A 57,671-nucleotide genomic window follows, 5' to 3' on the forward strand; every position below is an offset into this window, starting at 1 on the left:
AATAACTCCTAATACAGGCATTCCTATAATATCTTCAATGTAGCGTTGATCTTTAACGGTTTTATCTAATAATTCCAATAAGAAGGCTAAACCTGCCCCAAGCATTAAGCCTAATACACTACCGATTAATAAATTCAATTTTGTATTTGGTGAGACTGGATTAGTATTCAATGGGGCTTGCGACATGATGCTAACTTTGTCAATTGACAATAGATCAACCGACTTTTCTTGGAAAACTTCCGAAACTGTATTAGCTGTTAACTGCGCTAATTTAGGATCTTCAGTCGTAGCTTTAATCGTAAACATTTGCGAATTAGTGTTTTGCTCAACAGACAACATACCACGAATTTGGCTGATGTCACCTGTATAGTTAATTTCATCTTCCAGGACAGTCTGCACATCTTCTAAGACCACATTTGAATTAATAAAATCTTTATACGTATTAATCATTTGTAAGTTAAAGTTCACATCATTGATATTACTATTTTGCCCTTCATTGGTAGGCAATTTAGCAATCAATTGAACTGATGAACTGTATTGTTTATCCATGACAAAGAACGTCACGAAACTTGTAATACCTACCATTACAAAGAAGATGGTTAGAATCATGCCTAATCTTTTCTTTAAAATAGTAAATATTTCTTGTAAACTAATTGTTTCTTCCATTTCAATCCTCCAAGTATATTCCATTTTATTTATCGACTTTATACACGTGTATAAATTAACAACATATACGTTTCTATGATACTAGATAAACCTATAAATTACCAGTTCGCTTTAGTTCGTATAAAAAACAAAATTTATTCACACTTTTTTCATATTTATTTTTTTATTCTCCCTTTTCAACGTTTCTCAAGGATTTTAATGGGCATTTTTGGGCATAATGATTAATATATTAATAAACAGGCACTTTAAATGATAATATTTATCAAAATAACGAAATTTACTACTCAAAACCTCATCGTTTTATTACCATTTTTTTAGAAACAATCATGTCTGCGACTGAGTCTTATCTTAATGGTTCCTGATCAGTTGAAACTGATTTTTGAGTGGTGATTAATTTTTGCGCATTAAAATCACTCGGAAATTGCTCGACTGCCCCTAGATTTGGGAAACCTATTACATCTAATGAAGCTTTCCTACTTAACTGTTTTGTCCAACAGTTTTAATATGAAGCTAATACCAAGGCCAAGCATTAAACCTAGGATTGTACCTATTAATAAGTTTAATTTGGTATTTGGTGAGACAGGTTGTCGATTAAGTGTTGCTTCTGACAAAATGCTAACTTTATCAATATTCAGCACTTATGATGCGGTCTCTTTGAAAACTATCGCTTGCACGTCAGCGATAGTTTGAGATTTAACAGGATAATCAGACGTTACTTTTAAGGTAAACATTTGAGAATTCGAATTTTGTTCAACTTGCATCATCCTTTTTAATACTGATCTTTCAACATCAAGCTGATAATTTTCAGCTAAATCCCCTTGCACTTGATCAGTGATTACATCCTATCCCATCATGTCTTTATACGTATTAATCATTTGTAGGTTGAAATTCACATCATTAAGATTGCTATTCATTTGTTCATTATTAGCTGATGGTAACTTGGCAATCATCTGCACTTCAGAGGTATATTGTTTTTCCATCACAAAATAACTTATAACAGCTGCGGTTCCTAACCCCAATAAACTTGCACTCACAATGCCAAGTGCCCGTTTCTTTACTACCTTAAGAATATCCTCTAACTTTATTACTTCTTCCATATCCACCCTCACAATTCAATAATCCATTTGTGAAATATTAACTATTTAATAAATATTAATATATAAACAATTAAAAAAACACTTGTTTTGTTTGTTTATTATAACTTAAAACTATATATTTTTCTATAAATCACACGATTTTTATTGAAATTTCTTCTATTAGTAAACGTTTTATTAAGGGTAAATCGTTTTACTTATATCATTAAATAACATGATTTATGACTGTATATTCATAAGTATTTAACAAAAAAGGAGTTTAAATATATTATATTGGCAATATTTTCTTTATCGACGGTTATTAGTTATAATGATAGTGAGGACAAAAGAGAACTTTAGACAGAAAAGAGGAACAATTGTGGCAGATAAGCAGTTAGTCAATATTTATTTAATGCGTCATGGGATGACCATGTTAAACACGTCAAACAGTGTACAAGGATGGGCGGATTCACCGCTTACGCCAGATGGTGAACGTGCTAGTGAATATGCTGGCTTTGGTTTGAAAGATGTATCATTTGACGCTATCTACAGTAGCGATAGTGGACGTGCGATGCAGACGGCTCAACACGTCATGAGCGAAAACACCGCTACCGTCAACTGGTCATTAACAACTGAAAAAGGCCTGCGCGAGCTATGCTTCGGTTCATTTGAAGGTCGTTCGAACGATGACTTATGGGAAGTGTTACTGGCTGAGGCAGCCGAGGAAGAAATCAATGAAATGGACATGCCAACCTTTGTCGATGCGATGGCGCACCACGAAGCACAACTACGTCCACCTCACGCTAACACATGGCCATCAGAAAATTACTCAATGTTTACTAAGCGTTTGAGTCAGAGTTTCTACAAAATTGGGGCTAAAGCTCTGGACAATGATCATCATAATATCTTAGTTGTATCACACGGCTTAAGTATTCAAGCAACACTTGAAGCCCTAACCGATACACCAGCCGACTTTAACAATATGGCAGTCAACAACTCTGTCACCCATCTACAATTCGATGGCGAGCAATTCCATTTAGCGCGTTATAACGATACCAGTTATTTAGAAACTGGCCGTCAAACCTTTGAAGAGAGTTAAATTAATCATGAATAGGTTTAATCACCTATTATCTATATAATTAATGGAAATTTCACCATTTTATTAAAGGGATATATACTGGGAAACTTTTGGTTTCTCAGTTTTTTTATGTAATTTTATGAGGTGTTTTTGTTATTATAGAAGTGACTAAGTGTTTTAGACATCAAAAGTTGATAAGGAGTTTGTTATGAAAAAAATTGTTTTAGGGATAATATTAGGGAGTTTCTTTGTGAATAGCGGTCTTGCCATTGCTACTGAGCAAACTAGCGATTCATCTTCAGATATAGAAATCGACACGAGCGCTATAAGCTCGACACTTGAAACGATTTCAGCGACTATTAATTCGGAAGTTGAGACTTCTTCTACAGTCGAAGAATCGATGACGAGTGAAACAAGCGTGGAAGCAACTAGTGACAGTTCGGCTGTTAATTCTAGTGATAGCATGAGGACAACAGCGACCAATACGGCTACGGTTAATAGCGAGGACACGATGTCAACTGAGACCAATGCTAACGTGAGTGCTGATGATGCGTTATATCAACAGTATTTAAACGATAATCGACGTGATGTGATGTCATACGATGAGTATCAAGCCTTCACTATGGCTATGAGTCCAAAAGCCAACCTACGAACCATGTCAGCAACCAACACGCAAGAAATTATCAATCGTGCAACTGGTGAGCGTAAACAAATTGTCGCTAAAGCTCTAAATTATTTAGGTTCAGGTTATACACAAGTCTACCCTGATCGTTTAGGGATTAAAGCTTTTGATTGCTCTGGTTTGACTTATCGTGTTTATAAAGAAGTATTAAACCGTGATATCGGTTCGTATACACTCCCGCAAGAGTCTTCTGGTACACAAATTGCGGTAAAAGATGCAAAACCTGGTGATTTACTATTTTGGGGAAATCGTGGTGCTACTTATCATGTAGCCATATATCTAGGAAATAGTCAGTACATCCATGCGCCAAATTATGGCCAAACGGTCAATGTTTCACCTATTTATTGGAATGAGTTTCCACCAAGCTTTGCCCTACGTATGAATTTGAAAGAAAGCAACACGATCAACTTAAACGATTATTGGACAACCTCTCCAGGTAAAGTCGTGAATTTAAAAGCGATTGATTATTATCGTTCACCAGAGTTTTCTTCATCTACGAGAGTTGGCACTTACGCACTAGCAACACGCCTAGATGTCTCCGGTGTTGTCAAAAATAAAACAGGAGTTCCTGTCTTAAAATTAAAAAATGGTTATTATGTGATGGCCGAACGCTATTGGATGCAAAAATTTACGTATGCATCGATGAAGACGACAAAGTATAGTATTTCAACAGATAAAACGACACTTTATAAGAATATTACGTTGATGACCGCAAAATCTAATAGCTCACGTGGAAAAGTCTTTAATGTCAAAGGAAAATATGTGTTAGAAAACGGTGCTGTAATCTACTCACTTTACAACAAAAACAATACATGGGCCGGTTATATTTTAAATAAGGATATGATACCCGTTAAATACACGAGTTGGAACAAAAAAGTTGTAATCACAAAGAAAAACTATTCATCGTATAAAGATTTATTCTTTAGTGGTAAGAAAATTTCTAATACAAGTAGCCATCTCAACAAACAATACACTGCCAAAGGCTACTACGTACTTGGTAACGGACGTAAGTATCTATCGCTATATGACAAAAATAATAAGTGGTATGGCTATTTGAATGCTAATGCTACAAAGACTGTTAAATAGTTAATAGCACAAAACAAGCGTAGACCTTGGTGAGTCTACGCTTGTTTTGTGTTACTAATATATATTGTCTAGTGCATATTGCGCTTACTTATCTGTAAAACCCTCATAAATCAACTGATCATAAAGCTCTTGGTCTGAGAAATCAAAAATTTCCAGATACATCCAAGCGGTCATCAAAGCTTGGTCATTCCAATTAACTTTAACATGGTCTACCGCATACTGAGCCTGGGCAGCTGTGTATTCTTCATAAATTAATTGGTCGTACAAGCCAGCTTTTGAGAATGGAATAAAATCTAAGTATTCATAAGCTTTATCTAGGGCCGTACGGTAAGCTCTTGGTACTTCTTTAGACGTTGCATTGGAGTTGACGTAACCTAACCATTTACCATTTGGGTAGTATAGTGAATAGTACGTAGCACCATTAAAATGAACGTAACGTCCTTTGGCAATAAACATTTGATTCAGGTAGCTATTGCTAGAAGCTTTTTTCTTCCAGCTAAAGTTTGACCAAATATCGTAGTTTTTCTTACTAATTGTCACGTAGCTACCATCTGAAATATACGTTCCTTGCTTGCCGTCAGCTACTTTAGCTCCCTTAGCATTAATATAACCTAGCCATTTACCGTTGTTATCATATAGTGAATAATAAGTTGAGCCGTTGGCATGTGTATACTTACCTTTAGCTAGATACGTTTTGTTGGCTACTTTACTGTTAGCATGTTTTTGCTTCCATGAGAAGTTTTGCCATGTGTTATAGCCACTTTTTGACACTGTTACGTACTTACCAAACTTAATGTAGTCACCTTGTGGCTTTTCGTTTTCAGCAACTTTAGTCGTCGAGTTTTTGTTGATATAGCCATAGAATGTTGGGCCATCAAATAATGCATAGTAAATATTTGTGTTGTAATGGTTATAGTACTCTTTCACTTCGAATTTCTTGTTAGCTAATTGTGCAGGTTCAAAATACTTAGTCCAAGCAAAATCTTTGTAAGATGGATACGATTTACTCGTCACCTTCACATAGATAGGTTTGTCTAACTCAAGCATTTCACCTTCTGCTCCTCGTTGGGTCAAACTTTCTGCTTGTGCATAGCCGATAGTATCATTATTCTGATCTGCTATTAAGTATACTTCTTCCCCAGCTTGGTTAGTGATAAGTTGCGTTAAGCGTAACGTTTGAAGGTAATACTCCGTTGTGGTTAGCCCACCTTGATTAGCAAAAGCTTGCGTTAAATCATCAAAAATAGTTAATTTTGTTGAAAGAATCGTCACATACGTTCCCGCAAGGTTTTCAATTTGGTAACTTATAACTTCTTCTGTTTCACTACTTGACTCGGTATCTTCAGTGGTTGCTTCAGTCGATGTTTCTTCACCAAGAGTGTTGGTGGATTCTTCCGTTGACGTTTCTGGTTCATTGGTAGTTGTCCCAGCCTCTTCTGTTTGCGAAGAGGCTTCCTCAAGTGATGTCTCTGGCATTTCGGACTCAGATGGTTCATTCGATTCATCAGGTACGAGCGATTCACTTTCTTCAGGTTGTTCAATTGGCGGTTGACTAACGTTACTAATCGTATTTAACCCTGACGTGGCCGCTTCAGTTGTAAGCGTTTGTAAAGGAGCGGATAACAGTAACAGCGCTGATAAAGAAATACCCGTAATTCTTTTCATACATTAATTCCTCCCTTATCCAAACAACTAAATCGTGCCAAAAACGAACAAAAGTTGCAAGTTTCTCTATTTGCTGTATGACAAAAAAGCAATAGTGGTCATCTCTTAAAGATAAGATAGCCACTATTGCTGATTTATTTATTATTTAGTTCCTTTGGCGTTGATGTAACCCATCCATGTCCCTTTGACGTCATATAATGAATAGTAGGTTGAACCATTCGCGTGTTTGTATAAGCCTTTGGCCGTGTAGGTTTTATTGGCTAACTTACTGTTGTCGTATTTTTTCTTCCATGAGAAGTTTTGCCATGTGTTGTAACCTTTGTCGTTTTTAACGGTTACTTTTTTGCCGTAAGCTTGGTAGACACCTTGTGCGCCATCCGCTAACTTAGTGCCTTTAGCGTTGATGTAACCCATCCAGGTTCCTTTTGAATCATATAATGAGTAATAGGTTGAGCCGTTCGCGTGTTTGTATTGACCTTTAGCTAAATAAGTTTGGTTGGCTACTTTTGAGTTGGCATGTTTTTGCTTCCATGCGAAGTTTTGCCATGTGTTATAACCAGCATTGTTGTTGACTGTCACATATTTTCCGAATGATTGATACACACCTTGTGCTCCGTCAGCTAACTTAGTACCTTTTACGTTGATGTAGCCCATCCACGTACCTTTTGAATCATACAATGAATAGTAAGTCGAGCCATTCGCGTGTTTGTATTGACCTTTAGCTAAATAAGTTTGATTAGCTACTTTGCTGTTCGCATGTTTTTGTTTCCATGCGAAGTTTTGCCATGTATTGTAACCTGCGTTGTTGTTGACGGTCACGTATTTGCCAAATGATTGGTACACGCCTTGTGCGCCGTCAGCTACTTTAGTTCCTTTAGCATTGATGTAACCCATCCACGTACCTTTTGAATCATACAATGAGTAATAAGTTGAGCCGTTTTGGTGTTTGTACATGCCTTTGGCTAAATATGTTTGATTAGCTACTTTTGAGTTCTCATATTTTTGTTTCCATGAGAAATTTTGCCATGTATTGTAACCTTTGTCATTGTTGACTGTGACGTATTTACCGAAACTGATATAGTCACCTTGAGGTTTATTTTCAGGTTTTGGTTCATCGACTTTGGTCCACTTAGCGTAAAGGGTTAAATCACTAGTAACTGGCGTATTGAAATCATATTTAGTCGTTAATTTCTCATCGCTGTACCAACCTTCAAATTTGTAGCCTTCACGGGTTGGAGCTGTTGGTTCCGCTACTTTTTCACCGTCTTTAACTATTACTGAATCGATATATGAGCCTGAATTTGTTTCGAAATAAACATAATACTCCGCAACCACTTCACCTTCAGTACGGATGTACGTATCAGCTGACAAGCCTGTTTGACCATAGGCTACGAATTCTTCTGTTGTATTGAATTTTTTACCAGTGTTTTGGCCATACCAAGCGTAAGGAATCCCTTCATCATCCCACAACGGTAGAAACTCTTCAGTATATTCCGTTACAAACTTCATGTTATCCCCTACTATTAACTCTTCAACATTAGAGTACAACATAAAATAATTCATAGTTTCCGCAACCAAGGTATTGAAGCTTGATAAATCTATTTTTTTCAATGCCATCGTACTTTCGAACATTGCACTAAAATCCGTTACTTGTGTGGTGTCAAAACTTGTAATATTAAGTTCCTCAAGTCTATTCATACCACCAAACATACTTGACATATTCGTTACGTTTGATGTATTGAAGTTGGATAAATCCAATGATTTTAAGCTTGCAACATTTTCAAACATCCCAAACATATTTTGAACTGAACTTGTGTCGAACGATGAAATATTTAATTTTTCCAGATTCATTGACCCTTGGAACATTCCTGTCATATCAGTAACCTTAGTGGTATTAAAGTTGGATAGATCCAGCTCCTTCAATTCATCCATATCACTAAATAAATACATCATATTTTCTGTTTTTTCAGTATTAAAATTAGACAAATCTAAGCTTGTAATAGTCTTCATATAGCCAAACATACCCATCATATCTGTCACATTTGACGTATCAAAGTTTGTAATATCTAATGTTGGTATCGTCAAACTTGAAAACATCCAAGACATATTTTCTACCTTAGATGTATCAAAATTGCTAACATCCAACGATTTAAGTTTTGTCGAAGAACTAAACATACTTGACATATTCGTTACATTAGAAGTGTCAAAGTTAGATAAATCTAATGATTCTATATTTCTTAAATCTGAAAACATTTGCGACATATCAACTGAATTTGAAGTATCAAAGTTAGATAAATCCAATGACTTTAAATTAGTCATCCCTTGGAACATTCCTGACATTTGATCAGTCTTACTAGTATCAAAATTTGAAATATCTAATACTTCCAAACCTGATAAATCTTTAAACATTTCATTCATAGCCGTTACATTTGAGGTATTAAAGCTGGAAACATTTAACGATTTGACACCTGCTAAGCCTTCAAACATCGCCCCCATATGATTAACATGCTGCGTATCAAAATTAGAGATATCCAATGATTCTAAACTAGACATAAAGCTAAACATCCCAAACATATCGGTTACATTTGAGGTATTAAATTTACTAACATCTAATTTTTTTACCTTTTCTAATGATTGAAACATTTGCGACATGTCGGTAACATTAGTTGTATCAAAGTTGGAAACATCGAGTGATTCAAGGCCTGTTAAACCACTAAACATGTCAGACATATCCGTTACATTTGAGGTATTAAAATTAGAAACATCGAGTGATTTCATGTTTTCTGAGCATTCGCTAAACATCACTGTCATATTCATAACATTTGACGTATCAAAGCTAGAAACATTAATTGATTCTAAGCCCGACAAAAAAAACATTCCTGACATATCGATAACCTGAGAAGTATTAAAGTTAGATAAATCCAACGTTTTTAAATTATTTAACCCTGAAAACATCCAAGCCATATTCGTCACTTTTGACGTATCAAAGTTTGAAACTTTCAATTCTGTAATCTGTTCTAAGTTTGAAAACATCGAATTCATACTTAGAACATTCGACGTATCAAAGTTAGTCACATCTAAGGAAGTCAAGCTCTTCATCAAAGAAAACATGTCGTGCATTGTTGTGACTTTTGATGTATCAAAATTTGCGATACTTAATTCTTTAATAGTTGATACATCATAGAACATCCCTGACATATCTGTAACATTCGAGGTATTAAATTTAGTAATGTTTAATGATTCTAAACTTGCCATCCCAGAAAACATATACATCATGTTAGTAACATTCGAAGTATCGAAATGCTGTAAATCTAAAGTAGTCAATTTAGAAACTTGTGAGAACATGTTTCCCATACTCGTCACATTCGACGTATCAAAACTAGAAATATCCAAATCAACTAAATTTACCATCCCAGAGAACATTACTGACATATTTGTAACTTTTGAAGTGTCAAAACTTGATAAATCTAGCTCTCTTATGTTTGATAATTCAGAGAAAGCCCATGACATATCTGTAACATTCGAAGTATTAAAGTTATTCAAATTCAGGTTCGTTAAATTAGTAAGTTCGTTAAATGTTGTAGATAAGCAAGTCAATTTTTCATTTGTCCAACCGCTTAAATCTAAACTAGTCAAACTTTTTAGATCCTGGAACATGTAGCTAGTAGACTCTAATTTATTCATCTTTAAATTACTTAAATTTAATTCTGTCAATTTAGGCAAGTTGTTAAACATTCCTGAAACATTTTCAACTAGTTGACCATCTAAATTTTCTAACCCTTTAAAGATTGCTAATTCTGGAAAATCAGCAAATAAAGATTCACACGATACAGGAAGTAACAATTTACCAGTAAATTCAATCGAAGTAATTATATCTTTATAGTTATCCCAACCTCTTGTTTCATACGATACAAGTTCCCCAGCTTCCATCACAAAACGACCATCTTTATACATAGTCCATGGGGCAGTTCCATCAACACCGGTATCGATGATGTCATCAGAAATTTCCGCTTTTGTTACTTTATCCTCTGAAGTAGTAGTTACTTCTTTCATTGCTTCTGACGTTTGATTTGTTACTTCTTCAGTTTCTGAAGTTTCTGCTTCGGAAACTTCTGCAGTTGTTGATTGTTCTGTTGCTTCCTCTTGCTTAGTTGTTTGAATATCATCATCCACAACAGTTGGCAACAAATCAGTGCTTAATTCCCCTTGCGATTCACTGGTGGTACTTTCTTTTGTCATTTCTTCTGCTGCTAAAGCTGTCACGCCCGCCACGTTATTTGATATTAAACTACCGATTATTGTAACGTAAGCCGCATTTCTCAATACTTTCTTTTTCATAGTTCCCCCTAATTTATTTAGTTACACGCCTAAAGTATACGCTTATACTAAAGATGATATTTCATCTCACAGCGAATTCTTTCCAAACTTTAACCTTAACCGCACCTGACTTTCATCAAAGAATTATTTGTTTTATTTATCAAAATCCTAACACTTTTATTTACATTTCTGTTATTTGTGCACGCCAAAGAATTAGAACCCTCTAATCAAACACAAAAAAGACCAGTGCAATATAAAAAATTCACTGGCCTATTTTACTATTTAATTAGTTATGGTAACCCCAAACGTAAATCTCTTTAGATTCACCATATTCTCCTACTTCTTTACCTGGAGACGTTGGTTTTTTTAAGTGTGGTGCTAATAGTTTTTGTAATTGCTCGTTTGATATTTCCTCTTCACCAAACCAATTACCGGCAAAATCTACAATCCACTCTTTACCATCCCAGTAATAAGCAGACTTAAGGTATGACCATGGCCATACTGATTTTTCCGCAAATACTTTATCCGTTGTTACTTGTAAATAATCAGGTCTAGGTGTTGCAATCAAAGGTGTGGCCTTACTATTAATATAACCCACTGTTACAATTCCCTCTTCTACACCTGAGAATTGTCCAATTTGATAATAAATAGAACCATTTGCGTGATGATAAACTGATGTTACACAAAAATCAGCATCTCTCCACCCTGTCACCTTCTCTTTAAAGCTTAAATCGGTCCAAATAGGATAAGAATTGTTGAATTCTTTAAAACTCTTCAAACCATCTTGAAAAATAATTGGCAAGCCTTCTACTCCAGGTGCTACTTTAGCAGCATTAGCATTGATATAACCGTACCAAGTACCGTTTGTATCATATAGTGAATAGTAAGTTGAACCGTTCGCATGGTTATATAAACCTTTCGCTAAGAAAGTACGGTCAAAAACAGCACTGTTAGCTTGTTTTTCTTTCCATGAGAAGTTTTGCCATGTGTTATAGCCATCATTTTTTGAAATAGTGACATATTTACCAAAATTTTGGTAAACACCTTGTTTGTTGTTACCCGCTTCTTGTGTTCCTTTGGCATTGATGTAACCCATCCACGTACCTTTAGCATCATATAATGAATAGTAAGTTGAGCCATTTGAATGTTTGTACATTCCTTTAGCTAAATATGTTTTATTCGCTACTTTTGAATTCGCATGTTTTTCTTTCCATGAGAAATTTTGCCATGTGTTATAACCAGCGTTGTTGTTGACTGTGACATATTTGCCATAGTTAATATAATCACCTTGTTGGTTCGCACTAGCCTTCGCAATTTTGGCATTGATGTAGCCCATCCAAGTATCTTTTGAATCGTATAGTGAATAATAGGTTGAGCCATTCGCATGGTTATATAAACCTTTCGCTAAGTAGGTTTTATTCGCTACTTTTGAGTTTGCATGTTTTTCTTTCCATGCGAAGTTTTGCCATGTGTTATAGCCGGCATTTTTACCAATTGTCACATATTTACCAAATGATTGGTAAACACCTTGCGCACCATCGGCTAACTTAGTGCCTTTAGCGTTGATGTAACCCATCCAGGTTCCTTTTGAATCATATAATGAGTAATAAGTTGAGCCGTTCGCATGTTTGTATTGACCTTTAGCTAAGTATGTGTTGTTAGCTACTTTACTGTTCTCGTGTTTTTGCTTCCATGAGAAGTTTTGCCATGTATTGTAACCTTTGTCGTTATTGACTGTCACGTATTTACCAAAGCTGATGTAGTCGCCCTCTGGTTTTGTTTCAGGCTTAGCTTCAGTTGTTCGAATATAGGTATCAGCGGCTAAACCACCTTTCCCATATTCAACGAATTCCGCTGTTGTGTTGAATTTTTTTCCAGTGTTTTTTCCGTACCAACTGAAAGGTTTCCCTGCGTTGTCTTTTTCAGGAAGAATATCATGATCTGAAACAAATTTCATATTATTGCCTACAGTTAGCTCTTCAAATCCAGAGCTATACAGAGCACCTTCCATTTCTTTAACATTTCTGGTATCAAAACTTGAAAGATTTAATTTCTTCAAACTAGGTGTTATGCTAAACATACCTGACATATCTTCTACGCTTGAAGTATCAAAATTTGAAACATCTAAGTCCGTTAATTTCTCCATATTTCCAAACATATAACGCATACTAGTTACTTTTGAGGTATCAAAATGTGAAAGTTCTAAACTTGACAACTCATTAGTATAATAGAACATCTCGTCCATATTTGTGACATTTGAAGTATCAAAACTTGAAAGATTTAAATCTTTTAAATTATACATATGACTAAACATTTGAGACATATCAGTAACATTTGAGGTGTCGAAACTTGAAAGATCCAAACTAGTTAAGTTTCTTAAATCATTGAACATACGATCCATACTCGTCAAATTAGAGGTATCAAAATTGGAGACATTCAGAGATTTTAAACTATTCAATAGAGTAAACATTTCATTCATGCTAGTCACTTTGGAAGTATCAAAACTTGATAAGTCCAATGTTTCAAGACTAGGTAAATCCCAAAATACTGTTGTCATATCGGTTACATTAGAAGTATTAAAATCAGTAAAATTTATCTCTTTTAAATTATCCATAAACCTAAATGCATCATACATAGATTCCAAGCTTTCATTTTTCCAACCACTTAAATTTAAACTCGTTAAACTATCTAAATTCCTAAACATATTACTCATTGTTTTTAATTTACTTGCGTTAAAGTTGGATAAATCTAATTCGAATAATTTAGGCAACTCATAAAACATACCATATACATCTGTAACATTTTCAGCGTTCAGGTAGTGTAATCCCTTCATTTCCGTAAGTTCAGAAAAATCTTTAAACAAACTTGAACAGTTCTCAGGTAATAGCAATTCACCTGTAAACTCTATTGAGGTTACAATATTTGAGTAATTATAATGACGCCACTCTTTCGTATAATTCCCCTCAACGTTTTCCATTTCACCTGGCCCCATTACTAATCGGCCATCTTTATAAATAGTCCAAGGAACTGTCCCATCAATCCCAGATGCAACAATTTCTTCCGAAGTTGCTAGTACATTACTAGTAGTTTGTTTGTTTAACTGTGACGGTGCAACTGAATCCTCGTCAAATTCATCATTTTCAACTTTTGGAAGATTACTTTGTTCTATAGAATTTGTATCAGTTTCATTTTCTATAGATTCGCTAAGTGTTACATCTGGCAACACCTCACTCTTAATCGTTTCCGTAGCTTCTGTTGTTGTATCTTCTGTACTCGTTTCTTCTGCTGCGATAGCTGTTATTCCTGATAAATCACTTGCAATAAAGCTCCCAATCACTGAAAAGTAAACAGCATTTCTCAATACCTTCTTTTTCATATTACATCCCTTTCTGAACCCCCAAATAGTTTATCACTTTTTTATTTTTCTATTGTTCATATAGTTAAATATGAAAATAAAAATTTTTTATACTTTCTCTGCCTTCTATCTTACCAAAAACTGTCGATTTGTTCAATAACGCACATTAATTAATTAATTAATTTATTAATAAATACAAAAAACAGACCGGCAAAAATTTTCACGCTTTGCCAATCTGTTAGTTAAATTTATTTATTTTTTGAAATCTGGATAATCGTAATAATTAATACCTTTTAGATTAAAGATGTCTGGGCCATAACTTAAACCAACTGCTCGAGTCCCCGTGTCGCCAATCCCGCTATAAAACACATAGTATTGATTATTTTCTCTAATTAAACAACTGCGATACAACCCTTTGCCGTCCCATTTACCATGGGCTTGTGATGGATAGATTATCGGTTGAAGATTCGACCACGCACCGCCTTCATCACTAGCATAATAGACATTCATTTGATGACGGTCACTCCAGCTAACTTTTTCACCAGCTGCTTTTTCAAAGCCAACTACAAGCATTTCAAAGTGGTCATCGATTTCTTTAACATCCAAATGCCAACTATGCATGTTGTCCTTGTTATAAGCAATCTGTACTGTATCAGGTTTTGACCACGTTTTGCCATCAGTACTAATACGGTGATGAATCAAAAAGTCGTACCCCACATACCAGACTTGGTAGCCGTCTTTATCTTTGGTAAAAGCAGGTGATAGCCAATCCTCACCTTTGCCACGATTACATGTATAAACTAATTCTTTGTCCGACCAACTACGACCATCTTGACTATGGATTTGATAAATATAGACGAGTTTCTCGACATCATCAACATAACGCCAGAACATCTCTAAGCGATTTTTTTCTTCGTTAAACAATAGATGCGTGTCCGAATTGTACTGCAAAGGACTCTCTTGCTCATTGAGTGGAGAATTGGTGATCTCATCTAACGGATTACACTTTTTCTCACCAAAAGGGATATCCCAAGCAATCATATCGTGACTGGCGAAAATATGCGGATTTTCTTTCCCCGCATCGCCTTCTGGATAGGGGGTAACTGCCATCCAATATTTATAACCTGACCAGTCTTTCGGAAAGTTTACAACCGATGGATGCGTCACTTCAATTGTGTCATACGCCGTTGGTAAAATTAGTGGTTGCTTAGCGTTCGCTGACGTCTTGATTTTTTTGTTATCAATTACAACCGTTGCCACAGTATCCTCTACGTGACTATTTATATATTTGAGATTCACATATGCTTTCGTTGGAAAGTAGCAAATTGCCATCCCCATTATCAGCATGACTAGCCAAAATTTGCGAATAAACTTGTTTTCCTTATCTTTCCGAAAATTAATTAAGTAAATAATGCTAGCCGTAACGATCATAATCCCGATTACTAACATCAACATAAAACGTAACCTTAACATCCCTCACACTCCTTTTTAACATTTAACATTTAACCTTTGTTAAATGTTAACGTATTATCAAGAGTTATACAATAGATGGTAATAGTCTTTTTTCATTTATCAACGAGTTTTTCGCTGATAATAAACAAGATATCCGCTTAAAACAAGTGTTCCTATACTAATTGCCAATCCAACTTTTTGAATGAAAGTGCCTTGATAACTAACCTCAACTTTACCTGTTCCTTGTAGACCTTGCAGCATTAGTTCGTAATGCGCACCTATTTTTAGTGACAATTTACGACCGGTAGCGACTTCTAGTGCTTGATAGCCTGGATAATTAAGTAGCGGTAGAGCGACCTCGGCGTTTTTTGCGTCACGATAATCAAAACGAATCGTCGTATGATTAATTTTTGAATTGGTTATTCTAATATCAGCTTGGTTATAGCGAATCTTACCTGCTTGTTCTTTTAGCCAATCACGATTAGTCGCAACAGGCAAATATTCTTGTCCTGTCCCGATTTGATAAGGTTGATAAGCCGTTTCGTTAACAACTTTCTCCCCTTCAGCTAGGCGCACCGCTTGGTTATAAGACATGGTCGATAATAAAATACCCAACACCATAAATACCCGGACAACTTGTGCATTTGCAAATAGACGTGACCATTCGTAAAAATAAATGCCACCACTTATCGCCAACATCATCGTCGTAATAATTAACCATCTAAAAGGAAATTGAATGACGGATAAAAAACTAAGATTGAATAATAATTCCCATGGCAACAAACTAGTAGCACTCAATAACGTGATGATGCCAATAACTAGCGTATAGTCCGCTAGCTTTAGTCGCGCCATATTTTGCTCATCTCTCTTCACAAAAAATCGTAAAACAATAGGAATTAATAATAAAATACCAATATTAGCAGAATATAACGCAACGTTATCTAACGATTGTTCTAATAACTTGCCAAAGTCCGTTAAGAACATACTTCGTTGGAGAATCGGATCAGTATTAATTCGCATGGGAACTAATTTCAACTGTTCAAGCATAGGTAAGGTGAAAAAAGCCGATAAGCCCACCGTTAATAATGTCGCTTTTACTAATGCGCTAAAGGCATCCCATTTTCTGATGAAGGCTTTATTATCAACGATCACCATAATAGCAAGTGCAATCGTGACCAAAATTGTCGTTAATAAATGCGTCACTAACAAGCCAGTCATCCCTAGCGCTAAGTAGTACCACCGCGGTGCTTTTTCGGTTTTTATTGACCACATGCCTAAAACGACTAACGGAATAAATAAAAAAGCTGTCGCTTCACCTAGCGCGTTCCGCACAAATAAATCATACATTCTGAACGTAGCTAAGGCGTATAGTAGCGCAATGAAATAGGCAATGGTTTTATTTTTTACAACGGGTCTTGAACAATAATAAGGGATTAACAAGCACAAGAATGTCAGCGTCATTAAATAGAGCTTATAACTCGTTAAGGCTGTAAAGCCGAGCTTGTAAAAAACAAAACCGATTACAAGTAAATAGTCACCGTAAAACATCGGCGAGCCATAGCCCCAGCCTTCTAAGAAAAGGGTGTTAATCCGTGATAACCCCTGACCTGCCGCTAAAGATTCTATCACCCCTAAAAAACGATTAAAATGGAAATAAAAATCTGGACTCTTGATAACTGTGTAACCACCGCTAAATAAGTGTTGTGAAGATAAAACCGTGACAACTATAAATGAGATTATCACGAAACACTCTTGAAGCCACGATGGTACTATGCTTACATGTCCACTATATCTACTGATTCTCGTTGTACGTCCTACCATTATGCTTCTTCCCTTATCACATAGATTGGTCGTTTCTTCGTTTCTAGGAAAATTTTACCGATATATTTACCGATAATACCTAGGCACAGTAATTGAATACCTCCTAGTAATAACATAATACTAATCATCGATGGCCAACCTGCTACAGGATCGCCACACAACAAGGTGCGAATGACGATAAATAACAGTGAAATCATCGCGACGACACAAGATAGGCTTCCAATCCAAGTCGCGATTTTTAAAGGCGCATCGGAAAAATTGACGATGCCGTCTACTGAATAGCTCAACAGTCCCAAAAAACTCCAACTTGTTTCGCCGGCAACTCGTTCCACATTTTCATATTCTAAATAAATCGTGTTAAAGCCAACCCAGACGAATAATCCTTTCGTGAAGCGATTGTACTCGGTTAATTCCAAAATTGAATCGACCATTTGACGCGTCATTAAGCGGAAATCACGTGCTCCATCGACCATCTCGACTTGACCGATTTTGTTGACAATTTTGTAAAATAATTTAGCAAACGCACTGCGAATAGGCGGTTCACCTTTACGCGTGACTCTTCTGGTGCCAACGCAATCAACTTCCGGATCTTGAATTTTTTGATACATCTCAACTAACATGGCAGGCGGATCTTGTAAGTCCGCATCCATCACCGTTACATAATCACCGGTGGCTTTTTGCAAACCGGCGTAGAGCGCACTTTCTTTACCGAAGTTGCGTGAAAATGATAAATAGTGGACGCGCTCGTTTTGTTGATGGGCCTCGCGCAAAACGTTGAGGGTTTGGTCTTTTGAACCATCATTGATAAAAAGATACTCCACTTCTAACGGAAGTTGCGCCTCCACCTTGGCCATCTCCGCCAAAAATAAGGGAATGGTTTCTTGTTCGTTATAGCATGGGACTATGACAGAAAGTTTCATAATAACTAGTCCTCCTTAAAGACAAAAATTTTACTAAATAGATAGTTCAAAATTACGACAACCACTTGTGATATCAACTTCGCTAAGACTGGTGGCCATTTCAAAACAGACAAGCACAAATACAAGACCAACATGTCCATCACGTAAGAAAACAAGCGGACACTAAAAAAGGCGGTTAGCTCTTTAACTAGTTGCTTGGTTTCTAACCCAGTTGCCTTAAAGACGAAACATTTATTCGTGACATAGGCAAATAAAACCGAGATAATCCAAGCAATCGTATTGGCGATTCCGTAATTAATAGTAAGTTTCGTCAAACCAAAATAGACGATTAAATTCACGATTGTCGTCAAAACACCAAAAATTAAATAATTGATGATTTCTTTGAGCTTGCTTTGATAATATTTTCCCAATTTATTCATGTGAATAAGTCCCACTTTTCTTCTTACTAAAGTAATCTACTTAGTTTAATTTAATCAGATTTCAAGCGAGATGACTAGTATAATGAAAAATAGTTTTGTTATTTCTTTATAACATTACTCACCGATGCGTCATATTTTCAAATAACATTGCTTATAAAAATATAAAATGTTATAATATCAACGTTATAAAAAAGGAGTGTCTTTCATTTGAAACCAATACTATTAATCACCACAACCATTGCTTTAGTTACTTGTCTAACCGCTTGCAAGGGGACTGATTCAAAAACTAGTACCAGTAATGAGACTAGTACTGAAACTAGCTCGATTATTGAAGCACAGAATGAAACCCATACCCAATTAGTTGATTCTTCAGATTTAGCCGGGACACCAAATGGTCAATTAACCCCCGAAGTTAATGGGCAAACGATTGATAGCTATTCAGCTTATGATCAATTAAGTGTTTCAGATCAAAATCAATTAATCTATAACTATTTAGTAGGTGCACTAACAGCCCTAGCTGGAGATGAAGCTGGCGCTAAAGAACTTCTAGATGAACAAGGGTATCAACTAGAATCAGGGAGTGCACTATTAAAAAAATTACGGGAGAAACAGTCTGATTTAGATTTCAATCAAGCACTGATTAAACTGGTCGGACAAGTAATAGAATAAAAAAGGAAAAATAAGAAGGGATCACTTAAGAATGAAAAAATCACTAAAAAGTAGTTTAACACTGATGCTAGTTTCAAGTATGACATTAGCGACAACAACACCTGTTCTAGCAATCACTGCTGAGCAAGACCCAGCGTCAACTACTAACGAAGCAACACCACTAACTAACAATTCAGAAATGCTTTTAGACAGCTCGCTTGAATTGACGAAAGAACCATCTACTGACAGCGAAATGGACATGAATACTGATAATCCATCTGATGAGTCGCTTGAGTTTTCCGAGGAAGCAACAATTGCTGAAACAACTGATAGCAACGAAGCAACTTCACTTGAAGATAATAGCAACCTAACAACAACTGATAGTACTACGTCCTCTTCAGATGAAACAACTGTCACTGGATTAACAATTGCTAAAGAAAAAGCGACACAACAATTTGTGACAATTACTAATAACAATACAATCATTTGGTCAGAAAAAATTGAAGAACAAGCGCTTGCTAATACAGCGGACGTCTATTTACAAACATTCTTATCAAAAGACATTAAAACCATTAATGGTAAAAACTACTATTCACTTTACACGCAAAAAGATGAAAAAGAGATGTTTTACGGTTACGTAAGTGAAAGTGCCTTACAACAGGCTGACGGACGTCAAGGTATTTACCAATCGTACGGTAAGTACGTCACAATCACTAGCAATAATTATTCAATTTATAGCAATTTTTCTTGGTCAGTTAAAAACTCCACCAAAAACATTTACCAAAAAACTTACTTAGCTAAAGGAAAGTATCAACATTACAACGGTTTAACCTATCTTTCTTTATACGATAACAACGGAACATGGATGGGTTATGTCAACGCCAATGCCACTAAAGTTGCTGACGGACGCCAAGGGTTATACCAATCGTTTGGTAAATACGTCACAGTCACTAGCAATAACTATTCACTTTACAGTAACTTTTCTTGGACAGTTAAAAATTCTACCAAAAATATTTATCAACAAACGTATTTAGCTAAAGGAAAGTATCAACATTACAACGGCCTAACTTATCTTTCTTTATATCACATCAATGGCAAATGGATGGGTTACGTCAATGCCAATGCTACTAAGGCTGGTGAAGGACGTCAAGGGGCGTACTTAGCTTACAACAAGTACGTGACGGTTACTAACGCTAACTACACGACTTATCGTAACTTCTCATGGAAGAACCTAGGCACAACTAAAAACATGAACTTGAAAACTTATCTAGCTAAAGGTAAATACGTCCACACTAACGGGATGACTTACTTATCATTATGGGATGATAAAGGAACTTGGTACGGATATGTCAATGCCAACGCAGTATCAGTGGCTGATGGCGCTCAAGGAATCTACCAAAGCTTCAATCGTTACATTACTATCACTAGCCCTAACTACAGCATGTGGAATAGTTTCAATTGGTCACTTAGACAGACATCTGCTAAGTTAAACAAAAAAGGCTTCATCGCTAAAGGAAAATATGTCCATTATAATGGAGCAATTTATTATTCAGTTTATGATGCTTTAGGTAATTGGCAAGGATATATCAACGCCACAGGCACCTCATTAGTTACGTATAAAGCACTTCCTGCAAATTATTATAGTCAAATGGCGATTGGCGCATGGTATGGTTGTGCTGCGACATCACTGTATACTGTTTTAAAGGCTAAAGGCTATGTCCCTAATGTTTCACTAGTTAATTTCATTAATGGATTGCCAGTAAGCAACAGTAATCCTGATGAAGGGCAAATTGGCGATCCATGGGGTAAAACACCTTTCCGACAAGTTATTTCGCCAGTTGGATTAAATAAATATGCTCGTAAATATACAAATAATACGGAAATTATTACAGGTAGTTCGATTGATCGCATTATCACTGAAATCAATTCAGGAAACTATGTTCTCTATTGGGGAACTTATAAAATGGGCAACGTTGGAATAACTAACAATCCGCAACATTGTATGATTGCTAGAGGTTATAAAATAGTTAACGGAAAAGAATATATCTTAATTCATGATCCAGGTTACAATTCTCTAACAGGTGATGCGGTTCGTTGGTACGAAAAGAACGCATTTGATAACTACTTAACTTCTAAATACCGTAAATTATTAGTTATTAGATAAACAACCTAATAAAAAAACACTTCCTAGCCACATGACAGTTCGTGGTTAAGAAGTGTTTTTTTATGTATTGAATCCTTCAACTAAAGCGGTGTTCGTTAACCTTTCAACAGCTGTTCAAATTGCTCAAGTAGTTGCTGATTGTACGTTTGATAATCAAATTGTGGTACCGGAACTTGCTCTGTCAAATAGCTTTCAAAACCAGCAACCATTCCTTCATGATTGCATGGTACCAATAGTCCGTTGACTCCCGATTCAATAACTGATTGAATCCCGGGGACATCGGTTCCGACAATTGGTAATCCTGCCACCTTAGCTTCTAATAAGAACATCCCTTGTCCTTCATATTTAGAGAACAAGACCGCACAATCACATTGACTCATCAAATAATGCGGATTAGCAATGTGACCATAAGAAAAAACGTGATCTTGTAAGCCTAATTCCAAAATAGTATGGTTAATCGCCTGCTCTAATGGTCCTTCACCTAATAAGTGCAATCTAACTTGAGGATGTTTCTTGACTACTTCTTTGAAAGCTGCCAACATTTCCAAGTGATTTTTTTCAGGTGAAAAGCGGGCTGCTGCAATAAAATGAGTCGCTTGCTCATCAAGCGTTGGAATCAAGGTTAGCTGACTCGTTTGACGCTCACTTTTTTCGGAAATAATTAACCTTGATAATGAATAGTCATTGTTTAGTTGCTCACCCTTTTCAATCCCTGTCAAAATACCACGCCAATCAATTAAGTTTTCCAACGCTGCCATTTGGCCGCTCTTAACTTTCGGGGCAAACTTAGCTAATGTTTGACGATTACTTTCTTTAGCTGATTCGGTCACTGAGATTATTTTGTCAAAATAATGATATAAACTGAAAATCACTTTCAAATTCCAACGGTGTTTATAACGATTGTTAATCACTTTGTTGTACTCTTCGAGCATCAAATTATGAAAAAATGCAAATTTACGTTCAACTTTTGAAAAAGCAATCAGTGAAGTCATTACTTTATTATAGCCACCAAAATCAATGATTACATCCGGCATTAAGTTCCCAAATATCCGTCTAAAATCTGTTTGATAATAACGCTCAACTTTGGCTATATCAACATTCTTAGCTCCTAGACCGCGTCTTAAAAACAAATCAACTGCCAAGCTATCTTGATAACTTTGGGGAATTCGACCAAATTTATATATAACTTTTGCATTTTTATTTAGTCGTTGATAATTTTGGCTCTTTTCTTGATGGTTCGCAATGTTATCAAATTCAAAAATAATTAATTCATATTTATCGTAGTCAATTTCATTCGTTAAGTTGATTAACGAGTTAGTAATGCCATTATTGAATAAGCCACCAGCATATAAAACAATCACTTGTTTTTCGTTTTTGTAACTTATTTCTTCAGCGGTAATTTGATTATTAAAAACAATATCAACTACTCGTTGTGCTGCTTCACCGTTATCTTTAGAGCAAAAATTCCCCAAATATTGCTGACGACTATTCGCTGTTTGTAACATATAATCAGCTTCAGGAATTTGGACACCTTTGACTAATTCATTAAAGGTACGATAGACTTGTCCAGGTAATCCTTCAACTTCTAGATATAGACCACGTGTATTCTGATAACTTTCAAGGTCTGGCATATAAAAATAAATTGGACGATTGTTTGGTAAATAGTCAAAAAAGATAGAGGAATAATCGGTAATTAATCCATCAACAGCTCCTAGTAATTCATTAGTATCCACCCAATCTGGAACTACTTTATCAGCTAAACCTAACGTCACGAACGATTGGTAAATGAAATAATGCGACTTCAACAAGACCTGTGTCTTATCACCTAAAGCTACTTGTAGTTGCTCCACTTGATTAACTAAACTAGCGATATCAGCTTCTGAAGTGTCTTCTAAACTTTTCTTCCACGTCGGTGCGTATAAAAGAATTGCTTTATCAGACGGTAATTGATAGTTATTAATTACCTCTTCTCTTGGTAAGAAGTTACGATCCACACGTGCATTGCCAGTAATAAAAACTCGACCTGGGAAAATCCCATCACAATCATGTGAGGTAAGAAGCTTATCCGCCGTAAAACGATTGGGCATCATCAAATAATCGGTCGCCAATAAATTGCGCTGAATATTTTTATGATCCGTAATGCTTGCTGATAAAATATCTTTTCCTAGTGTTTTAAGCGGTGTCCCATGCCAAGTGTTAACATATATTTGTTCTGCTCTTTTAACAAAATACGGCATAAAAGAGGTGTCATTAATTAAGTATTTAGCCGTCGCTAATAGTTTAAAGTATTGTTTGCTTTCGTATTTTACTAGCTGGGTTTGTTTATCTTTTTTCATTTGAGCTGTTAATGGACTCTCTTCTATATATACCCAGTATTTTTTTAAATTTGGATGTGTTTTAACTAATTGCTGATAAATCGCATAGACATTCCCAGTAGTTGTCACGGCATGATAACTTTCGAATAACACACTATCTTCTTGAATCTCAGATTGATGAAGGGCTGTATAGTAACTAGCCAACTCTCGAAAACGGTTATCACGCCATTTTTTTGTTTGAGTACCACCAAAATTGATGATTTCCTTTATTTTTTGTTGTCCCATATTCTTTCTCCTATGCACATATCTCAATATTCATTCATCATACTATATTTTATTATTAGCACAAAATCGAAAGTGTTATTTAATGAACATTTTAGTTAAAAATCAGAGATATTCGAACAAAAAACCTAAATAAAATACAAACCATCCTAATTTGCACAAAAAGAACCTAACAATCAGAATATTGTGCTGACTGTCAGGCTCAAAATCTCTCTTATTCAATTAGTATAGGTTGTTTATACCTTTTAATTAGTAAACCGCTCGGTAATCCACCCAGCCAACGTTCTCGATGTAATAAGTCTTAATTCCTTCACTTGTTTTACCATAACGAGTAGTGCGAACTGTGTCATTAACTTTATACTTGCTAGAAATTGATTTTATTACGGTAGCATCAGCATTGTTAAATGGTGCACTATAAATATTGTAGCCAATGTTTTTAATCTTCATATTTTTAGCTTTAAATGAGCTATCATCCGTAAATGTCGCCACCTCTTTAACCGCTCGATAATCTATCCAACCGACATTCTCAATATAATATGTTTTTATACCCTCACTAGTTGTACCATAATGCGTCGCACGTACTTGTGCATTCACTGCGTATTTGCTACTAATTGGTGACACTACTGTTGAATTTTCGTTATTATATGGCGCACTGTAAATATTGTAGCCATTATTTTTGATTCTCATCGTTTTGGCACTGAACGACGCATCATCTGTAAATGTTGCCACCTCTTTAACCGCTCGATAATCTACCCAACCGACATTCTCAATATAATATGTTTTGATACCTTCGCTAGTTGTACCATAACGCGTCACACGCACTTGTGCATTCACTGCGTATTTGCTACTAATTGGTGACACTACTGCTGAATTTTCGTTATTATATGGCGCACTGTAAATATTGTAGCCATTATTTTTGATTCTCATCGTTTTGGCACTGAACGACACATCATCATTAAATGTCGCTAAACTACCTAACGCACGATGATCTACCCAGCCAACATTTTCAATATAATATGTTTTAACACCGGAACTAGTGATACCATAACGTGTTATTTGAACTTTATTACCATTTTTGAATTTTTCTTTCAATTGTGTCACGCGATTTGCATTATAATTTCCGTATGGATTCGAATAAATATAGTAGCCATCATCCACAACGCGCATCCCAATTGCTTTGAAGCTTGTGTCTTCATCAAACGTTTTATAATTTTCAAACGCACGATAATCAACCCATCCCAAATTATTAATATGATAGGTTTTAACACCTGTACTAGTCACTACTTCCGAAGTAATTTCAGCATTAGCATTAATTGCTAATTTATCTTTCAATAGGCTCACACGTTTCATTCCTAACGTATTGTAAGGTTTACTGTAAATGTAATAGCCATTATTCACAACTTTCATATTATTAGCAGGAGAAAAATCGGTTTGCGTTTTGATTGTTGCCAATTCAGATAACGCGCGACGGTCAACATAATAACCGTTTTCTAATTTATACAGTTTAATATTTTGAGAAGTTAACGTTTCAGCTACTACTTTAACTTGTTGTAAGTTTTGATAAACTTCTGACATTTGTTTTTGTCTACTAGCCCCTAAGGTATTATATGGCAAGTCATATAAATAATAGCCTGTATTCGTAACACTCATGATTTTATCTACCGCTTTTTCTTCTACAACTGTTGCTTTAGCTTTTAAGGCACGTTGATCAACATATAGACCATTAGCCAATCCATAAATCTTTACACCCTCGCTTGTAACGATGGCTTCTTTGACTTGGATTGGATCTTCATTCTTAGCGATAGCTTGTAATGATTTTAGCGGTGTTGCACCTGGTGTATTATAAGGATTCGTATACAAACGATAAGAATTATCAGCCACTAGTAATTCATGATTAAAGGCTGTTTTACTTTTAATCGTGGCAGTTCGGTTATCACTTGCTTTAATCGCATTGTATTTGCTAACGATTAGGGCATAGAATTGATTCATGTTGTAACCCCATTTAGCAAAATAGGTCACCGGATCAACGTGAGTCGTTCCTCCTAAATATTTTGAAACGGCATTATGACTAATAACCGAGCCTTTCCCTCCATTATTATCAGCAAGTGATGGTGTTAACCCCCACTGATACAATTGTGACGCAATCCAGTAAGCATCGTTACTAACTGATTTAGCAAAATTATGGAAACTACTTTCACGAACTAATTCAATGTGAATATAAAACGGATTCGCTTGTCCACCAGCTCCCCAAGCTTTGTACTCGGTTGGTGCGGTTTCAATAACTTTGCCATTATCAACATAGGCGTGCACAAAAGCGTTATTGTAATTGTCATACATAAAATTGACTTCAGTCGAAATTGACGAATAATCATTGGCTGTTTCATGAACAACTACCCCCGTTGGACGATTATATTTATAATCATTCTTTGGTAACATATCAAAACGACTATCTTTAGAAATACTTGGATTAGGGAATTTTTGTTGCGCAATATAGTTATTAACATCTTGATATTTTTCCAAGACATTCATTGTGCGGGCAATTACCGCGGCAGCTTCTTGCTTTTCAAGTTCCGTGTGCGCTTCAGCTCCGGTCCCATCTGCCCCAACTGAGGTTGCGATGTCTTCAGGTGTTAACGAATCAAGCATCGCCTGAACATCAGGATGACGTTGATATTGATCTGCTAATTCCGCGGTGTAAATTCCTGTAACTAAATCTGGTGTAGTCGAAACTTCTTGAGAAGTACGGGCTGTTGGCATTTCTGGTGAGGCACTAGCAGTTGTTGCTGATGTTGATATTTCTTCTGAAGTTTGAGTAACTTGGTTAGCCTCTCCTGAACTTACTTCTGTAATAGCTGTTGCTAAACTTCCTGATGTATCACTTGCTGTTTCTGTTTGAGCAGTTGCTGATGAAGCAGTTGTTTCAGCAATCGCTAACGTTGGTAAAATACTACTACTAAATAACATCGTGACAAGCATAAGACTTAGTGGTTTTTTCATAAAAATAATAGCTCCTTCAATAAATAATAGCGCGAAATATGAGCTTTCGCGCTATTATTATTTTTTTCCAATTAACAATCCTAATAAAGCTCTATTTTAGAATATCATAAATCTCTTTAGCCATGACAGAAATTGTCTCGTAGCTAGTATTACCACTTGTCATAACGGATAAAACAAATGGTGTATTAGCATAGACTATTGCTACATCATGACGATAATCGTAAACATCACCGATCTTATGACCAACTTTTACTGGTAAATATTTTGGAATTCGTTGATTGTCGTAGACCGTATTTTGTAAATATTGAGTTGCTTGTCCACCTTGCTTATAGATAGCTTCCATCAATTTAGCGTTTTCTTTAGCAGTAATTGAGAAAGGGCTATCCCATGTACGACCAATGATATTTGAAATCTCTTTTTTCATCGTTGCGTCATATTTACCACATGCATAATATGCTAAGAAGTTTGTCCCTTGGTTGTCGGAGTATTTAATCGTCCAATTCAAGATTTCATCGATGCTGTAGTATTTATTCTTAGGTTTCGACTGTAAAATACCTGCACCTCCACGCATATAAGCATTGGTCATATTATTAATAGCGTCAGTGTATAAATATTTCGCAGTGGGCTTAATTTTACCAGCATTGATCTGTTTTTGCGTGTAATAAATAGCTGGTAATTTACCGGTACTTGGCGCTGTATAGCGTTTATTTGCATTAATGCTAGCAGTTGAATGATCCCCCATACTTTCAACATAAATACCAAAACGACTTGAGTTGTATTTATTATTTAACAAGGTTTGGACTTTCTTCATTTTCTCAGCATGGATGCTTTCTGTTAATGCTCGATGATCGACCCAGCCGACATTTTTGATGTAGTAAACTTGAACGCCTTCACTAGTTGTTACTTGCTTCGTAACCGTCACTACACTACCATTACTATATTTTGATTTTAACGAACCAACTAATTTCATATCAGCTGTATTAAACGGTGCTGAGTAAATATTGTAGCCGTTGTTTTTGACAGCAAACGATTTATTCAATGTTTTTTCACTCTTAATCGTTGCAACTTCTTTTACAGCACGATAATCTACCCAGCCGACATTCTCGATGTAATATGTTTTGATCCCTTCGCTTGTTTTCCCGTAGCGTGTGACACGCACTAGATCGTTCACATTATACTTTTTGCTAAGTGCAGAAGTGACCACTGAATCAGTTGTATTGTACGGTGTTTTGTAAATGTTATAGCCATTGTTTTTGATACGCATATTTTTAGCTTTGAAATTAGCATCATCTGTGTACGTTGCCATTTCTTTAATTGCACGATAGTCGACCCAACCAGCATTTTCGATATAGTAGGTTTTGATTCCTTCGCTTGTTTTTCCGTAGCGTGTAACACGTACTTGATCGTTCACTTTAAATTTTGTACTGATTGCTGCAGTTGCGACAGAGTTTTCGGTATTATAAGGCGTACGGTAAAACTTATAGCCATTATCTTTAATCCTTACATTTTTCGAGACAAAATTGGTATCATCTGTGTACGTTGCAAACTCACTCAACGCACGATAATCGACCCAACCGACATTTTCAATATAGTAAGTCTTAACACCAGTACTAGTCGTTCCATAACGAGTCACACGAACGGCATCACCTTTAGCATACTTTATTTTGACTTGTGTTCCTTGTTTAGAACCACTTGTGTTATATGGAGCGCTGTAGAAGTAATAGCCATTGTCTTTAACTTTCATGTTTTTAGCGACAAATGACGAATCTTCGGTAAATGTTGCGAATTCACCTAGTACACGATAATCGACCCAGCCTATATTCTCGATATAGTAGGTTTTAACGCCCTCACTCGTTGTAGCATAACGAGTCACACGAACAGCATCACCTGCTTTATATTTATCTTTTACAAGCACATTTCTAAATGAATCCGCAGTATGATAAGGATTCGTATACACATAGTAGCTCGTGTTAATGACTTTCATGTCCCTAGCGACAAAACTTAGATCTTCTAGATAAGTCGCCAAAGTCCCTAACGAGCGATGGTCAACCCAACCGACATTTTCAATATAGTAAGTTTTCACGCCTTTACTAGTTACGGCATACTGAGTCACAGGTACTGCTTGACCGTTTTTATATAGAGCTGATAATTGTTTTAATTTAACACTGTCATAAGTCTTATACGGGGCGCGATAGACATAATAACCTTCATCAGCGATTCGCATGTTAGTATTACGGGTTTCTAAGGTAGCTACTGCGGCTTCCACATTACCTAAAGCGCGGTAATCGACCCAACCTAAGTCTTGAATATAACATACTTTTACGCCAGTCGAGGTCGTTGCAGTCATCGTAACGATTATCCCACTATCAACCTCAAAATAATCAGCTAGCTTACCCGCTCGATAAGCACCTTTCGTGCCATATGGTGCAGTATATATATAGTAGCTATTACTTGCAATTCTTGAAGTCTTGTTTAGATTTTGACCCGTCAAGGTGTAAGTTGCTTCAGGTACATCATATTGGGTAAAACCATATGTTTCAATCACGTTATTTAACTTCGTACCATAGTTCGGATCAGTTGCATAACGGCCCGTCAAAGCCGCAGTAGCATCTTGATACGTTTTAGTATTTTCTTTCCAAACTCCTGCATAGTAATTGGCATCCCATGAGACACCTTTTCTGATTTTCTTTACATAATCTTGTAAAGACTCTTCATAAGAATTATATTTTTGGAATTTAGCGATAACAACATGCGCTACTTGATTGTCATCATATTCAATCGTTTCCATCTCAACATAATCACCAACTCCACTATACTTAACCCCAAATAGGTTATAGTTTGGGGCACTTGCTAGCGTACTTGTTCCGTAAGCACTTTCTAGTGAAGCCTGTGCCATCATAACGGAGGCGTACAAATTATTAGCAATTGAAAGTTTTCTAACCGATGGTAATATTGCTTCAACAAATGACGTTACTCGCTCTGGAACTGTCGCTTTTTGTTGACTACGGTAGTTACCAACCGTCTCCATAATCTTCAACGCTTCAGCTCTGACTGCTTCTTGAACCGAATCTGAAATTTCCAAGTCTTCTAATGGTTTAACTTCGCTTGATTCTTCAACTGATGAAACCGTTGATGTTTGCACAGTCGAACCTATCTGCTGTTCAGCACTATCTGACACTTCATCATCAGCCTCAACTTTTTCAACTGGTTCAAAACTTGATGATGGTGTTACTTGATTATTTTCAACTGATGATTCTGTACCGCTAGTATTCTCTTTTATTGCAGCTTGGCTTTCTGAAGCAACCTCTGAAGTTGTTTCTGCTATCACTTCAGTGACTTGCAACATAGGTGATAAAACTAACGTACTAACCAACATGTTTGTTACGATTTTTTTCACAAGATTCCTCCTAAAATGTTCATTATCTACCTCTACATTTTTAAATTTCCAACATTTTCTATTATACAGGATATTATCGTCAAAAAAATAATAACTTACGTTTATTAAAATCTTTTTATTTCTAATCAATCATAATTCTTAAGTGATACTTGTCTTTTAATTTTTCGATTTTATTATAAAAATAGTCAATGGCAATAGATGTTCCTAGTGATAACAATATTAAAACCAATAAATTAATAATCGGATTTCTAGAAATAAAAACCAACTTAACAAAAATTGAAAAACGGTAGCAAAAGAAACTATGGACGAGCCACATATTCGTGCTATGTTGACCTAAAAAAATAAAAACGGTAGTTAGTATTTTACTAGTATTAATGACGCTAACTAGTAAAGCGACTAAAACTGGTGTCAAAACAAAATAATAAAATTCAAAGCCACTAAAATTAAGTAAATAAATAGCCGATAATACTCCCCCAATACTTAATAACCATTTCCCCCAATTTTTAATCTGCGCTAACTTACTCATTAATTGATCTAATACGTTATATTTAGCAAAAGTGATACCGCTAAATAACGTCATAATCCCTGTTTGATTAAAAAACTTTTCATAATAGATTTCTCCCTTTAAGGATTCAAAAACAGGTAGCTGAACTAGTTCAGGTAGAAAATTAATGACGAATAAATTCAAAAGAAAGACTAAACCCATTTCAATTGTCAAATCATTAATGTTTTTCGTTAACACGATGTAAATGTAACCAACTAAACAAGCAATCACAAACGCCATCACAAACCACCATTCACCATTATATGCAGTGACGTTAATTCCCCAAAAATTAAGAATAAACGTTTGTAAATCAAAGTGACGATATAAATCTGAATAACGTGTTAACGCTTCTTGATTACCAAAGAAAATAAAGGCAATCGGAATAAATAGTATAAATATTTTCCAATATGAAAAATAAATACTTGTAATTCTTTTTGCGAGATTTAAGCGTCCTGAAATATACTGTTTATAGAGACCATATCCCACAAAAAACATAAATATTGAGACACAAATTTTCCCAAATCGACCGAATGCGATTAATATCGGTACACCATTAATTGACATAGTGGTGAGTGGTCCAGTCATTGCTAAGTTGCCATTTGGTAGTCTGTCAGGAAATGTCCACAAGTGATGAATTAACATTAAAACAATCGCCATTCCTTTAGCTACCTTCGTATCCTTTCTAGTAAAAAGGATTTTTCTTTCCAATTGATTCATCTCCTTATTAATCTTAATAATCACATATTTTAATTCTTTTAGAACGATTATATTCCAAAACATCCGTTCGCATAAAGACTCTCTAACGAACATCATTTCAACTAGAAACAGTTCTTTGTCAGTCTTTACAAACAAAATGTTGGAACTAAAAACAAAGAACTGTTGTCATACTAATAATACTATCTATCTGTTTCAACCATTTCTTTTCTATTAAATTAAATGATGATAAAAATCATTTATGGCATCTTCATTATAACTTAAATAATCGAATCGCTTAAACTTACGATCACTTAGATAAATATATTCTAAACCTAATTCAATATCAGTTGGTTCAAAGCCGTTAATGTACAACCCGTATGTTTCATCACCCACGACATTGCGATTCGCAGGGATATCCGAAACTAATAGTGGCAGACCCAACGTCAGAGATTCTAGCAACACCATCGGTTGTCCTTCATAAAATGAAGGTAGTACGAAAACATCGTTTTCTGATACAAATCGAAACGGATTATCTAAATGTCCCAAGACAAAAATATGCTCTGTCATCTTTGTCTCTTTAACCGCAGCAATTAATTCCTCTTCCAAAGGACCTTTACCTAAGATATAAAGTCTTGTCTTAGGATGTTTCTGATTAAACAAAGCAAATCCTTTAATTAAGGCAACCTGATTCTTTTCAGGCGATAAACGTCCCATATTAATAAAATTACAATAGTCTGGATCCAATGGTTCTACACGACTACCCGCTAGGTCGTATTTAGGTAATTGATACGCCTGCTTTTCCAATGCAACTTGTTGAGCAGCTTTTTCTTTTAAAGCTTGAAGAGATTGTTCTGCAGTCAATATATCTAAATGCTTTTCTTCAATATAAGCCATTGATGAATCCCTGAGTGTTACACCAATAAAGTTACCTTTTGATGTTTTTACTCGTTCAACTGTCTCTAAAACTTCTCCCAAATATTGATTAACAAGTGTTGACTCAAGCAGCTGACTGTTCGTCACACCATCTGGTAATTGCCAAATTGGTAATTCAGTTACACTCTCTTTATTTTTCACGTAGTATTGGAATGGTTCAACATGTTGACTCGCACTAATTTCCAGTTGTTTAGCCAAACGATTCGCTCGCGTGCGATAATACAACCATAATGGGCTAAATCTAGATAATTTATGAATACGTGTTAATGAACTATAAGCCAACCAACCTAATTCTTGCCCTAAATGACTAACCAGTACATAGTCACCTTTTGACGTTTTGGCTAGTTTTGAGAACATCAAATAGGTTCCTTTAAAATCCCTAGCATATGCTACTTTCGTATTTTCACTAGGTCCCTCTTGATTTCCTTTCCAAATAGGATTATCTAGTTTTCTTGCTACGGTTCCTAAACCGACATAGTCACTAATGTTTTCTACAACTAGGGTTAATGACTCAGATAAATAATCACTCGCAATCCATCCTAAAGGCAAATCATTTAGCAGTACTTTATCATAAGATTGATTGTTTTCTTGTAACGTGGCGATACTAGTGATTTTATCAGTTGAATTAACAATGATAGTTTGTCCCTGATGATTCTTTAGTTTTTCTAAATTATCAAAGAAAACTACTTCACCACTATTTTTCAACTCTTTTGGTTGCTCTTTGACTATTAGTTTTTCAACTTGCTTGCTATCTTCTACGATTTCTTGAGCATGCTCACCTAGAATAGCTTGAATATTAATCGTATTTACCGCATAAGTCATCTGTTCTGGTTTAACAAACTCTGACAATTTCTCTTGATTAACTGCCATAGTCATTGGACTTACACTAATGATTTTGTCAAATTTATAGTAATTCTCAAAAAGACTTCTTAATCCACGATACATCGGCATTTCGCCATTCACTTCACGATGCGCATCAGCATATAAATCATTATGAGCAAAAACTAAATAACGATTAGCTTGTGCACCTAAAATGTTTTTTGCCCAAAAAAGACTATAGCCACTGAAATCAATAGCCGCATCAAACGTTAAATTCCCCAATAAGCGGTTAACATCACGACGGTAAGCACGCTCTGGATAAATGACTGGTTCATCTGAATCAAAGTCACGATGGATTAAACGACGATTATCTTCGGCTTCTTCGACACTCCAAATCGAAGCCCCTGTTCGATATAGACAACGAACATTTGAATTAAGGCGATCAAAATTATAGCGAACCTCTTTCAATTTTGGTTCATCCGCCAAAACAGTCACATCATATTGCTCATAGTTAATATTATCCATCAAATTTAAGAAACTTGTTGTGATACCGTTTTTACGCATCCCGCCTGGATAAATCAAGAGTTTTTTCTTGTCTGTTTTTAGTGATAACTGTTTAACATCAGAACGTTCTTTGCCATTAAACATAATATCGAGATAATCTTCGGTCACTTGACCGTTATCATAGGCTACCATTCTTTCTTTCATTGAGCGATAGTTAGCTTGGTATGGCGCAATGGCTTGCTCCACGTCACTCAATAAATCAATTAAATTGGTCATACTTTCAGCCGTAGGACCTGGTAAAGTATCAAGTTCCAAGTACATGCCACGTTCCGCTAAATATACTTCTTTATCCCAAACGTAGAAAATAATTGGCTTATCTGTCACTAGAAAATCAAAGAAAATACTTGAATAATCTGTGACTAACACATCTACTAAGCTTAATAACTCATTCGCATCTAAGTAATCAGAGATTAAGTGTCCTGCTAAACGTTCATCATCTTTTAAATGTTTGTACGCAAACGGATGGGCCTTGATTAAAATATTATACTCATTTGAGAATTTCACGGTTAATTGTTCTACTTCTTGAACCGTTTGTTCGATTGTATTTTGAGCATTCCCCACTGCCTTACCACGCCAAGTTGGCGTATATAATAAAGTCTTCTTCGTTTCATCTAATACAATACCAAACGTCGATAACTTAGCTTGTAGTTCAGATTTAGGAGCGTTTAACGTTAAGTCGATTCGTGGATAACCATGTTCAATGATAGTCCCTTCATAGACATCATTTAACTTATACGCACGTTTAAAAATATCCGTTGTATGGGCATTGGGTGATAACAGATAATCTGTCATCAAGAAATTACGCATGACATTTTGCGCTCCGTAAATAGCACCTGGCATATCAAAGCCCATTAATTTTAGCGGCGTTCCATGCCATGTGTTGATATACACTTGATTTGGTCGTTTCACAAAAAACGTTTGGAACGTCGAGTTGGTGATAACATATTTTGACGTTAACATCGCATCCACATACTCAAGCGTGTCACGTTCAACTACCGTTATACGTTGACGATAAGCTTCTGGGACATTTAATAATGCTTCTTCGTGATCTTTTTTCAACACCCAAATATGCTTCAAGTGTTGATAGTTCTCATCTGCCACTAATTTCAAGAAAATAGCGTATGGCGAATCAGTGATAGATGCTCCGTCACGGGTTTCATATAGTACCGCATTCTCATCAATTACAGCTGTTTCATAATATGTCCCATAATGTTCACGTATTAAGTGGTACATGCTCTTTTGTTTTTTCTTTTTCTTGCTGCTAAATAGTTGTATCATGTTCTAACTTCCTTAATTCTATTTTTTAACATCACAATAGTCACACCAAAAATGGTATTAAAACTCTAAAAAAGTGAAGATTTTACTCTTCACTTTTTTATTAAGTATGTCATTTTTTAAGTTGATCAGCAAACCAGTACCTAATCAATGATTATTTTTCATTTCATGTGCTACTAATTTTTCTAACCCTTGTTTAATATTAAATTTAGGTTCATACCCTAGTTGCTTCAATTTATCAATTGAAGCGTAAGAATCTTTAATGTCGCCTTTTCTAGCTTCTTGATAAATAACATCTAACTTTACATTTAAAATTTCATTTAATGTACTAATCACGGTATTCAAATTAGTATTAATTGCTGTTCCAACATTATAAACTTCACCAATTGTTTCTTCAGACTCCGCGACTAATAGTAAAGCATCTAAGACATCTTCAACAAATACGAAATCTCTAGTTTGTTCCCCATCACCGAATAACGTAAACATTACTTTTTCTCCATTTTTGGTTTTAATCACTCTGTCTAATAAAATAGAGATAACGCCTGAATAAGGTGAGCTAGGATTTTGATTAGGTCCATATACATTAAAGAATCTAGTAGCCGATGTCTTAATACCAAATAATTTTTCAGCATTTAATAATGTACGTTCTGCTGCATATTTATCCACAGCATATGGTGTTAGTGGATTAATGATTGAATTTTCAGTTTTCGGTAAGACGGGATCATCACCATAAACTGCCGCTGATGAAGCAAATACAATTCTGTTAATAGTTGGTTGATATACTCTAACTAATTCTAATAAATTTAGTGCACTACTATAATTCACTTCATGTGTTTCAACCGGACGTTCAACTGAATCAGCAACACTTGCTACTGCTGCCAAGTGAAAAATATAGTCAAATTTATTAGAAGAAATCAATCCTTTCATTAACGATTGATCCGTCACTGAACCTTCAATGAATGTCAAATTAGCTGATGCTACTAAATTTTCTTTTTTACCCATTGATAAGTCATCAATTACTGTGACTTCATGTCCCTTTTTCAGCAATTTATTGCTTAGGTTAGAGCCTATAAATCCTGCCCCTCCCGTGACTAAATAATGCATTTTACCGCCTCAATTCTTTATTTTTTATAACTAAATTCCCTACACTTGTTTTTATATTTATCTAACTTTGAACGTAAAAAATTGCTAGATAATTAAGATAATAATTCATAAAAACTTGCAATTGCTTCTTGATTGTACTGTTCATAGTCAAATGTTTTAAATACTTTTTGATTTAAATAAATACGTTCTAATCCATTCTCAATATCTTCGGGTTCAAATCCGTTAATATATAAACCATACTCTTCCTCACCAACTATATTACGGTTGGCAGGAATATCCGTTGTTATCAGTGGCACGCCTAACGTCATCGCTTCAAGCAACACCATTGGCTGGCCTTCATAAAACGATGTCAGAGTGAAGACATCATTTAGTTTTACAAACTCAAATGGTTTATCCAAGTGGCCTAGTAAAAAGACTTTTGACTCCATATTTAATTCTTTTACTAAATCAATTAGCTCTGAAGCTAATTGTCCTTGACCTAACAAATATAAACGTGATTTTGGATATTTTTCATTAAATAGGGCAAAACCTTTAATTAGCGATGCTTGGTTTTTTTCTGGAGATAAACGTCCCATAGTCACGATATTATAATAATCTGAATCTATACCGTCAACCTCACTTCCAACTAAATCAACTTCTGGAAGACCAATAGTTTCATTCAGCTCTTCTTTTTCATTTAAAGATGTTTGCTGCTTGGCTTCTATTAGTTGTAGAGCTTTCTCTTCAGGCATGATGGTTAGGTAAGTTTCTTCAACATAACCTATTTTTTCTCCATCAAGTTTTAACCCTACAAAACTGCCTTTATTCGTTGTAATGCGCTCATATGCTTCTAATACTTCACCCTCGTATTGAGCTACTGATTCTGTTATCAACTTACTGTTTGTTACACCATTTGGTAAATTCCATAAGGTTAAGTTGGCATCAGACGTGTTCAACATAACATATATCTGTAAATCCTCGATTTTTTTACTAAAACCAATTCCTAAACGTTTGTCTAGCTCCTTACTTTTCTTATTGAAATAAGCCCATAACGGTGACCATCTAGAAAGTTCATGAATACGAGTTAACGGCCTAATCGAAGTCCAACCTATTTCTTGTCCTAAATAACTTGCTAAATAATAACGACCATTTGAAGTTTTAGCTACTTTGGAAAGTGTCAAGTAGGTCCCTTTAAAATCTCTTAAATAAGCAACTTTTTCATCTTGTCCTTTGTTTTGGCGAACGTTTTTCCAAAGTGAATAATTTAAATTGCGAGTAACTGTTCCGATAGCTCGGTAATCTTCAATGGATTCAATAAATATCGGTGTTTCATTAATCAACTCTTCGCTGGCTAACCAACCTAGAGCTAAACCGTCGACAATTACCTTATCATACGTTATATCTTGATGCGTGAAGGTTGCTATACTAGTAACATTAGCATCAAGATCAAAATATCTTATTTCACCTTGTTGTTGTTTTAAGCATTCAAAATTTTTATAGAAAACCAATTCGCCGCCATTTTTTAGTGACTTTTGCTTATTTTTCACAATTATTTTTGCCGAATCTTCGCTCTCATAAACATCTGCTGTTTCTTCAGGTGTTTGACCTAAAATTGCTTGAATATTAATAGTATTCACTGCATAGGTCATTTGATCATTTCTGATATACTCGTTCAATTTCTCACGGTTAACTTCCATCGACATCGGGCTAACATTAATCATTTTATCAAATTTATAATAATAATCGAAAAGATTACGTAAACCACGATACATTGGCATCTTACCGTTCACTTCACGGTGAGCATCTGCATAAATATCACTATGTAAGAAAATTAAATAACGATCAGCTTGAGCACCTAAAATATTTTTTGCCCAAAAAAGACTGTAACCACTGAAGTCTATGGCTGTATCAAACGTTAAGTTCCCCAACAAACGATTAACATCACGACGGTAAGCACGCTCTGGATAAACGACTTTTTCATCAGAATCAAATTCCCTATGAATTAAACGACGATTGTCTTCGGCTTCTTCCACACTCCAGATCGAAGACCCAGTTCGATAAAGACAACGTACGTGCTTGTTTAAACGACCATAGTTAAAACGAACTTCAGCCCCTTTTGGCTCATCTGCCAAGACGGTCACATCATATTGCTCATAGTTAATATTATCCATCAAATTTAAGAAACTTGTTGTGATACCGTTTTTACGCATCCCGCCTGGATAAATCAAGAGTTTTTTCTTGTCTGTTTTTAATGATAACTGTTTAACATCCAAGCGCTCTTTGTCGTTGAACATGATATCAAGATAGTCTTCAGTCACTTGTCCATTATCATAATTGACCATTTTTTCTTTCATCAAGCGGTAGTTAGCTTGGTATGGCGCAACTGACTGTTCAACATCTACCAGTAATTCAAGAAGGTCTGTAAGACTTTCAGCCGTAGGTCCTGGTAGAGTTTCAAGTTCCAAGTACATGCCACGTTCCGCTGAATATACTTCTTTATCCCAGACATAGAAAATGATTGGCTTATCTGTCACTAGAAAATCAAAGAAAATACTTGAATAGTCTGTGACTAATACGTCAACTATGCTTAGTAACTCATTCGCATCTAAGTAATCTGAAATCAAACGCCCCGCTAAACGTTCGTCATCTTTCAAATGTTTGTACGCAAACGGATGAGCCTTGATTAAAATATTATACTCATTTGAGAATTTCACGGTTAATTGTTCTACTTCTTGAACCGTTTGTTCAATGGTATTTTGGGCATTTCCCACCGCCTTACCACGCCAAGTTGGCGTATATAGTAAGGTCTTTTTCGTTTCATCTAGTACAATACCAAACGTTGATAGCTTAGCTTGTAGTTCAGATTTAGGAGCGTTTAACGTTAAGTCGATTCGTGGATAACCGTGCTCAATGATCGTCCCTTCATAGACATCATTTAACTTGTACGCACGTTTAAAAATATCCGTTGTATGGGCATTAGGAGATAACAGATAATCTGTCATCAAGAAATTACGCATGACATTTTGCGCATTATAAATAGCCCCCGGTATATCAAAGCCCATTAATTTAAGCGGTGTTCCATGCCACGTATTGATATAAATTTGGTCCGGTCGTTTTACGAAAAAAGTTTGGAACGTCGAGTTGGTGATAACATATTTTGACGTTAACATCGCATCTACATACTCAAGCGTATCACGTTGAACTACCGTTATACGTTGACGATATTCTTCCGGAACATTTAATAACGCTTCTTCGTGATCTTTTTTCAACACCCAAATATGCTTTAAATGATGATAGTTATCGTCTGACACTAATTTCAAGAAAATAGCGTATGGAGAATCGGTGATAGATGCTCCGTCACGGGTTTCATATAACACCGCATTTTCGTCAATCACAGCGGTGTCATAATGCGCCCCATAATGTTCACGCATTAAGTGGTACATGCTTTTTTGTTTTTTCTTTTTCCTACGGCTAAATAAATTTATCATTATTTCCTTATACCTCAATCTAACTTATTTGAACTTATAAACTACCTAGTTTAATCTTCCTTCAACCCTAATCTTCTTTTAATATCGGTCGTCGAAACATTTTCTGTTCTTGGTAAATAAATCACTTCACATTGATTTTTCAAGAAGTCAAACTTACCTTCCCATGTATCACCCATCACAAATACATCGATATCATATTTTTCGATATCTGTCGCTTTTTGTTCCCAGTTTTCTTCTGGGTGAACCTCATCCACATATTTCAATGCTTCTAATACTAATTTACGATCTTCATACGTGTAGTAATTATCTTTACCTTTAACATCTTGGTTGAATTCATCAGTCGATAACATCACGACTAATTCATCCCCTAAAGCTTTGGCTCTTTTTAATAAGTTGATATGACCTTTATGTAAAATATCATATGTTCCATATGTAATAACGCGTTTTGTCATGTTAGTTCCCCCTATTATTCTGCTTTTTCTTTAAAGTCAGTTTTAATTTTAGTGGTTGAAATACCTTCTGTACGTGGTAAATAAATTACTTCGCAGTAATCTTTTAAAAAATCAAATTTACCTTCCCAGTCGTGTCCCATGACAAAAATATCGATTTCATTGTCTACTACATCTGCAATTTTTTGTTCCCAATCATTTTCAGGTAAGACAGCATCCACATATTTAACTGCTTCTAAAATATACTTACGATCTTCAAACGGCATGAAAGAAGTTTTACCTTTAATAGCATTGAACTCATCTGAAGAAATCACAACTGTTAAATGATCTCCCATTTCTTTTGCGCGACGTAAGATGTTGATGTGGCCCTTGTGTAATAAATCAAACGTTCCGTATGTAATGACTTTTTTCATTTTCTTCCCTCTTTATTATTTAATTATTTTATTGATTAATTTCTTAATCAACGAATCTTCTAGACTCATTATTATTTTAAGTTGTTTTTTCCTATTTAAAGATACCATATTTTTAGGCGCTTTTGGTAAATTATTAATTGTTTTAATCAGTTTTACTGCATATTCTGACACAATAAACTCATTAGATAACAATCGTTTATTTACATCATAGTTTAATTGAGATAAGGGGTCATTCAAAAATAATTTTATCTTTTCAGAGTCGTCATCTTCATTAGACAACCAATAAATCCCCTCAAACGCTTTATAAATATTAAAGATTTCACCATCTAAGCCTTTAGTTAAAATAACTTTTTTACCTTTAGCAATCGCTTCGGCTATTGAATAGCCTAATGTTTCATAATCAGCGGTTGACACGTATACATAGTCTTCTGGCATTTTTTCATTTACTAGAACATTGCTTAATTTGCTGTCCACTATCATATTACGGTACATTTTCTCATCTGGTCCATAACCGTTCAAATATAATGTATAATCTGGTCCTAATATTTCAGCCAGCTTAATAGCTTTTGAAAGTTTCTTTTGACGCTCATCGAATCTTGAATAGCTCAATAAATGGTTGGTAACTGGTGAAGGAGATTCCTCAAATAAGTCAAAAACATGTCGCAAGCTAACATTAAAAACAAAGACATTGTTTAGTTGATAGGTTTCTTTAAATTTATCGGCAATAGTTTGGGTTGCTAATCGGTAACTATCAATATAGTCGGGACACAACGCGTCACGATCACTTGGTAAATACGCAAGAGGCGCATGAATTTCCCCGACAATAAAGGCTTGTGGATTTTGCTGTTTAATTACTTGAGCGACTTTAAAATAGCTCTCTCTAGTAATCACAAATATATCATAATCTTGCGTGTCTAATAATTTTTCAACTGCTTCTACTTCGATTGCTTTATCAATCCAGCCATGTTCTGCCTTAAAGCTACTATCTTCGATTTTCTTACGATTAATGACATTAAAAAACGTAACCGAATGACCAGCTGTTAAGAATTCATTGGCTAAATTAATATTACTGCGGGTCGTTCCACCTGGCATATAGATATTGGAACTGATAATACCAATTTTCTTATTATTCAAAGACATTCTCCCACTCTCGTTTAGATTGCTCATCGCTACCATCGAAATTAAACGGCTCAAAATCTGGACGTGCATTCAGATATTGCGTAACCCCTGCATTAATTCCCTCTTGCGTATTTGGAACAATTATCGCATTTTGTTCAGTTAAGCGCTCAACTGTCGCCGGAATATCAACTGTAATAACATCCGTTTCTAAAGCCAACGCTTCGTACAACACTAACCCTAAACCTTCATATAATGAGGTCAAGACAAAACAATCTGCTGCTTTTAACAATGGGTATGGGTTATCCATTCTACCCAAAATAGTAATGGCATCTTTTGCAGGTGATGCTTCAACTTGTGTCATAATAGCTTCTTTTAGCGGACCGTGTGGGGCTACTAAAATTAAGCGAGTCATTGGATTTTGTTGATAATTTTCTTCAAACGCTCTAATTAAGCGGTCCTGACTTTTTTCTTTAGCATAACGGCCAATATGAATGAAATGCGTCAGTTCTGGATTGGCTAAGTCGTCTAATAATTTAGCTTTAATTCTTTCTTCTGATAACTGTTGTTCTTCTTCCATTTGAACTAACGGATAATCAACCGAAACCTCAACTAAAGTCTCCGACAGATTTGCTAGCGCAAGCTCTCGAATCTTCTTAACATTCAAGAAATTATTTACGACTTTAATTGCGTTAGCTCGTTCAGGTAGACGTTTCACTACTTCTTCCCCAATTTGACGGTTCACAGGAATAATCGCATCGACTGTCTGATAAACATCGGTCATAATTTTCATACTGAAACTTTGCTTCAATTTATACTCTTCATACATATCCGTATGCATGAAACTTCCTGTTTTACAAGGTAAGTCTGATATAAGTAATTGCGCTATTTCACGTTCAAAACCAGTGTATGAAATCATCCAATCAATCGGTAAATCACCAAATAAACGGCGATATTCACGATGATAGATTTTTTTCATTACTTGCTGTTTCTTAGGCTTATCAACGTCTTCTTTTTTCAGATATAGTAGACGCAACATCTTTTCTCTTGTATTGCCTTGAGGTATTCCTGAAATTGGATAATACTGAACTGACTCAGGAAACAGACTTAATTTAGGCAAATGTTCTGCCTTCATTAAATTTTTGTAGAAATACAATACGTAGTTACGTTTGTCCGCATCAATATTATCAAACATATTAAGTAGCGCCGTCGTAATCCCATTGTCCCATAAACCACCTACCATCAAGAAAACTGTTTCTTTGCCGTTGTGGCAACTTGAGACGGTAATCGAATCACTACTTTTATCTTCAAACATATGTTGAACAATTTGTTTAGTCCCATTGGCTTGATCGACTGGGCAGAATTCTGCCAAAAACTCACTATAATCATTAGCTGATAGTGGTTGATTGATGACTAAGTTAGTTAATTCTTCAATAGTGCTCGCTTCTTCAAATGGAAATTCATCCACTTGACGATAAACACCTCGAGTTGAAAAATACTCTTCTTTATCATAGGTGTATAACAGTATTCTTTTTTGCGTATTGGCAAAGTCAAACATAATAGATGAATAGTCGGTAATTAAGATATCGACTTGGCTAAGAAAATCATAAAGTTCCCAAGTTTTATCATAGAAAGTAATATTAGGAAAATCCTCTTCCTTAATGAATTGCATCTGGAATGGATGGAATTTAACCACTAATTCTTGATTAGCTCTTAAATGCGCACTTAAGTACTCTAAATCACTCACCATTTTGTCAAGTTCATCGGTTTGATTCCCTAGAGTTCCACGCCATGTTGGCATATAAAAAATTAATTCTTTGTCATTACTTTGCTTACCCGCAGCAAACAACAAACTGTTACGTGGTGAAGGCCCTACTACTAACTGACCTCCGTAAATATTAGTTAGGCCATAAGCACGTATCATGATTTCTTTCGTATAATCATTTGAAAAATAAAGACGGTCCGCTTGATAAAAATTACGTTGGACATTAGAAACATCTAGTGGACTATCGGTTTCATTTCCCATTTTCTTCAAAGGTGTGCCATGCCAAATAATATAGTATTGTTGTCCAGGGCGTTTGTTAAAGAAATCCCAGAAAGTTGTATCATTAACAATATATTTAGCTGTCGCCAAGTAACGCATATATTGTTTCGATCTAAATTTGACAACTGTCACATTAGGTAATTGGTATTTTTCATTCAGTTTTTCGAATTTACTAGGCTCTCTTAATGACAAAACTACCCGTAAATTTTGATGATTGTTCGATAGTTCTTGAACAATAGCAAAAATATGTCCTGTAAATTCGCTCCCTTGCGTACTCTCAACAAAAACGAGATTTTCTTCTATCGGTAACTTTTCGCTATAATTGATATAATGAATCGCTTCCCTATCTAATATATTTTGTTTAAAGGCACGCGCTACTTTTTTTATCATACAGTACTCCTTCAATTCATCCTTATCTTTTTCCAATTTGGTCAAGTTTTACCTTTAATTATAGCATATTTTTAACTTTTTATAAAAAAAGGTCTCAAGTCTTTCTCTTCACCCACTTGGTGAAAAGAAATCACTTGAAACCAAACTAACTATTTTAAATAAAATCAACAAATCTTGCGCGGAATTTCATATGTAAATGAGAACCTAACGCTAATAAAATTAAAACAATCGTCCAGAAAAAGGCAGTCTGTGTGCCAATTTCCCAAAACCATTGACGTGATAAGAACGAATCACGGAAACCGTTAATAATATAATACAGTGGATTCAATTCTAATAGTCTAACTAAACTATCGCGTCCTTTAAATTGTCCCATAGTGTGTAGATTCCAAATTGGTCCTGATAGGTAAAATAGTAATCTTAAAATCGACTGTAACATGATGTGATAATCTCTCACCAACACCGTAATCGTCGCATTTAAAATACCAAATGCGAATAGAAAGGCAATCATACAGATGAAATAATAGAAATACTGTAACCAATAAATCGTTATCGGAACTTTTGCGATAAACATCGCCACTACTAACAATAGCATCATCCAACGATAGCTGACAAAATTACTTGCCATGTTAACAGATGGCAAGACACTCACTGGGAATTTCATTTTTGAAACCATGCCTACTTGTTTAAAGATGCTATTGGACATTCCTAAGATAGAGCTATTTAAGAAGAACCAGGTAATAATCCCCATTAACATCCACACAATAAACGGCACACCGTCGACTTGACGACCGCCATTAACCCCTAAACCAAACACCAAGTAATAAATTCCTACTTGAATGGCTGGGTTTAAAAACTGCCACATTAAACCTAAATAATGACTTTGATACGTTGCTTTTTCTTCATAAGTTGAAATTCTTTTAATTATTCCTAAATTCTGGAATTGTTCTTTTAACACTAAAATAATATCATTCACTCTCGTTGCTCCTTTGTTATTTGCCCTTATTCGCTCGGTACCATTTTTTGGCTTTCATCACAAAAAGTGGTAATTCAACAATGCGATATAGACGTTTTGGGTTACTCAATGAGCGGTATAACCATTCTAAATTTAATTTAATAAAAATCTCAGGTGAACGTTTGACCGAACCACTAATCACATCAAATGCACCACCCACATCTTGGAAATACTTGGCTTCGACTGCTTGATAGTGTTTAGCTAACCATCGTTCTTGTCTTGGGAAACCTAACGCCACAAAAACCATATCAGGTTGGGAAGCATTCATCTCCGCTACAATTTCATCTTCACTCAGCTTGGTATAGCCATCAATACTACCGGCAACCGTTAATCCTGGATAAGTTTTTTCAATATTGGTAACCGCTGCTTCTAAGACTTCAGGCTTCGCACCATATAAAAAGATGCGTTTATGATGTGTATGAGCAAATGTAAGCAGTTCATACATCAGTTCAATACCTGCGACACGCTCATTGATTTTCTTTTCTTGCTGTTGCGAGACTTTTACGATGCCAATCCCATCTGGAATGCGGTGAGTTGCTTGATTAATAAAGTCCACAATTTCCGGATATTCATCCGCATGTAACCCAATTTGTGGGTTCACACTAATAAAAGTAAAAGGACCGGGTTGTTTATCCAATTCTGGTAAACTCTGGACAATGTCAGAAAGCGTAATGGCATCTACTTCTAAACCATTAATATATTCGATTGTCATAACGTTTCTCCTATTTCTTAAGTTGTTGTTCAATATGCTGAACCAGACGTTTCGTTGCCGCCCCATCATTCGCTTGATTCCAACTTTTTAAACGACCGTTTTGGTTCGCGGTTAATTGGTTGAACGCTTGATTTAATGTCTTTTTACTCAGCACTGGTCTAATCCCAAAACGCTGATAAAAATCACTTTGGACCCCAACCGTTTGCTGATAATCGTCTAAATCAAAAGTGTAATAAATCGTGATGCCTTTTGGATTAGCTAACTCATACTCAAACGGTATTGAGGAATAATCGGTTATTAAGACATCAATTGAATATAATAATTCTCTAAGCGACAACCCGCGTAAATCCATCTGCAAGTTAGTTAGCGTCTCGCTTGATAGTTGGCTCATCATATGCGGATGAACTTTTCCTAAGACAAAATAATCATCTGATAGTTCTGGTAACTGTTCTTGCCATTTTTTGACAGATAGTTCGCTCTCACGATACGTCGGTGCGTAGAGAACCACTTGCTTGTGTTGTGCTTCAGGAAAAAGCTGCTTAAACTTTAACTGCGCTTGTTCCTTATTTTTTAAATCAAAAAAGTAATCAGTTCTAGGCACACCCGTCACTAGCATCTTAGTCCTTGGTTGATGATAGCTTGATTCAAAAACATCCGCCATTTCTTGTGACCCAACGACATAATAATCGGTGGCATCATAGACTGCTTGAAATCTTTTCTGATCAGCCGTTGTTCGTTGCTTAGTTTTAGGATCTTCCCACCCAAAACATTTAATCGCACCTGATGCATGCCAAATTTGGTAAACTTTGGTTGTTTTATCAAACGTAATGGCTCCTAAAAAGGCGATATAATTATCAATGACAACGACTTTTGCTTGTTTAAGCATTGCAAGTCCTTTTGCGAAAAATTGACCTGAGTTAATCGCGATACATTCAATTCCAAGTGACTGATACTGCACCACTTCCTGTACAAGTTTTTTGTCATATAAGATTACTAACTGTTTCACCTCAACTGATTGCTTAAGTTGCTGAATCAGTTGATCGTTATTATCAGGAAATGTCAAAATGTAAACGACTCGTTGCTGGCTACTACCCGAATTCCCGAGTTGACTAGCTAGCTTCACAGTTGTCATATACGTACGTTTAAGTAATTGGGTTACTAATCGACGCATTGTCTTCACCCCAAACTATTTATGTTCAATAAATTTTTCTAATGTTTCGGCTTCTTGAACGGGAGCCATACTTGACTGGAATAGTGAAGCCGGATTTTTGATAACCGACGTTAATGAGCGACCACTTAAATGTGTGCCTCCAAATAATAGCAAGGCGAAAAGCCCTAAAACTAACATTACTTTGGTTAAATTACTCATTTTGCCAATAGCTGGTTCAGCTAGTGCTTCTTTACCTAAGCCTTGCTCTTTAGCAATTGCTGGTAGTTTTTCTTTTGAAAATTCTTTTTGTTGTTTTTTATAATCGTTTTGATAGTCTTTCTTTTCTTTCGCAGATAGACCTTTAAACCATTTAGTGAATTCTTTATAGTTTTTTACGACTTCTTTTGTTTCTCCGTACTCACGTAATTCACCGTAATGCATCCACACGACTTTGTCACAAATCTTTTCAATCTGACCTAGTGAGTGACTGACAAATAAAATTGTTTTACCTTGATCTTTAAATAGTTGAATGCGGTCGATACATTTTTGATAGAAGGTGTCATCTCCAACTGACAATGCTTCATCGATAATTAATATATCGGGATTTTGATGAACCGCGACAGCAAAACCTAAACGAGACTTCATCCCACTTGAATAGTTTTTTACTGGTTGGTCGATAAAATCGCCTAAATCGGCAAATTCGATAATTTCAGGCATTAACTCATCAATTTGTTTGTTAGTCATTCCGGTCATTAAGCATTTCAAACGAATGTTTTCCATGCCTGTTAATTGCCCTTTAAGCCCTGCACCGATTGCGATAATCGAAGTTTCACCATTAATTTCCATCACACCTGAAGTATGGGGGATAATCCCCGCGATGATATTGGATAAAGTTGATTTCCCCGAACCGTTAATCCCTACTAATCCAACTGTTTCGCCAGCTGGTACTTCTAATGTTATCCCTTTTAACGCCCAAAAGTGTGGCACTTTTTTTTGAGAAAGCCTAAATAGTGCCTTAATTTTATCTGACTTTTGTTTATAAAGATCATATTCTTTTGTGACCAATTGTAACCTAATCTTAATTTCTTTACTCATATTTACCACCTTGGTTAATTATTCTTCCTGTTTCTTACGAATATCGTTTCCTATTATAGCAAAAAACAGAACAATTATCTTCTTTTACGATAAAATGACAAAGGAGCTTGACATAGATTGTCACGCTCCTTATGTCTTTTTAGTTATTTAATACTCAATATTTTAGTCTAATCAGGTATCCCCATACCATCTTGTGGGAAAGTACTTGGCGAAACGATGCCATTTGAAACAAATTCATAATCGGCTGCATCACGCTCATCCTCTGGTTCTTTTCCTAATAAGACGTTAATTTTATGACTAACGTAGTCAATACTATCTTGGTGTAACCCAACATAACTTGCACCATAGTAGCTAAAACTCATCCATGACAGTTTGTTCTGATTAATTGTATAGTTAGTTGATAAGCCTGATTCACCAATTTTCATGATAGTCGAGCGATCAATATTTGTCCAAAAATGACCATCCATCGCTTTTAATACTGATTCTAACTTAGAAATAGAACCCACATTCATGGCTTGATTAATCAATGACATTAAAACTTCTTGTTGGCGATTACCACGTTCGATGTCGTTATCTTTCTTACGCGTACGAGCAAAGGCCAATGCTTGCTCACCGTTTAGGCGTCGCTTACCTTCTTTCAGATCAACGACTACTTCTCCTTTAGCGTTTTGTTCAACAATATCGTAAGGCACATCGACTTCAACCCCACCAAATGCATCAACAACACTTTCAAATGCGTTAAAGTCCACTGTAATATAATAATTAATCGTAGTATTGAATAAGTTTTCTACTGCATCAATCGCAGCTTCAGCTGATTCAGATTCAACATTTTCCCCTTCAGATTTTGCATAAGATTCACCTTGTGCATAAGCCGAATTGATTTTTTCATAACCTGAATAATAATTTGGCACTTCGATGTAAGTATAAGTATCACGAGGAATACTTACCATGTTAATGACTTCTTTTTCAGGACTCATTGTTAACAAAATCATTGAATCGGTACGTGTACTTTGTAAGTCGCGATCTTCATCATTATCGACCCCCATTAATAAAATTGAAATGGGGTCATTGATAGGATCAATATGTAAGTTCAAATCAGAACGTGTTGAAATTGGTGAGTATGAATTATCAATCACACGAGTTGTTTGACCTACTAGTTTAGCTGCATAGGCTAGTCCGCCTAAGATTACTAATAAAAATAGTAAAAGTAGTGTTTTTAACACTGCCTTACCTTTTCCTCTTTTATTATTTTCTTTTCTTTTACGCCTCGCCTTATAGCCACCTAACTTCTTCTGACTTCGACGGTATTCAGATCTACTTGCTATTTGAGATTGTGTCATTTTATTTACATCCTTTTTAATCTTTCTAATTCTTAATTCCATCTCTACTTCAAAAATAATCGGTTAATTATATCATAAATAATTAAACAATTGTAGATTGTTTAAGCAAACTTAATATTTGAACATTTTTAACAGTTGGAACAAGCGTTTTTTTGAGGTATAATAGTAGCGTGTGACTATATGAAAGTAGGTAACTTTATGAGTTTTATTCTAAGTTTAATCGTAAGGCTAATTATCACCTTTTTCTTAGCTTTAGGATTGACCCCCATCATCCAGCGCTTTTCATGTTTAATTGGCGCAGTAGATGTTCCTAACAAACGACGTATTAATAAAAAAATCATGCCCTCAGCTGGTGGGCTTGCCATATATTTAGCCTTTTCGATTGCGATTACTTGTTTATTTAGAGATATTTTCCCTCTTGGCTATTCGCTAAAATTAATTTTAGGAGCCGCTATTATTATCGCTACGGGATTAATTGACGATATTAAGGAAATATCGCCACGAGCTAAAACAATAGGCATGCTGTTAGCCGCTTTTTATGCCTATTTCGTGCTAAACATTCGCATGGATATTGTCAATGTCTTTTCTTTTGAAAACATCGATTTGGGTTGGCTTAGCTTTCCGTTGACCGTGTTATGGATTTTAGGATTTGTCAATGCGATTAATTTAATCGATGGTTTAGATGGTCTGGCTTCTGGTGTTTCAATCATTGCCTTAACAACTATTGGCTTTATCGGTTATATCGCTTCAACCTCAGGTGCCATTATCGTACAAGTTCCGATTATGATATTTATTTTAGTCGCAAGTATCGGTGGTTTCCTACCGTTTAATTTTTTCCCAGCAAAAATTTATTTAGGTGATACTGGCGCACTGTTCTTAGGCTATATGATTGCTATTCTTTCCTTACAAGGATTGAAAAATGCGACACTTGTTTCTTTAATTACTCCGTTGATTATTTTAGGCGTGCCAATAACAGATACTTTTTATGCCATTATTCGTCGTAAATTAAAAAAACAATCTATTTCAAAACCCGATAGTATGCATTTGCATCACCGTCTCTTATCATTGGGCTTCACTCATCGTGGAGCAGTGTTAATGATTTATGTGTTAGCCTTAACTTTCTCACTAATTGCGTTATTATATTCAGCCTCAAGTTCTATTGCGAACGTCGTAATGATTGTGGCCGTAGTCTTTGGCTTAGAACTATTTGTCGAACAAATCGGCTTAGTAGGAGAAGAGCAACGACCGCTTCTCAATGCGATGCGCTATATTGGTAACAAAGCTTATCGTAATAAAGTCAAAGCTGAACGTTATAATAGAAAAAAAGAAAAAAAATAAACTGCCTGGAACTTAAGAGGTTCCGGCAGTTTTTTTATTGTTCAATAATTTCTTTTTAACTTTTGATAAGCTCATGCGTTTCTCTTTAATATTACCTTCGATAAATTCTTGCGTAGCCGCATTCAACACACCACCCAAAATAATCACAATAGCAGCAAAGTTCAACCATAATAAGACGACAATCAAACTTCCAACAATTCCGTAACTATTGTAAGTACTGGCAAAATATTTAACGTAGTAACCAAATATTTGCGTTAGAGACATCCAGCCAGCCGTTGCCACAATCGCCCCGGGAAAAATATAACGAATTTTCGACTTCACGTTAGGCAAAACAAAATATATTAAGCACATCGTCACAAAAATCCCTGTCATCGTCGTTGGTAATTTCCAAGAAGACAAATTTTTATAAATTTCACCGACAATCGGAAAATCCGGGGTGATATGTTCAATAACCCCTTGACCGAATGTAAAGACTGTTGTCAGTAAAATAATCAGTAACATAAAGGAAAATATTATCAATACCGAGAGCACACGACGCACAATAAAATTTTGATTTTTTCCTACACCGTAGACTTTATTAAGTGACACTTGTAGGGCATTAATACTTCGACTAGCCGCCCAAATAGTAGTTAAAGCCGAAATTGATAATAGTCCACCATCTGTTGTTCGCAATAATGACGTAATGGTTCCTTCTATTAAATTATAAATATCAAGTGGGATTAACACTTTAATATAATTTAATACTTCCACGCTGTTAAGTGACGTGTAAGGAAGTAAGTTTCCCACCAAAATAATCAAAGGAAAAATCGAGAAAAGAAGGTAATAAGCAATCGCTGATGAGGATGTACCAATCTCACCGCGACCAAAACTTTGCCAAAGCAACTGACAAAAATGTTGAAACGATTTAGGCTTCACATGTTTATCTACCATCTTCTCCCTCCTCCTTATATGATGATAACGAAAACTTTCAGATTATTCTGGTGATTGTTCTGTTAATAAAATAGGGCCTTCTTTAGTAATTGCTAACGTATGTTCATATTGGCAACTTAATCCACCGTCTTGTGTATAAGCTGTCCAACCATTGTCATCCATTTTCATTTTCCAAGTTCCTGTATTAATCATTGGCTCGATGGTAATCACCATGCCTTCTTTCAAACGTAACCCTTTACCTGCTTCACCGTAGTGAGGAATCGCTGGCGCTTCGTGAATAGTTGGTCCGATTCCATGTCCCACAAAATCACGGACTACGCCATACCCTTGAGCTTCTGCATAAGTTTGAATCGCATGTCCGATATCACCAATACGGTTACCCACTTGCGCTTGCTCGATACCTAAGTATAAGGATTTTTTTGTCACTTCCATTAAACGGTCGATTTCAGGGGTTGATTCACCCACTACATATGACCAACATGAGTCAGACATCGCACCATTTAAATCAATACACATGTCTACTTTAATTAAATCCCCGTCTTTTAAGACTTTACGACGAGGGAAACCATGACAAATTTCATCGTTAATACTGCAGCAAGTTGCATATTCATAGCCTTCATAACCAATTTGAGCAGGAATCCCACCATTATCAACGATAAATTTGTGAACAAACTCTTCAATATCCCAGCTTGTAATACCTGGCTTGATAAACGTACGTAAGTTTTCATGGACTTTCGCTAATAACTCACCAGATTTTTTCATATTTTCAATTTCTCTTGTAGATTTTAATGTAATCATTTTATTCGCTCCTTCATTTACTTAGCACACCTATTCTAGCATATTGTATTTTTTTTACCAAATTCAATCCATCACATAATGATTTTCAAACGTCGATTTTCTGTTATAATAAATCATGATGATAAACAGATTGAGAGGATGAATAACATGGCACTAGCTAAAATCGTATATGCCAGCTTAACTGGTAATACTGAAGAGATTGCAGATATTGTAGCCGAAGCGTTAGAAAACGAAGGCTTAGAAGTAGAAATTAACGAATGTACACAAGTCGATGCCGATGACTTTTTAGAAGCGGATATTTGTGTAATTGGTACCTATACTTATGATGAAGGTTCATTACCAGACGATATCGTTGATTTATACGAAGAATTAAAAGAATTAGACTTATCAGGCAAAATATATGGCGTTGTGGGTTCAGGCGACACCTTCTATGAAATGTTCTGTTCAGCCGTTGATGATTTTGACAAAGCTTTCGCCCAAGCCGGTGCAACAAAAGGGGCTGAATCGGTGAAAGTCGACTTAGCAGCTGAAGAAGAAGACATCGAAAACCTAGAAAAATTCGCCAAAGAACTAGCCAGCAAAGTGAAGTAAAGTGCTTGAAGGAGTGTTGAGCTCTGAAAAATAAGTCAAATCGCGTAGAAAATTGTCTTTTCAAATTTTCGTAGCAATTTGACTTATTTTGGCAAGAGCTACTCACGAAAGCCGGATTATGCAAAGTGCTTGAGGCATCGTTTAGCTCCGATAAATAGCAGCAAAAAAGGTGTGACTAAGAAGTCACACCTTTTTTACATTTTTTTCATAAATTTATTTAGTATCTAATTTTTTTTCATATTCAAATGACATATTTTTCACTTCATCAATTAAAGACATGATTTGTTCTCTTGATGGACGATATAATCCTGATGAATTTAGCGTCGCAATGCCAGTTGCTAAAATCCATGTACTGATAAATAAATTGTTTTTCTTTTCATCAGATAGTTTAGCGAACTCTTCATCTTGATTCATGTGTTTCATAAAAACATCCAAATTAAATTCATTTAATGCCTCAGGATCAAGGTTCTCTTCAACATAGATTGCACGGTACATTACACGTTCATTACGTGCGAATTCAATGTAATTTAATATGATATCATACAAGCAATTCCCTGTAATTTCTCTTGAAAAAACATCGTTAACTAAATGTTTTTTTATCATTTCTAAAACCTGTGTTCTCAAATCTTCCATATTCTCAAATTCTAAATAAATAGGTTGGGTTGAGCACTTCATTCTTTGTGCAATATTTCGTGCTGTAAACTTATCAAACCCCTCTGTTGACACTAATGAGTATGCTGCGTTTAATACTTGATCTTTAGTAATCGTCTTTCTTCTGGCCATAAATGGTCACCTCACTGCTTTTAGTATATTTATAATCCAACTATTTAATTCCCTTTTTAACTCGTTATAATTATAACATAAAAGGATAGGTAAAAAAACAAATAATAATTATTTCATTTTTTCTTTAAAACTATTTCACACATTATTTTGTAGCATATATTTTCTTATCACTTTTGTCCACCTTTTTCATACAAAAAATTGTTAAATTTAATAAAAAATGATAAAATTAAAAGATAATGAGATTAGGGGGAACTATCCATGGAAAATTTTAATACTTATTTACAAAAATATGCTGAATTAATCGTTAAAACTGGCGTTAATGTTCAAAAAGGTCAAACTGTGGTCGTTAACATTGATGTTGAACAAGCTGAATTAGCTCGTTTAATCGTTAAAGAAGCCTACAAATTAGGTGCAAGTAACGTGTCAGTTCAATGGTCTGACGATATCGTGTCTCGCGAATTTTTCGCTAACACAACAGAAGAAAACTTAACAACTATTCCACAACACAAAATCGATGAAATGCAATCTTGGGTCGATGAAGGCGCTAGCCGCATTAGTGTGGTGTCTAAAAACCCTGATGCATTCGCAGGCATCGACTCAGATCGCATTGCTAAATACCAATTAGCTGCTGGTAAAGCAATGTTCCCATTACGTGAAGCCACTCAAGCTAACAAATTAAGTTGGACAGTTGTTGCGGCAGCTGGTAAAGACTGGGCGGCTAAAGTCTTCCCTGACTTAGCAACTAATGAAGAACAAGTGGATGCATTGTGGGATCAAATCTTCAAAACAACTCGTATCTACTCTGAAGACCCAATTGCTGCTTGGGATGCACATGACAAAACATTATGGGCAAAAGCTGATGAATTAAACGCTGAACAGTTTGATGCGTTACATTACACAGCTCCTGGAACTGATTTAATCATTGGTTTACCAAAAAATCATCGTTGGGAAGGTGCTGGTAGCGACAACGTTCGTGGTGAGCACTTCATGGCAAACATGCCAACTGAAGAAGTCTTCACTGCTGCTGATAACCGTCGTATTGATGGTGTCGTTTCAAGTACTAAACCATTAAGCTACGCGGGGACAACTATCGAAGGCATGGTCTTCAAATTCGAAAACGGCCGTGTCGTTGAAGCTTCTGCTGAAAAAGGCGAAGACGTATTATTAAAACTTTTAGATACTGATGAAGGTGCTCGTAGTATTGGTGAAGTAGCATTAGTTCCTAACCAATCACCAATTTCTCAATCAGGTATTGTTTTCTACAACACATTATTTGATGAAAATGCTTCTAACCACTTAGCCTTAGGTTCAGCTTACGCATTCAACGTTGAAGGTGGAACTGAAATGACGCAAGAAGAGTTAGCAGCCGCTGGTTTAAACCGTAGTAACACACACGTTGACTTCATGATTGGCTCTGCTGAAATGAACATCGACGGTATCCGTGCTGACGGCACACGCCAACCAATTTTCCGTAACGGTGAATGGGCATAATTAATTATTATGGAATCGAAACAAGCAAACGACGAAAATCGTTTGCTTGTTTTATTTTATAAGCGCCTCATTAAAGGAGGATAGTACGATGCAAAAAAAAATTTAACCTGACCAATAATGAGTGGTAGCTTCTCAAATGTAAAATTATTTTAGGGAGAAAAACAACAGACCGAAAGAGGCCAAACTAAATTAGTCTGGCCTCTTTTCAAGTATAAACCCAATAATTATTTACGATATTTTTTTTCTAACAATAATGCTTTACCTGTATAATTTGTAAAGTAATTGTCTGCTCCTAGTTCAATAGCTTTTTTTATTTCTGCTGTTGAATCTAATGTCCAAGCATTATATATTTTTTTCGCTTGATGAACTTTCTCAACATTGCTTGGCGTCATCAATTCTTTATTTGTAGATACTATATCTACCTGTTCAAGTGTGATTGCTTCGTCTAATTTTTCTTGATTAGTTACCAATAATAGACGTGGCATCTCAGGTATTTTTTCAGCCATTTTATTTATCGCATTAATATCAAATGACTGTACAATCACATTCTTTACTAATTTATTTTGATTAATAATATCTACAAAGGCTTCAACTTGTTTTCCACCTTCTTTTAGTTCGATTACATAATTAATATCATCTTGATATTTATCAAAAACCTCTTGTAATGTTAGGATAGAAGTCCCATCTTCTGTAGCTAATTGTTTAATTTCTTTATCTGTCAAGTCACTATATTGCTTATCAACCCCTGTGATTTTCTTCGCTGATAAATCATGTGAAACAAATAAAGTTCCTTCCTTAGATGTTACTAAATCTTGTTCTATATATTTAGAGCCATACGCAATAGCCAAATCATAAGCTGCAAAAGTATGTTCTATTTCTTCCCCAGATGCACCTCTATGAGAAAAAACATGACCTGTTAGTTTTTCTTCTCTTAATGTTTTCTGAACAGTTTTAGCATTAAATGCAACTGATACCAACAATAATATCGTTACACATAAAATAATAAACTTTTTATTCAACCCACTAACTCTCTTCCTATATTTAATATTTGACGTCCCCTGTAGGAATCGAACCTACAACTAAACCTTAGGAGGGTTTTGTTATATCCATTTAACTAAGAGGACTGAACTCTTTTATTTTCCCACTTTTGAGTAATTCTGTCTAGGCAGATAAGCAAAAAATCTATCCTAACACCCGGTAACACGTGTTAAGATAGATTTTTTTATTAGTTAATAAGAGGCTTCCATCGACTCTAGCATTTTCACTAATTGTTTTTTCTTAAATGGCACTAGGAATAGGCCGAATAGTGTGTCATTAGCTTTCTGTAAAACGCCATGTGACGTCATCTCTTCCGTATAAGTCACTTCACATTGACTATCTGACACTGCTTTAATGTCGTAGGTCACGTTAAATTCATTACGGACAGTTGACGTATTAAAACGATAACGCTGATTTTTTTGTGCCTCTTCAATCGTAATTTTTGCACGACTGCTTTTTGAAAATTCTTTAACATAAGAGTAGTTAGTTAATTGATGCTCTTTTACGGTTTCACCGGTACTTTTACGAATATCAAAAATAACTGAATTGATGATTTGTTGATAAAAAAATTCAGCTGGCACATTTAGTGTTTTAACGATTTTCATCTTGGTTCACCTCAGCTTGCTTTGCTTTTTTATTAGCTTTAAAAGAGATTACACTTCCCACAATGATAGACGTCACGGCCGTTGTCATCAGTAAAAAATCATACTCCAACGTTGTGCGATTGACACAGAACATAAACATTATTAACCCGATACTAATTAAAAACAAACCATTTTTCATCATGATGCTTCTCTCCTTCAAATCTAACTGTTAATTAAGCTGGTGTACATTGGAAAAATAATACGCCGCCCCAAGGTTGTGCTTTGATGCTTTCTTTTGCTAGTTTAGCAGCTGTTTCTGCGTCAGCTCCGTCTACTTCAAAAAACAATTTAATGCCTTTTTTCTCTTTATAAGTGAAGGTAACTCCTTCATTTAGACTTTCTAATAATTCAATAACTTTATCTTGTTGCATTGCAACGTTCACTGCGATCATCGTTGTTCCCTCCTATAATAATAACAGGGGTAGCGGTAAAAAGCACCGCTTCCCCTTGATTTTTTATTAACCAATTCTTTTATTTTTCAATGACCTTTTAAAACAAAGCGCTTATTAGTCGGAAGCTGAACGTGTCCTCAAGCACTTTTCTTAATCCGGCTTTCGGACGCAACTTCCTCGGTAATATGTCAGAACTCTCAAAAATT

At 35.5% G+C, this 57,671-nt stretch carries 41 protein-coding genes and 1 tRNA gene (1 of these 42 only partly in view); 7 read left to right on the forward strand and 35 right to left on the reverse strand.

Annotated features, from left to right (window positions below; genetic code table 11):
* From FA707_RS08605 to FA707_RS08620, 4 genes are all read right to left on the reverse strand, one after another.
* Positions 1-666, reverse strand: partial view of a YveK family protein gene (locus FA707_RS08605; protein ID WP_136953843.1) — the 5' portion only. The gene continues 99 nt to the left of window position 1, outside the view; the window shows 666 of its 765 coding nt (coding positions 1-666); it begins with the start codon at positions 664-666; its stop codon lies beyond the left edge, outside the window.
* A gap of 473 nt (positions 667-1,139) precedes the next feature.
* Positions 1,140-1,304 carry a GNVR domain-containing protein gene (locus FA707_RS10630; protein WP_136953844.1) on the reverse strand — a complete coding sequence of 55 codons (165 nt, stop codon included), beginning with the start codon at positions 1,302-1,304 and terminating at the stop codon, positions 1,140-1,142.
* Complete coding sequence (locus FA707_RS08615; RefSeq protein ID WP_136953845.1) at positions 1,305-1,490, reverse strand: hypothetical protein; 186 nt, start codon at positions 1,488-1,490, stop codon at positions 1,305-1,307. It lies immediately after the preceding gene.
* 18 nt (positions 1,491-1,508) lie between these two features.
* Complete coding sequence (locus FA707_RS08620; RefSeq protein WP_136953846.1) at positions 1,509-1,763, reverse strand: Wzz/FepE/Etk N-terminal domain-containing protein; 255 nt, start codon at positions 1,761-1,763, stop codon at positions 1,509-1,511.
* A gap of 355 nt (positions 1,764-2,118) precedes the next feature.
* Between FA707_RS08620 and FA707_RS08625 the strand changes: the two genes are divergently transcribed.
* Together FA707_RS08625 and FA707_RS08630 are read left to right on the forward strand one after the other, a co-directional pair.
* Positions 2,119-2,838, forward strand: a complete 720-nt coding sequence (locus FA707_RS08625; protein ID WP_168177387.1) for a histidine phosphatase family protein — start codon at positions 2,119-2,121, stop codon at positions 2,836-2,838.
* Between the two features lie 187 nt (positions 2,839-3,025).
* Entirely contained in the window at positions 3,026-4,585 is a 1,560-nt protein-coding gene (locus FA707_RS08630) for an NlpC/P60 family protein (protein ID WP_136953848.1), read from the forward strand.
* Positions 4,586-4,669: 84 nt separating this feature from the next.
* On the opposite strand, the gene FA707_RS08635 is transcribed toward FA707_RS08630, so the two are convergent.
* From FA707_RS08635 to FA707_RS08665, 7 genes are all read right to left on the reverse strand, one after another.
* A complete protein-coding gene (locus FA707_RS08635; protein ID WP_136954225.1) occupies positions 4,670-6,250 on the reverse strand; it encodes an Ltp family lipoprotein in 1,581 nt (526 codons plus the stop codon).
* A gap of 141 nt (positions 6,251-6,391) precedes the next feature.
* Positions 6,392-10,588 carry a BspA family leucine-rich repeat surface protein gene (locus tag FA707_RS08640; protein ID WP_136953849.1) on the reverse strand — a complete coding sequence of 1,399 codons (4,197 nt, stop codon included), beginning with the start codon at positions 10,586-10,588 and terminating at the stop codon, positions 6,392-6,394.
* Between the two features lie 265 nt (positions 10,589-10,853).
* Positions 10,854-13,943 (reverse strand): BspA family leucine-rich repeat surface protein, encoded by a 3,090-nt coding sequence (locus tag FA707_RS08645; protein ID WP_136953850.1) that lies wholly within the window; start codon positions 13,941-13,943, stop codon positions 10,854-10,856.
* A gap of 231 nt (positions 13,944-14,174) precedes the next feature.
* Positions 14,175-15,395 (reverse strand): hypothetical protein, encoded by a 1,221-nt coding sequence (locus FA707_RS08650; RefSeq protein ID WP_136953851.1) that lies wholly within the window; start codon positions 15,393-15,395, stop codon positions 14,175-14,177.
* A gap of 99 nt (positions 15,396-15,494) precedes the next feature.
* Positions 15,495-17,117 (reverse strand): putative glycosyltransferase family protein, encoded by a 1,623-nt coding sequence (locus tag FA707_RS08655; protein WP_136953852.1) that lies wholly within the window; start codon positions 17,115-17,117, stop codon positions 15,495-15,497.
* Positions 17,118-17,194: 77 nt separating this feature from the next.
* The gene (locus FA707_RS08660; protein WP_136953853.1) at positions 17,195-18,115 is read right to left on the reverse strand and encodes a glycosyltransferase family 2 protein; all 921 of its coding nucleotides are present in this window, start codon (positions 18,113-18,115) and stop codon (positions 17,195-17,197) included.
* A 5-nt stretch (positions 18,116-18,120) separates the two neighbouring features.
* Positions 18,121-18,534: a GtrA family protein gene (locus FA707_RS08665; protein ID WP_136953854.1), complete on the reverse strand. Its 414-nt coding sequence runs from the start codon at positions 18,532-18,534 to the stop codon at positions 18,121-18,123.
* A 207-nt stretch (positions 18,535-18,741) separates the two neighbouring features.
* On the opposite strand from FA707_RS08665, the gene FA707_RS08670 reads away from it, so the two are divergent.
* Complete coding sequence (locus FA707_RS08670; protein ID WP_136953855.1) at positions 18,742-19,203, forward strand: hypothetical protein; 462 nt, start codon at positions 18,742-18,744, stop codon at positions 19,201-19,203.
* Between the two features lie 31 nt (positions 19,204-19,234).
* On the forward strand, positions 19,235-21,346 hold the full coding sequence (locus FA707_RS08675; RefSeq protein ID WP_136953856.1) for a C39 family peptidase: 2,112 nt from the start codon (positions 19,235-19,237) through the stop codon (positions 21,344-21,346).
* A gap of 95 nt (positions 21,347-21,441) precedes the next feature.
* Here the strand turns inward: FA707_RS08675 and FA707_RS08680 are convergent, their stop codons facing one another.
* The 16 genes from FA707_RS08680 to FA707_RS08755 form a co-directional block, all read right to left on the reverse strand.
* Entirely contained in the window at positions 21,442-23,946 is a 2,505-nt protein-coding gene (locus FA707_RS08680) for a glycosyltransferase (protein WP_136953857.1), read from the reverse strand.
* Between the two features lie 246 nt (positions 23,947-24,192).
* Positions 24,193-26,940, reverse strand: coding sequence for a GW dipeptide domain-containing protein (locus FA707_RS08685; RefSeq protein WP_210409618.1), 2,748 nt, complete (start codon positions 26,938-26,940; stop codon positions 24,193-24,195).
* Between the two features lie 91 nt (positions 26,941-27,031).
* A complete protein-coding gene (locus FA707_RS08690; protein ID WP_136953858.1) occupies positions 27,032-30,337 on the reverse strand; it encodes a serine hydrolase in 3,306 nt (1,101 codons plus the stop codon).
* Between the two features lie 121 nt (positions 30,338-30,458).
* Positions 30,459-31,589, reverse strand: coding sequence for an acyltransferase family protein (locus FA707_RS08695; protein ID WP_168177388.1), 1,131 nt, complete (start codon positions 31,587-31,589; stop codon positions 30,459-30,461).
* A gap of 219 nt (positions 31,590-31,808) precedes the next feature.
* On the reverse strand, positions 31,809-35,171 hold the full coding sequence (locus FA707_RS08700; protein WP_136953860.1) for a CDP-glycerol glycerophosphotransferase family protein: 3,363 nt from the start codon (positions 35,169-35,171) through the stop codon (positions 31,809-31,811).
* A 144-nt stretch (positions 35,172-35,315) separates the two neighbouring features.
* Positions 35,316-36,272, reverse strand: coding sequence for an NAD-dependent epimerase/dehydratase family protein (locus FA707_RS08705; protein WP_136953861.1), 957 nt, complete (start codon positions 36,270-36,272; stop codon positions 35,316-35,318).
* Positions 36,273-36,364: 92 nt separating this feature from the next.
* Entirely contained in the window at positions 36,365-39,739 is a 3,375-nt protein-coding gene (locus FA707_RS08710) for a CDP-glycerol glycerophosphotransferase family protein (protein WP_136953862.1), read from the reverse strand.
* A gap of 50 nt (positions 39,740-39,789) precedes the next feature.
* Complete coding sequence (gene tagD, locus FA707_RS08715; RefSeq protein WP_136953863.1) at positions 39,790-40,191, reverse strand: glycerol-3-phosphate cytidylyltransferase; 402 nt, start codon at positions 40,189-40,191, stop codon at positions 39,790-39,792.
* 14 nt (positions 40,192-40,205) lie between these two features.
* Positions 40,206-40,601 (reverse strand): glycerol-3-phosphate cytidylyltransferase, encoded by a 396-nt coding sequence (gene tagD, locus FA707_RS08720; protein WP_136953864.1) that lies wholly within the window; start codon positions 40,599-40,601, stop codon positions 40,206-40,208.
* A 15-nt stretch (positions 40,602-40,616) separates the two neighbouring features.
* Entirely contained in the window at positions 40,617-41,735 is a 1,119-nt protein-coding gene (locus FA707_RS08725) for a glycosyltransferase family protein (protein WP_136953865.1), read from the reverse strand.
* Positions 41,728-44,151, reverse strand: coding sequence for a CDP-glycerol glycerophosphotransferase family protein (locus tag FA707_RS08730; RefSeq protein ID WP_136953866.1), 2,424 nt, complete (start codon positions 44,149-44,151; stop codon positions 41,728-41,730). Before FA707_RS08730 ends, FA707_RS08725 begins: the two co-directional genes overlap by 8 nt.
* A 154-nt stretch (positions 44,152-44,305) precedes the next feature.
* Positions 44,306-45,124 carry an ABC transporter permease gene (locus FA707_RS08735; RefSeq protein WP_136953867.1) on the reverse strand — a complete coding sequence of 273 codons (819 nt, stop codon included), beginning with the start codon at positions 45,122-45,124 and terminating at the stop codon, positions 44,306-44,308.
* 16 nt (positions 45,125-45,140) lie between these two features.
* Positions 45,141-45,875 carry a WecB/TagA/CpsF family glycosyltransferase gene (locus FA707_RS08740; protein WP_136953868.1) on the reverse strand — a complete coding sequence of 245 codons (735 nt, stop codon included), beginning with the start codon at positions 45,873-45,875 and terminating at the stop codon, positions 45,141-45,143.
* Between the two features lie 10 nt (positions 45,876-45,885).
* Positions 45,886-47,046, reverse strand: coding sequence for a CDP-glycerol glycerophosphotransferase family protein (locus FA707_RS08745; protein WP_136953869.1), 1,161 nt, complete (start codon positions 47,044-47,046; stop codon positions 45,886-45,888).
* Positions 47,047-47,061: 15 nt separating this feature from the next.
* Positions 47,062-48,120: a teichoic acids export ABC transporter ATP-binding subunit TagH gene (tagH, locus tag FA707_RS08750; RefSeq protein WP_136953870.1), complete on the reverse strand. Its 1,059-nt coding sequence runs from the start codon at positions 48,118-48,120 to the stop codon at positions 47,062-47,064.
* A gap of 167 nt (positions 48,121-48,287) precedes the next feature.
* Complete coding sequence (locus FA707_RS08755; RefSeq protein WP_168177389.1) at positions 48,288-49,460, reverse strand: LCP family protein; 1,173 nt, start codon at positions 49,458-49,460, stop codon at positions 48,288-48,290.
* A 198-nt stretch (positions 49,461-49,658) separates the two neighbouring features.
* Here FA707_RS08755 and FA707_RS08760 point away from each other — a divergent pair, with 198 nt between their 5' ends.
* Complete coding sequence (locus FA707_RS08760) at positions 49,659-50,798, forward strand: glycosyltransferase family 4 protein (RefSeq protein WP_136953872.1); 1,140 nt, start codon at positions 49,659-49,661, stop codon at positions 50,796-50,798.
* Positions 50,799-50,810: 12 nt separating this feature from the next.
* Here the strand turns inward: FA707_RS08760 and FA707_RS08765 are convergent, their stop codons facing one another.
* Together FA707_RS08765 and map are read right to left on the reverse strand one after the other, a co-directional pair.
* On the reverse strand, positions 50,811-51,728 hold the full coding sequence (locus FA707_RS08765; protein WP_136953873.1) for a YihY/virulence factor BrkB family protein: 918 nt from the start codon (positions 51,726-51,728) through the stop codon (positions 50,811-50,813).
* A 42-nt stretch (positions 51,729-51,770) separates the two neighbouring features.
* Entirely contained in the window at positions 51,771-52,526 is a 756-nt protein-coding gene (gene map / locus FA707_RS08770; protein ID WP_136953874.1) for a type I methionyl aminopeptidase, read from the reverse strand.
* Positions 52,527-52,673: 147 nt separating this feature from the next.
* On the opposite strand from map, the gene FA707_RS08775 reads away from it, so the two are divergent.
* Positions 52,674-53,117 carry a flavodoxin gene (locus FA707_RS08775; protein WP_136953875.1) on the forward strand — a complete coding sequence of 148 codons (444 nt, stop codon included), beginning with the start codon at positions 52,674-52,676 and terminating at the stop codon, positions 53,115-53,117.
* 213 nt (positions 53,118-53,330) lie between these two features.
* Here FA707_RS08775 and FA707_RS08780 read toward each other — a convergent pair whose 3' ends face one another.
* Positions 53,331-53,900, reverse strand: coding sequence for a TetR/AcrR family transcriptional regulator (locus FA707_RS08780; RefSeq protein ID WP_136953876.1), 570 nt, complete (start codon positions 53,898-53,900; stop codon positions 53,331-53,333).
* Between the two features lie 258 nt (positions 53,901-54,158).
* Between FA707_RS08780 and FA707_RS08785 the strand changes: the two genes are divergently transcribed.
* Entirely contained in the window at positions 54,159-55,391 is a 1,233-nt protein-coding gene (locus FA707_RS08785) for an aminopeptidase (RefSeq protein WP_136953877.1), read from the forward strand.
* 224 nt (positions 55,392-55,615) lie between these two features.
* Here the strand turns inward: FA707_RS08785 and FA707_RS08790 are convergent, their stop codons facing one another.
* The 5 genes from FA707_RS08790 to FA707_RS08810 form a co-directional block, all read right to left on the reverse strand.
* Positions 55,616-56,410, reverse strand: coding sequence for a glycerophosphodiester phosphodiesterase (locus FA707_RS08790; RefSeq protein WP_136953878.1), 795 nt, complete (start codon positions 56,408-56,410; stop codon positions 55,616-55,618).
* 33 nt (positions 56,411-56,443) lie between these two features.
* Positions 56,444-56,515, reverse strand: a tRNA-Arg gene (locus FA707_RS08795).
* 105 nt (positions 56,516-56,620) lie between these two features.
* Positions 56,621-57,034: a DUF3284 domain-containing protein gene (locus FA707_RS08800; RefSeq protein ID WP_136953879.1), complete on the reverse strand. Its 414-nt coding sequence runs from the start codon at positions 57,032-57,034 to the stop codon at positions 56,621-56,623.
* Positions 57,021-57,215: a DUF3188 domain-containing protein gene (locus FA707_RS08805; RefSeq protein ID WP_136953880.1), complete on the reverse strand. Its 195-nt coding sequence runs from the start codon at positions 57,213-57,215 to the stop codon at positions 57,021-57,023. The genes FA707_RS08800 and FA707_RS08805 overlap by 14 nt, the downstream gene beginning before the upstream one ends.
* Positions 57,216-57,246: 31 nt before the next feature.
* Entirely contained in the window at positions 57,247-57,465 is a 219-nt protein-coding gene (locus FA707_RS08810; protein WP_136953881.1) for a hypothetical protein, read from the reverse strand.
* Positions 57,466-57,671 lie beyond the last annotated feature (206 nt).

The sequence above is a fragment of the Vagococcus zengguangii genome, from assembly GCF_005145005.1.
GTDB lineage: Bacteria > Bacillota > Bacilli > Lactobacillales > Vagococcaceae > Vagococcus_A > Vagococcus_A zengguangii.

Coding starts and splice junctions, on each gene's coding strand:
- FA707_RS08620 (WP_136953846.1), bottom strand. CDS start 1,763: ATGGAAGAAGTAATAAAGTTAGAGGATATTCTTAAGGTAGTAAAGAAA.
- FA707_RS08630 (WP_136953848.1), top strand. CDS start 3,026: ATGAAAAAAATTGTTTTAGGGATAATATTAGGGAGTTTCTTTGTGAAT.
- FA707_RS08635 (WP_136954225.1), bottom strand. CDS start 6,250: ATGAAAAGAATTACGGGTATTTCTTTATCAGCGCTGTTACTGTTATCC.
- FA707_RS08640 (WP_136953849.1), bottom strand. CDS start 10,588: ATGAAAAAGAAAGTATTGAGAAATGCGGCTTACGTTACAATAATCGGT.
- FA707_RS08645 (WP_136953850.1), bottom strand. CDS start 13,943: ATGAAAAAGAAGGTATTGAGAAATGCTGTTTACTTTTCAGTGATTGGG.
- FA707_RS08650 (WP_136953851.1), bottom strand. CDS start 15,395: ATGTTAAGGTTACGTTTTATGTTGATGTTAGTAATCGGGATTATGATC.
- FA707_RS08660 (WP_136953853.1), bottom strand. CDS start 18,115: ATGAAACTTTCTGTCATAGTCCCATGCTATAACGAACAAGAAACCATT.
- FA707_RS08665 (WP_136953854.1), bottom strand. CDS start 18,534: ATGAATAAATTGGGAAAATATTATCAAAGCAAGCTCAAAGAAATCATC.
- FA707_RS08675 (WP_136953856.1), top strand. CDS start 19,235: ATGAAAAAATCACTAAAAAGTAGTTTAACACTGATGCTAGTTTCAAGT.
- FA707_RS08680 (WP_136953857.1), bottom strand. CDS start 23,946: ATGGGACAACAAAAAATAAAGGAAATCATCAATTTTGGTGGTACTCAA.
- FA707_RS08685 (WP_210409618.1), bottom strand. CDS start 26,940: ATGAAAAAACCACTAAGTCTTATGCTTGTCACGATGTTATTTAGTAGT.
- FA707_RS08700 (WP_136953860.1), bottom strand. CDS start 35,171: ATGATACAACTATTTAGCAGCAAGAAAAAGAAAAAACAAAAGAGCATG.
- FA707_RS08705 (WP_136953861.1), bottom strand. CDS start 36,272: ATGCATTATTTAGTCACGGGAGGGGCAGGATTTATAGGCTCTAACCTA.
- FA707_RS08710 (WP_136953862.1), bottom strand. CDS start 39,739: ATGATAAATTTATTTAGCCGTAGGAAAAAGAAAAAACAAAAAAGCATG.
- tagD (WP_136953863.1), bottom strand. CDS start 40,191: ATGACAAAACGCGTTATTACATATGGAACATATGATATTTTACATAAA.
- tagD (WP_136953864.1), bottom strand. CDS start 40,601: ATGAAAAAAGTCATTACATACGGAACGTTTGATTTATTACACAAGGGC.
- FA707_RS08730 (WP_136953866.1), bottom strand. CDS start 44,151: ATGATAAAAAAAGTAGCGCGTGCCTTTAAACAAAATATATTAGATAGG.
- FA707_RS08740 (WP_136953868.1), bottom strand. CDS start 45,875: ATGACAATCGAATATATTAATGGTTTAGAAGTAGATGCCATTACGCTT.
- FA707_RS08745 (WP_136953869.1), bottom strand. CDS start 47,046: ATGCGTCGATTAGTAACCCAATTACTTAAACGTACGTATATGACAACT.
- tagH (WP_136953870.1), bottom strand. CDS start 48,120: ATGAGTAAAGAAATTAAGATTAGGTTACAATTGGTCACAAAAGAATAT.
- FA707_RS08755 (WP_168177389.1), bottom strand. CDS start 49,460: ATGACACAATCTCAAATAGCAAGTAGATCTGAATACCGTCGAAGTCAG.
- FA707_RS08760 (WP_136953872.1), top strand. CDS start 49,659: ATGAGTTTTATTCTAAGTTTAATCGTAAGGCTAATTATCACCTTTTTC.
- FA707_RS08765 (WP_136953873.1), bottom strand. CDS start 51,728: ATGGTAGATAAACATGTGAAGCCTAAATCGTTTCAACATTTTTGTCAG.
- map (WP_136953874.1), bottom strand. CDS start 52,526: ATGATTACATTAAAATCTACAAGAGAAATTGAAAATATGAAAAAATCT.
- FA707_RS08775 (WP_136953875.1), top strand. CDS start 52,674: ATGGCACTAGCTAAAATCGTATATGCCAGCTTAACTGGTAATACTGAA.
- FA707_RS08780 (WP_136953876.1), bottom strand. CDS start 53,900: ATGGCCAGAAGAAAGACGATTACTAAAGATCAAGTATTAAACGCAGCA.
- FA707_RS08785 (WP_136953877.1), top strand. CDS start 54,159: ATGGAAAATTTTAATACTTATTTACAAAAATATGCTGAATTAATCGTT.
- FA707_RS08800 (WP_136953879.1), bottom strand. CDS start 57,034: ATGAAAATCGTTAAAACACTAAATGTGCCAGCTGAATTTTTTTATCAA.
- FA707_RS08805 (WP_136953880.1), bottom strand. CDS start 57,215: ATGATGAAAAATGGTTTGTTTTTAATTAGTATCGGGTTAATAATGTTT.
- FA707_RS08810 (WP_136953881.1), bottom strand. CDS start 57,465: ATGATCGCAGTGAACGTTGCAATGCAACAAGATAAAGTTATTGAATTA.